Source organism: uncultured Marinobacter sp. (genome assembly GCF_913055835.1).
GTDB lineage: Bacteria > Pseudomonadota > Gammaproteobacteria > Pseudomonadales > Oleiphilaceae > Marinobacter.
On the sequence record NZ_CAJXKQ010000021.1, the window covers coordinates 1 to 57536 of the forward strand.

The following is a 57536-nucleotide window of genomic DNA, read 5'->3' on the forward strand; positions in this document are numbered from 1 at the left end:
CCAATACGCAGGCTAGAGGGACCGGAGCCCACCGATCAAAGCATCGTTCTGCTCAACAGTGCCAATGGTGATTCGCAAGCGCACATGGATGTGCTCGTAGCGGTTCCCGGAGAGGGGCGCCTACCCCGCTCTACCCGCCAATACGCAGGCTAGAGGGACCGGAGCCCACCGATCAAAGCATCGTTCTGCTCAACAGTGCCAATGGTGATTCGCAGGAAATCGCTAATTCTGGGCTTGTTGAAGTGCCGAACGATAATGCCCTGCTCTCTCAGGCTCTTGGCCAGAACCTCACCCGGCTGATCTTTATGACGGGCAAAGATAAAGTTTGCCTTGGAGGGTAGCACCTCGAAACCAAGATTCTCCAGGGCGGCAGTCACCCGCTCGCGCTCGGAGATCACACCATCGCAGCACTTCCTGAACCAGGCCTCATCCTCATAGGCGGCTTTCGCACCGGCCAGGGCCAGGCGATCCAGCGGGTAGCTGTTGAAGCTGTTCTTGACGCGATTCAGGGCTTCGATCAGGTCCGGATGGCCAACGGCGAAACCTACGCGCAATCCAGCCAGTGAACGGGCCTTGGACAGAGTCTGGGAGACCAGCAGGTTCGGGTACTTGTCGACCAGGGTAATCGCCGACTCGCCGCCGAAATCGATGTAGGCTTCGTCCACTACCACGACGCGATCCGGATTGGCTGCCAGGATTTCTTCCACATATTGCAACTCAAGGTACCGACCGGTAGGCGCGTTCGGGTTCGGGAAGATTACGCCGCCATTGGGTTGCTTGTAGTCGTCCGGGTTGATCTCGAAGCTTTCCGTCAGCGGTAGTTTTTTGCTCTCAATGCTATAGAGGCCGCAGTACACCGGATAGAAGCTGTAGGTGATATCCGGGAACAGGATCGGTTCGCCATGCTGGAACAGGCCAAAGAAGATGTGCGCCAGGACTTCATCCGAACCGTTGCCGAGGAAGACCTGGTTCGGCTGGATGCCGTGGTAAGCCGCGATGGTCTGCCGCAGGCTTTCGCCTTCCGGGTCCGGATAGAGGCGCAGGCTGTCGTTCAGTTCGGCCTGGATGGCTTCGATGACTTTTGGTGAGGGGCCGAAGGGGTTTTCGTTGGTGTTCAGCTTCACCAGGTTAGCCATTTTTGGCTGCTCGCCTGGGACGTAGGGAACCAGGTCGTTTACCAGGGGGCTCCAGAATTTGCTCATTTTTTTACTCCGAGCTGACGGCATGTGGGCGGGGCAGGCTCCCAGGAACCGCTGCGAGCACCCGCAAGCGGGTCCGGCCAGCAATCGCTGATTGCTGTCGTGTGGCTATCGCATGAAGCTCCGCTTCATCATCGCTCTGCCACACCCATGTGCGCTTGTTTCGGGCCATCCATGGCCCTCTACATTCCTGGGAGCCTGCCCCGCCCCGATGCCTGCGTAGTTCAGAGGTAGCACATTGTCGGATTACGGCTTCGCCTAATCCGACCTACGGGATACCTGCGTCATTGGGCGATGTCGTCATGTAGGTCGGATTAGCAAAGCGTAATCCGACGACGAGTCCGACACTTAACCTTAATTCTTGATCCGATATTCCGCCGACCGGGCGTGAGCGGTTAAACCTTCACCACGGGCCAGAACCGACGCAACACGCCCCATTCGGTCAGCACCGGCAGCACTGAAGCCGATGATGGAGGACCGTTTCTGGAAGTCGTAGACACCCAGCGGGGAAGAGAACCTTGCTGTGCCGCTGGTGGGCAGCACGTGGTTCGGGCCGGCGCAGTAGTCGCCGAGGGCTTCTGCGGTGTAGCGGCCCATGAAGATGGCCCCGGCGTGGCGGATGTCTTCGAGCATGGCCTCGGGGTCTTCAACCGACAGCTCCAGGTGTTCCGGGGCGATGCGGTTGGACACTTCGGCGGCCTGTTTCAGATCGGCCACATGGATCAGCGCGGCGCGGTCGGTCATGGAAGTGCGGATGATATCGGCACGTTCCATGGTTGGCAGCAGTTTGTTGATGCTGGCTTCGACCGCATCCAGGAATTCGGCATCCGGGCTGATCAGGATGGACTGGGCCTGCTCGTCGTGCTCCGCCTGGGAGAACAGGTCCATGGCGATCCAGTCGGGGTCAGTTTTGCCATCACTGATCACCAGTATTTCCGACGGACCGGCGATCATGTCGATGCCGACAACACCAAAGACTTCACGCTTGGCGGTGGCAACAAAGATGTTGCCGGGGCCGACGATTTTATCAACGGCCGGGATGGTTTCTGTGCCATAAGCCAGCGCGCCCACGGCCTGGGCACCGCCAACAGTGAATACGCGATCAACACCAGCGATTGCCGCAGCGGCCAGCACCATGTCATTCACCACACCATCCGGTGTCGGGACGACCATCACTACTTCGCTGACACCGGCGACCTTGGCAGGAATGGCGTTCATCAGCACGGAAGACGGGTAAGCGGCTTTGCCGCCGGGCACGTACAAGCCCGCACGATCCAAAGGCGTCACCTTCTGGCCCAGAACAGTGCCGTCCTGGTCCTCATACTGCCAGGACTTCTGATTCTGGCGCTCGTGGTAGTCCCGGATCCGCTCAGCGGCTTTTTCCAGTGCAACCCTCTGGTCCTCAGGAATAGCCTCCAATGCCTGCTGCAAACGCTCCTGCCCCATTTCCAGCTCGGCCACGGAACCAACCTTCAGGCGGTCAAACTTTTCGGTGAACTCCAGAACGGCCTGGTCACCACGGGTTTTCACCTCATGCAGGATATGACGCACCGACTCGTTCACCTGATGATCAACGCTGTCGTCCCAGGCCAGGAGTTTGGCCAACGCATCGTTAAAGTCACTCTGGGAAGCGTTCAATCGGGTGATCTTGGCGGTCATAAATCAAATCCTAGGTTAGCTTAAAACGTGACACTGCCGGGCCCGGCTCGATGGCTCGGGAATCGGTCAGGGATGGCTTCCCAAAACTGTTGAGGGCCATGGACGGCCCGAAACAAGCGCACATGGATGTGCTCGTAGCGTGTTTTGGGAAGCCATCCCTGACCGATTCTTACTCCGAAGCCTGCCTGCGCTTATCTACAGCAACCGACATCTTCTCGATTATGGGGTTAATACGCCCGTGTTTCATCTTCATGGACGCGCGATTCACCACCAGCCGGCTGCTGATATGCTCAATCAGTTCCCGGGCCTCAAGGCCATTTGCCTTAAGCGTATTACCGGTATCCACAATATCGACGATCTCATCAGCCAGGCCCAGAATCGGAGCCAGCTCCATGGCGCCATAAAGCTTGATGATGTCTGCCTGGCGACCCTGGGCCGAGTAATACCGGCGGGCGAGGTTGACGAATTTCGTGGCGACCTTGATGCGCCCGTTGGGCGGCGTCTGATCCTTCGGGCCGGCGGTCATCAGACGACAACGGGAAATATTCAGATCCAGTGGCTCGTAAAGCCCTTCCCCACCGTGCTCCATCAAAACGTCCTTACCGGTCACCCCCAGATCGGCCCCGCCATACTGAACATAGGTCGGCACATCCGTGGCCCGGATAATCAAGACGCGAACGTTGGGATCCGTTGTCGGGAACACCAGTTTGCGGGACTTCTTGACGTCGTCGATCAGCTCAATGCCTGCTTCCGCGAGCAGCGGCAGGGTCTCTTCCAGGATTCGTCCCTTCGACAAGGCGATGGTTATGGAATCTGTCATGGATTCTTCCGGTTTCCCGTATTGTCTGGATAGATGTCTTTTACGCTGGCAGGCGTCGGATGGTGGCACCCAGCAACTGCAGTTTCTCTTCAATACACTCGTAGCCGCGGTCAATGTGATAGATGCGGTCCACGATGGTATCGCCATCGGCCATCAGACCTGCAATCACCAGGCTGGCCGAGGCCCTCAGATCCGTGGCCATGACCGGGGCGCCGGTGAGGTGGTCCACACCCTTGATGATGGCCGCGTTGCCCTCAAGCGTGATGTCCGCACCCATACGAATCAGCTCCTGAAGGTGCATGAACCGGTTCTCGAACACGGTTTCCACGATGGTGCCTGTACCTTCGGCCACGGCGTTCATGGCAGCGAACTGGGCCTGCATGTCGGTCGGAAACGCCGGGTATGGCGCTGTACGCAGGCTCACCGCCTTCGGGCGATTGCCTTTCATGTCCAGCTCAATCCAATCTGCGCCGGTATTGATGTGGGCGCCGGCCTCTTCCAGCTTGAGCACCACGGCTTCCAGCAGGTCTTCCCGGGTATCTTTCAATTTGACCCGACCGCCGGTTGCAGCCGCAGCCACCAGATAGGTACCGGTTTCAACACGGTCTGGCAGCACGTTGTAGTGGCAACCGTGCAGGCGCTCAACACCGTTGATCTCGATGGTGGCGGTACCGTGACCTTTAATGTCCGCGCCCATGGCGATCAGGCATTCGGCGAGGTCGACAACCTCCGGCTCGCGGGCGGCGTTTTCCAGGATGGTTTTGCCGTCTGCCAGGGCTGCGGCCATCATCAGGTTCTCGGTGCCGGTTACGGTGACGGTATCCAGGAAGATGTGGGCGCCTTTCAGACGACCGTTGGTCTTGGCCTTGATGTAGCCATTCTCGACCTTGATCTCCGCACCCATCATTTCCAGACCGTGGATGTGCAGGTTTACCGGGCGGCTACCGATGGCACAGCCACCTGGCAGGGATACTTCTGCTTCGCCAAAGTGAGCGACCAATGGGCCCAGCACCAGAATTGAGGCGCGCATGGTTTTCACCAGCTCGTACGGCGCGTGGAAGTGCTTGATGGTGTTGGCGTGAATTTCCACGCTCATCTTTTCATCAATAATGACTTCAACACCCATACGGCCGAGAAGCTCGATCATGGTGGTTACGTCGTGCAGGTGCGGCAGGTTGCCGACGGTCACCGGCTCATCCGCCAGCAGAGTTGCTGCCAGGATTGGCAGTGCGGCGTTCTTGGCACCGGAAATCCGGATTTCACCATCCAGAGGCTTGCGGCCCCTGATCAGAAGTTTATCCACAATAAATATCCTGTTTTGTCCGGGCCGTTCAGCCCTGGCGCTCGGCCCATTCGGCCGGAGTGAATGCTTTTGGATGAAGGGCGTGAATTGAGCCATCCATGATCTGCTGGAACAGCGCCTTGTTAATCAACTGCTGGCGCTTGATGGTCGGCAGGCCTTCGAAGACATCACCCACCACGACGACCAGGTAATGGGTACCATCAATCTGTACCTGAACTTCACAGCCGGGCAATGCTTCCTTGACCAGCTCGGTGACTTGGGCGGCATCCATAAATAATCCTCGGGTGTTTTGAAATCAGGGGCGAGATTGTAACCAATTCCGGCGCTCGGGTCAGCTTTACTGACCGGTAACCAAAGGGACCGAGGCCGGAAGGATCAATGGGCAGGATGGACGGCTTCCGGACCAAACCCCTCAAGCTGATCATCGAGATTGCTCAGGGCCGCCAGAGAAGCCAGGCGACCACTGACACCCCGGAATGACAAGGTAATGCCCGCCTGGCGTGCAAGGCGTTGCCAGCAGAGCAACATGGACAGCACAACACTGTGGGCGGTGACCAGGCCATCGAGATCAATGACCAGATCGCCGGACACCGAGCGGATCAGTTTCTCGCCCTCGTTTCTCAGGCTGACCACGGTGTCTGGCGTAACCTCGCCAGAGACAATCAGGGCCCCGTCAGAAAGCTGAACCCGAGGCATGCCTGAGGTCATGAGTTGTCCACTTCCTGCTCCAGATTCAGCGATTCAACGGCATCACTCCATCCGTCAATGACCACCTGAATCTGGCCGCGGTTTTCTTCCATTTCCTGGCTGAACCGGTCCCGGAATGCCAGGCCGATATTCACGCCCTCAACGATGACGTTTTCCATCAACCACTTGCCTTCGGAGTTCCGGTACATCGAATAAGTCACCGGGTAACGGTTACCGGATGCACTGATAACTTCCATCTGAACGGAGGCCCGGTCATCACTCTGGGGGTTAATGGTCGCTTCCTTGACCTGAATTTCGAAGTTCTCCGCGTTGACCAGGGCCTGCGCGTAGCTGTCGAACAGGCTGCGCTTGAACTTGGCCACAAATTCGTCCCGCTGTTCGGGAGTGGTCTGACGGGCATAACGGCCCATCACCCGCGCGGCTATACGCCGGAAGTCCACGAAGTCCGTCAGGGCCTGATCCATGCTTTCGTAGAAGGCTTCGGGATCACGCTCATACAGGCCCCGCTCTTCGTTGAGTTTTTCAACCAGCCGCTGGGTGTTCTCGTCCACATATTTGCGGAGATCCTCCGCTTCGCTCGCCTGCGCTGGCGTAACGAGAACCAGGGCCATCACAAGGCCAAGAAAAAGGTGGTGCTTCAGAGCAAACATCAGGATCTCCTGTTGAATCTTTCCGGCCCGAATCAGCGGCCCGACGCAAAATTGCTGATCAGCCGCTCAAGGTTCATGGCCGACTGTGTCGAGTAGAAGGTATCCCCTTCCTTCAACGAGTCCATCTCGGCCCCGATCGATATATCAATGTACTGCTCACCGAGCAGGCCGGATGTACGTATAACTGCGGAACTGTCCGAGGGTATATTGTCGACATCCGAATGGATCGACATTTCCACCCGCGCCTGAAATGTCTCTTTATTCAGACTTATGGATTCAATGGTGCCCACTGTTACCCCGGCCATGGAAACTCTCCCCCGGGGCGTAAGCCCGCCGGTGTCGTTGAAATTGGCGTAGATGGTGTAAGTGCTCTCGGCCGATTTCGGCGACAGCCCGCTAACCTGAAGCGCCAGGAAAAGCAGTGCCGCACAGCCTGCGATCATGAACAGGCCAACGATGATTTCAGTGGTTCTCTGTGCCATTTCCGGCTCCGGTAATATCTCGTTAATCGTTGATTCAGAAATCGCCAAACATGACAGCGGTCAGAACAAAATCCAGGCCGAGCACGGCCAGCGAGGAGTACACCACGGTCTTGGTGGTCGCCGAACTGATACCTGCCGAGGTCGGCACACAGTCATACCCCTGGTAGACCGCAATCCAGGCGCAGACAAAGCCGAAAACGATGCTCTTGATGACGCCGTTCAGGACATCATCCACAAAATCCACCGACGACTGCATGTTGCCCCAGAAGGAGCCTTCGAACACGCCCAGCCAATCCACACCTACCAGCATACCGCCCCAGATGCCGACCACCGAGAAAATCACCGCCAGCACCGGCATGGCGATAAACCCGGCCCAGAGGCGGGGCGCAATCACGCGCCGAAGCGGGTCCACGCCCATCATTTCCATGCTGGACAGTTGCTCGGTGGCTTTCATCAAGCCAATCTCCGCCGTCAGCGCCGAACCCGCCCGGCCCGCAAAGAGCAGTGCCGTCACTACCGGGCCAAGTTCACGCACCAGGGTCAGGGCAATCATCTGGCCGATGGCCGCTTCCGAGCCGTAGTCGCTCAGGATTGTGTATCCCTGCAGCCCCAGCACCATGCCGATAAACAGGCCGGACACCACAATAATGGCCAGAGAAAGAACGCCAACGGCATACAACTGCTTCAGCAGAAGGGGAAAACCGGTCGCCGGCCTGGGCACCCCGCCAAGCACTCCCGCCAGGAAACGGCCTGACCGACCAAATGAGGAGACTATATCAAGCCCGAGACGACCGAATGCCGCAATTCTTTCGATCAAGACGCACCCCCGGACAATCCAAAGTCCTGCGCTGCGCCCTCGGCCGGGTAATGGAATGGCACCGGGCCATCCGGCTGCCCCTGGAGGAACTGCTGGACCTGCCCTGAAGGATGTGCCCGCAACTCGTCCGGCGTACCCTCGCCAATTACCTTGCCGTCCGAAATAATGCAGGCGTAATGGCAGATACTCAGGGATTCCGGCACATCGTGGGAGACCAGAACACTGGTAAGCCCCATGGAACTGTTCAGATCGCGGATCAGTTTGACCAGAACGCCCATGGCAATCGGGTCCTGTCCGGCAAATGGCTCGTCGTACATGATCAGCTCCGGATCCAGGGCAATACTGCGGGCGAGAGCCACCCGGCGGGTCATGCCGCCGGACAATTCCGAGGGCATCAAATGGCGGGCACCCCGCAAACCGACCGCTTCCAGCTTCATCAGGACAATGTCGCGGATCATGTCTTCCGGCAATTTCGTGTGTACCCGAAGCGGGAAGGCCACGTTCTCGAACACGCTAAGATCGGTGAACAGGGCACCGCTCTGGAAGAGCATGCCCATCTTTTCCCGCAGACTGTAAAGAGCCTTGCGCTTAAGCTTCGGCACTTCATGGCCATCCACCACGACACTGCCGGAATCGGGCTTGAGCTGACCACCGATAAGACGCAGCAGCGTCGTTTTGCCGGTTCCGCTGGGGCCCATAATGGCGGTAATTTTCCCGCGGGGAATATCCAGGCTGACACCGTCGAAGATACGGCGCCCGGAACGGGAGAACACGACATCCTTGAGCGATATGTAGGCCGGTGAATTCATAGTCCTTACCTTTCAAAGAGGGGCTACATTATGCCAAGGAGCGCCCAAGCTCAATCCAAAGAGCGCAAAATGTACTGATAGCAATGATCAGTTTGACTGAACTTTCGGTAACCGGGCATCGTTGCCGGGTGAAAATGGTATACTCTGCCCCACGTTTTCAATGTCCAGACAGCCAGGCCCAAAGCCCGATGACCGAACAAACTACCAGCGACTTCCGAACTTCTGCGCTTCGCGCCATACGAATTGAGCGCGATGCCATCGACGCCCTTGAAGATCGCATCGACGACCAGTTCACCCGGGCCTGCGAGGTCATCATGAACTGCAAGGGCCGCGTGGTTGTGACCGGCATGGGCAAATCCGGCCACATTGGCAACAAGATTGCAGCCACCCTGGCCAGTACCGGCACACCCTCATTTTTCGTTCATCCCGGTGAGGCGAGCCACGGTGATATGGGCATGATTACGCCTCAGGATGTGGTGATCGCCATTTCCAACAGCGGCAACACCAGCGAGGTGGTCACCATTCTACCGTTGATCAAACGCATGGGCGCCCCGTTGATCAGCATGACCGGCAATGCCAGCTCCACCCTGGCCCGCGAAGCGGTCGCCAATCTGGATGTCAGCGTTATGGTGGAAGCCTGCCCACTGGGCCTTGCACCCACCTCCTCGACAACGGCCACCCTGGTCATGGGCGACGCGCTGGCAGTTGCCCTGCTCGAGGCCCGCGGCTTCAGCGCCGAGGATTTTGCGTTCTCCCATCCCGGCGGCAGCCTGGGCCGGCGGCTACTCCTCCGGGTATCCGACATCATGCACACCGGTGATCAGATTCCCGTCGTCAATGAGAGCACACTCCTCAGCGGCGCACTCCTTGAAATCTCCCGCAAGGGGCTTGGCATGACCACCGTTGTTAATCAGGAAGGCACTCTCACGGGAATATTTACGGACGGTGACCTGCGCCGGACTCTGGATCGATCGGTGGATATTCATAATACCCCCATCAACGAGGTGATGACCCGGAATGGTAAAACCATCCAGGCCGATCATCTGGCGGCGGAAGCGCTTAATATCATGGAGGAAATGAAGATCAATGCCCTGCCGGTGACCGACGAAAGCGGAACTCTTATTGGCGCTATCAATATGCACGACCTGCTGCGGGCCGGCGTAATCTGAAGGCGATGAGGAGCTATCTGAAATGACGCACCAGTGGCCTGAATCCCTGCTGGCAAAAGCTGCCAGGATCCGACTGATCGCCCTGGATGTCGACGGCATCATGAGCGATGGCAAGCTTTACTTCAGCGCCAACGGTGATGAGCTCAAGGCATTCAACATCCTGGACGGCCTGGGATTGAAGCAGCTTATGGCAGCCGGAATTACCGTGGCCGTTATCACCGGTCGCCGGTCGCCGCTTACCGAGAAACGCATGCGGGATCTGGGCATCCCGCACCTGATGCAGGGGCGCGAGGACAAGAAAGTGGCCCTGCAGGAACTGGTCGGCACGATGGATATCAGCCCCGATGCCATCGCTTATATGGGCGACGACCTTCCAGACCTGCCGGCGCTGAGGTTCGCCGGGCTTGGCATCACTGTGCCCAATGGTTACTGGCTGGTGCAGCAGCATGCCGACTACTGCACCCAGGCCCGGGGTGGCGAAGGCGCGGTGCGGGAAGCCTGCGACCTGCTACTGACCGCCCATGGCAAGCTCGATTCTGCACTTGCGCCCTACCTGGAGCCCGAGTCGTGAACTGGCTTCCGGACCGGCCGTGGTTGCGAACACTGGCGCTGGCGAGCACTGTGGTAGCAGCCGTTTTTTTGCTCTGGCAAAGCGATGAGCCGCCGGTTATTGATGAAGACGCAGCGGCGCTGCGCGGCGATGCCGAACCGGACGGCTTCGTGGTGAATGGCAAGTACACATCTTTCGACGAGTCTGGCAATCTCAAGATCCGGTTCTCCAGCCCCCGAATTGAACAGTTCGAGGAAGGCAACCTGGCCACCATGGAATCTCCCCGCGCCGAACTTTATGGCGGCGAGAATGCCCTGCCCTGGATTGTTGAAGCCGAGAATGGCAGCCTGCTACAGAACCAGAATCTGGTGTACCTGACGGACAATGTGCGGATTCAGCGCACTGTTGGCGAACGGGACGCCACCCTGACAACATCAAGCCTGACCCTGGATAACGACCGGGGCATGGTATATACAGACGCACCCGTAGAAATACGCGACGTTACCGGCATTACCCGGGCCACGGGCATGAAAGCCTGGATAGACGAGCGGATTCTGGAACTGAACTCCCAGGTGGAAGGACGCTATGAAACCGGAAACTAACCGATACCGGAGCTTGCTGGCTGCCCTGCTGACGGTCGCATTGATTGGCCCGGCGGCCGCTTTCGACCTTGATTCCGACACCCCCATCAAGGTTACTGCCGACAATGCACGCCTCGACGATGGCCAGGGCATTGCCACCTACACCGGGGATGTAGAACTTGAGCAGGGCAACACTCGGCTGAACGCCGACCGGGTGGTCTTGTATCGCTCGGAGGACGGCCTGAGCCGGATCGAGGCCTCCGGCACGCCGGCCAGATACCGGCAGCCGGCACGTGATGGCGAAGGCGAGACCGACGCCCGCGCCCTGAACATTACCTGGTCCGCCACCGACAGCCGGCTGACCTTTGAACGGGAAGCAGTCATCGAGCAGAATGGCAACCTGTTCCGCGGCGACGTCATTCACTATGATACCGCTGGCCGGGTTGTGACCGCTGAAGGCGGCGCGGACACCGGCGAAGGCAGCGGCCGGGTAGAGATGGTGATTCAGCCGCGCAGCGCCGACAGACGCACTGATGGACAGGAAACCGATGGCAGTTCTGAGAGCCAGTAACCTGGCAAAGAGTTACAAGCAGAAAAAAGTGGTGATCGACGTTTCCCTGGAAATCCGCAGCGGGGAAATCGTCGGGCTGCTTGGCCCCAATGGCGCGGGTAAAACCACCTGCTTTTACATGATCGTCGGGCTTGTGCCCGCCGACCGTGGCCGGATCACCATCGATAGCCGGGATATCACGCCACTGCCCATGCATGGACGCGCCCAGCAAGGCATCGGTTACCTGCCCCAGGAAGCCTCGGTGTTCCGCAAGCTGTCGGTTCGGGACAACATCATGGCCATCCTCGAAACGCGCAAGGGGATGAGCAAGGCCGAGCGGGAGAAAAAGCTGGAAGAGTTACTGGAGGAGTTCCACATCACCCACATCCGTGACAGCGTTGGTATGGCCCTGTCCGGGGGTGAACGGCGACGTGTAGAGATTGCCCGGGCGCTGGCCATGGAACCGGCTTTCATTCTTCTGGATGAGCCCTTCGCAGGTGTCGACCCCATATCCGTGAGTGACATCAAGCACATCATCCGTCATCTGCGAGACAAGGGCATTGGCGTGCTAATCACGGATCACAACGTACGCGAGACCCTGGACATTTGCGAGAACGCCTACATTGTGTCCGGCGGCCACATCATTGCCTCCGGCAATGCCGATGCGATCCTGGCGAATCAGCAAGTCAAGGAAGTCTACCTGGGCGACGAATTCAGGCTGTGACACCGAATGGCTCATTGTTTTGATGATCTGTAGCAAGTAAACTCGGCAAAGAACTTGCTAGGGTAAACCAGATTCGCGGCAAGTAACCGGCATATATAGATTTTTTTTCACTACTTATGACACAAAGCGCTGATGAGTGACGGATCCTGAACCATGGTTATGAAAGCCTCCTTACAGTTAAAGCTGGGTCAGAGCCTGACCATGACGCCCCAGCTGCAACAGGCGATCCGGCTTCTCCAGCTTTCCACCCTCGACCTTCAGCAGGAAATCCAGCAGGCACTGGAATCCAATCCCATGCTGGAGACCTCCGAGGACGATGATCAGACCGACCCCGCTGCCGAAAATAACGAGCACGAAGCCAACGCCACCGAGTCTTCTGCTGAAACCGCGCCCGAACCGTCAACTGACTGGGACGAATCCGAAAACGGTCCGGACTGGTCCTCGGAAAACGATATCCCGGACAACATTCCTGATGACCTGCCGGTAGATACAGCCTGGGACGACATTTACCAGTCCGCGCCTGCCCCTGCAGCCCGCAATGACGACGAGAACGATCACGATTTCGAGACCCGCAACTCGCCTACCGAGACGCTTCAGGATCATCTGGAATGGCAGCTCAATCTGACCCCACTTAGTGAACGGGACCAGGCCATTGCCCATGCCCTGATGGACGCGGTGGATGAGCGGGGCTATCTCACCACCCCGCTGGAAGAAATCCACTCCGGACTGCTGGACGAAAACGAGGAAGACCCTCTTGAACTGGATGAAGTGGAAGCCGTCCTGCACCGCCTCCAGCACTTTGATCCGCCCGGTGTGTTTGCCCGGGATCTGCAGGAATGTCTGCTGATCCAGCTCAACCAGCTGCCGCCTGACACCCCATGGTTGGCCCAGGCACGACTGGTGATCACCCACTACATCAACCTGCTGGGCAACCGCGATTACGCGCAGTTGTTGCGCCGCAGCCGCCTGAAAGAAGACCAGCTGCGGGAAGTCCTGGCGCTGATCACCGGCCTGAACCCGCGACCGGGCGATGTGATAGACCGCGCCGAACCCGATTACGTCATTCCGGACGTCATTGTTCGCAAGCACAACGGTCGCTGGCGCGTTGAACTGAATCCGGAAATTGCACCGCGCATCCGGGTCAATGCGAGCTATGCTTCACTTATAAGGCGTGCGGACAGCAGTGCAGACAACACCTACCTGCGGGATCAGCTGCAGGAGGCCAAATGGTTTATCAAAAGCCTGCAGAGCCGCAATGAGACCCTGCTGAAAGTGGCGACCCGTATTGTCGAGCACCAGCAGGGATTCCTGGATCACGGCGAAGAAGCCATGAAGCCGCTGATCCTCTCGGACATTGCCCAGGCGGTAGAAATGCATGAATCGACGATTTCACGCGTTACCACCCAGAAATACATGCACACCCCCCGGGGCATTTTCGAGCTGAAGTATTTCTTCTCCAGCCACGTCAGTACTGAGGAGGGCGGAGAATGCTCATCCACGGCCATCCGGGCGATGATCAAGAAGCTGATTGCTGCGGAAACGCCCAAAAAGCCGTTGAGCGACAGTAAAATTGCAGCCATGCTAGGGGAACAGGGAATCAAGGTGGCGCGACGCACCGTTGCCAAGTACCGGGAAGCCATGCACATTCCGCCATCCAACGAGCGCAAACGGCTGGTCTGAATTTCCCGTGGCGGGATGCAACACTGTATTCGCCGGCGCACAATGCGCCAGCACCCAGACCGGCTCCCGGGAGCCGGCATGATGACAACAGGAGACGCCTATGCAACTCAATATTTCAGGCCATCACGTAGAACTGACTCCCGCACTGAAGGATTATGTCTCAGAAAAGTTCGAGAAGCTCGAGCGTCACTTTGACCACATCAGTAACTGCCAGGTGACCCTGGAAGTGGAAAAAGTGCGCCAGATCGCGGAAGCCACGCTGCACGTGGTTGGTGGTGAGATTCACGCAAAGGCTGAAAATGAGGATATGTACGCAGCTATCGATGCTCTGATCGACAAGCTCGACCGCCAGATCCTCAAGCACAAGGAAAAGAATGTAGACCGGATGCACGGAAACGGCTCTCGCTAACTGGCTGTTTTCATGCAAGTCATCTAATCGAGCTGCGACATGAGCAACGTGTCGCAGCCTTTTTTTTAACGGAAACGTAGTCGATCCATGAGCGACACATCCCTGACCATAGACAATATTCTTGTTCCGGAGCTGACCCTCTGCAGGGTGCCTGCGTCCAGCAAGAAACGGGCCCTGGAGTTTATTGCCGAGCAGATAAACCATCAGGACAACACGCTCAGCGAGACCCAGCTCTTCAACAACCTGATTTCCCGTGAGCGCCTGGGCAGTACCGGCATTGGCCAGGGGATCGCCATTCCCCACTGCCGGCTTGAGGGCCTTGATCACGTGGTGGGCGTGCTGATGACGCTTGAAGAAAGCGTTGAGTTCGATGCTATCGACAACCAGCCGGTGGACCTGATTTTTGCCCTGATCGTCCCGAAAGAGGCAACCAGCGAACACCTGGAGCTGCTCAGCCAACTGGCCGAGAAGTTCAATGAGCGGTCGTTCTGTGATCGCCTCCGGCAATGCGAGGACGCCAGCACACTGTACCAGCGCATGACCGCCTCAGGCGGCTGATATTCATTGCAGTGGAGGTAGTTTGGTCATGAAGCTGATTATCGTTAGTGGCAGGTCCGGTTCGGGCAAGAGTACCGCGCTTCATGTGCTGGAGGACCTCGGGTTCTACTGCATCGACAACCTTCCCATTGGCCTGCTATTCCCCCTCACCAGGGAAGCAGCCAGCCAGACCAAGCCTGGCCGGTTGGGCAAGATGGCCGTCAGTATCGATGCCCGTAACCTGTCTGGGGAACTGGCCAATTTTGAAGAGATTTACCGGCGCCTTCAGGAGACCGGGGTTACCGTTGAAATTATCTTCCTGGACGCCGACGAACAGTCTCTGCTTCAGCGTTTCCATGCCACCCGCAGAAAGCATCCGTTGAGTGACGACAGGACCTCCCTCCGGGAAGCCATTACCAGTGAAAAGAAGCTTCTTGAGCCTCTCTCCAAGCTTTCCGACCTGTATGTGAACACCACCGGGATGTCCATGTATGAACTGCGGGACATGGTGAAACAGAGGGTTGTAGGCCGGAAAGACCAGGAACTGGCCCTGCTGTTTCAGTCATTCGGTTTCAAACACGGTGTACCGCTGGATTCGGACTACGTATTCGATGTCCGTTGCCTGCCGAATCCTTACTGGGATACCAGCCTCCGAAAATACGTGGGCACGGATCAGCCGGTCATCGAATTTCTGGAAAAGGAACCGGCAAGCCGCAAGATGATTGACGATCTGAAGGCATTCCTGGATACCTGGCTGCCCTCCTTCGCGGACAGCAACCGCAGCTATATGACCATTTCCATCGGTTGTACCGGCGGCCAGCACCGTTCAGTGTACGTGTGCGAGCAATTGGGCGAGTATTTCCGGCAGCGCTACAACAATGTGCAGGTCCGCCATACAGAACTGCCACACCTTCAGACCCGGGAAGAGATCTGATCGAACCATGATTCGCCGCCCGATTACCATTATCAACAAGCTGGGCCTGCACGCGCGTGCCACCGCGAAGCTGGTTGCCACCGCTTCCGAATTCGACAGCAGTGTGCGGATCAGCGGCAAGGACCGGGATGTGGACGCAAAAAACATCATGCAGGTGATGATGCTGGCAGCCAGCCAGGGAACCGATGTGGAGCTTGTTGCCGACGGCCCGGACGAGGAACAGGCCGTCGAGGCACTGGTTGAACTGATCAACGACTACTTTGGTGAGGGCGAGTAATCTCCCTTCTGTACGGCATTCACCTACAACTCTTTCTCACCGATAGCGCCTAACTCCGCTATAATACAGGCGTTTTCTGACGCCGGGTGATTCATGACCGATATTCTGGAAAAAAGCCAGGCCCGCCAGCGCCTTCGCTCCCTGAGTGAAGCCCTGGACAGTGGCGCACTGAAGCAGGTTGCCCGCATCCTGAACGGTGGCCTGAGCCCCAGTGATATTGCCCATCTGCTGGAATCCTCCCCGCCCCGGCAGCGTGCCCTGCTGTGGAACCTGGTAGACAAAGAGCTCGAAGGCGAGGTTCTCCAGTATCTCAGCGACGATATCCGGGGTTACTTCCTGAGCCAGCTTAATGCTCAGGAACTGGCGGATATCATCGAGGATTTCGAGTCGGACGACCTGGCCGACCTGCTCCAGCAACTACCGGATACGGTCATCCAGGAAGTCCTGGAAACCATGGACGAGCAGGACCGCCAGCGGGTAGAGGAAGTGCTCTCCTATCCGGAGGACACCGCCGGCGGCCTGATGAACACGGACACCATTACGGTGCGCCCGGACATCAGCATCGACGTTGTTCTCCGCTACCTGCGCCGGCACCGAAACCTGCCGCCCATGACCGACAGCCTGATCGTGGTCAGCCGGCGGGATGATTTCATTGGCATGCTGCCGATTACCAAGATGCTGGTATCGAATCCCGCCTCCACCGTGCGGGAAGTGATGGATACCGACATCGAGCCGATTCCCGTAAGCCTCTCCGACACCAAGGTAGCGACCTTGTTTGAACGCTACGACCTGATCTCGGCGCCGGTGGTGAACGAGGAAGGCCGGCTGCTCGGGCGCATCACCATCGACGACGTGGTTGACGTTATCCGCGAGGATGCCGACCACTCCCTGATGAGTATGGCGGGTCTGGATGAGGACGAGGATACCTTTGCGCCGGTGTGGAAAACATCGCGCCGCCGGGCCGTCTGGCTGGGGATCAATCTGATCACCGCCCTGATCGCATCGGCTGTCATCGGGTTATTCGAGGAAACCATCGCCAAGGTCGTGGCACTGGCGGTACTGATGCCGATTGTCGCAAGTATGGGGGGCATAGCTGGCAGCCAGACCCTCACCCTCGTGATTCGCGGCATGGCTGTCGGGCAGATCAGCGGTGCCAACGTTAAATGGTTACTGAACCGGGAGTTTCTCTCGGGCATCCTGAATGGAATGCTTTGGGCCGCCGTTGTCGCCGGGGCCGCCATGCTCTGGTTCCAGGATGTGCTGATTGGCGCCATCATAGCTGCCGCGCTGGTGATCAACCTGGTTGCCGCTGCACTGGTGGGCACGGTTTTGCCCCTGTTTCTCAAATCGCGGAATATTGATCCTGCCCTGGCAGGCAGCGTGATTCTCACGACCGTTACGGACGTGGTCGGGTTCATGGCATTTCTTGGCCTTGCCACAGTTTTCTACGCCTAGTCGGGTGTCGGATTACGCGTTGCTAATCCGACCTACGGTTAGGTTAGGATTTTTTGCTTGATCGTTTGGCGGATTACGCTTCGCTAATCCGACCTACGGTTGGGCGAGGATTTTCTGCTTGATCGTTTGTCGGATTACGCGTTGCTAATCCGACCTACGTTCAGGTGCTCTCTTTTTTTGTAGGTCGGGTTAGCAAAGCGTAACCCGACAACCAGGCTGAACTTATGAAAGACAACCACGATAACGACACCCCAGAATACGAAGGCCCCAGCAAATCCCAGCTGAAGCGGGAAATGCACGCCCTGCAGGATCTTGGCAAGCGCATGCTGGACCTGAGCAATGATCAGTTGGAAACCCTGCCAATCAGCGACACCCTTCGTGCTGCCATCGAAGAATCCCGGCGTATCCGCCAGAACGAGGCGAAGCGACGGCACCTGCAGTACATCGGCAAGGTGATTCGCCAGGAAGACGACCCAGAGGCCCTGGCGAGAGCCATTGACGCCTTTGACGCCGGTAGTGAGGAACACACCCGACGGCATCACCTGGCAGAGCGCTGGCGGGACCGGATGATTGCCGAGGGCGACTCGGTTGTTGGCGAGTTCTTCAGCTACTGCCCCAGCGCTGATATGCAGCACCTGCGGAACCTTGCGCGTAATGCCCGGAAAGACGTTGAGAAACAGAAGAACACCGGCCAGGCCCGAAAGCTGTTCCGCTATCTTCGGGAATGCATCGACGACGCTGAAGCAATGTAAATTCGGCGTCAGATGAAATTGGGGTCAGAAGATAGGCTCTACTGCCCCCACTTTCAGCCTTTCAGCCGACGGTGCTCCCACACCGGCATGCGAGTGCGCAGATTGGCCACCTGATCCAGATCCAGCTCGGCGGCAACCAGTCCCGGGCCTTCACCCATTTCTGTCACTACCCGCCCCCAGGGATCACAGATCAGGCTGTGACCATAGGTGCGCCGGCGCTCGCTGTTCTGGCCGCCCTGTCCCGGCGCCACAACCCATAGCTGGTTTTCAATGGCCCGGGCGCGGATCAACGGGTACCAGTGGGCGTCGCCGGTCTGCCAGGTAAAAGCGCTCGGCAGGCAGACCCAGTCCACACCCTGCTCTCGCAGCAGCCGGAACAGTTCCGGGAAGCGCAGGTCATAGCAGATGGCCAGTCCCAACTTCCCAGCCGGTGTATCCACGGTCACCACCTCCTCGCCAGGCTCGAAGGTGTCGGATTCCCGGTACTGGCCGTGGGCGTCTTCAACCATGGCGTCGAACAGGTGGATCTTGTCGTAACGGGCCACTTCCCGGCCCTGGTCGTCAAACACCAGGCAAGTCGCCCTAACCCGGTCTTCGATGTCTGAACCATCCGGCCGTTTGGCCACCGGCATTGATCCACCAACGATCCAGATACCCAGCTTACGCGCCTGCTCCGCGAGGAAGGATCTGATGATTGGCTCCGGGCCGGCCTCCCGGCGCCCACAATCGATCATCTGACGAGTCGCCAGGACTGCGAAATTTTCCGGCAACACCGCAACAGATGCGCCCTCTGGGGCAGCCTGGGCCAGCAGTTTTTCCGCGTCAGCCAGGTTGGCCTCGATGTCATGGCCGCTGACCATCTGAATGGCTGCGACCCGGTTGGAAACACGCTCACTCATAACTGCCTCCGCTTTTGCCAAACAGAAAAGTTACTCTCCGGTATCAAATACCCGCTGCAGATCCACTTCCGGCTCATCCCAGGTGCCGGTCACACTGTAGGTTGCGCTGGTCAGCCTGCTCAGAGGATCGCCCAGAATCTTGTCCAGCACAAACAAGGCACCGCCAATTGGCGCGCCTGCCCCCATCAGCAACGCAGCCAGGGGCAGATTCTGGGTCAGGGGCAACACAACCACAAGCCGCATATCCAGCTCTTCACTGGCCATATTGGTGGTGCCACTGAGCTTGAACGCACCTGAGGGGCCCACAATCTGCAGTTCAGGATCCATGGTCAGCAATCCGTTAATGATTTGCGCCTTGCCGGAGATTGCATCGAAAGCCACCCCCCGCTCGTAAAGATCGGAAAAGTCGAGCTTCAGCCGGCGCCAAAGGGTGTCGGAGTTGAGCAGATTGAAGACCCGGAACAATTGGGCCGTGTTGTTTCGCTCAAGGATTACGCCCTCATCCAATCTCAGGCTCACGGAGCCACTGAGCTCCGGTATGGAAAACTCATCCGGCCGGCCAGGCCAGTCCAGGTCCAGTTCAATATTGGTGCCCTCATTGGTTACCGGCACTTCCGCATTCAATAACTCATTCAGATCCGCCAGGGCGCCGCCGGTGATTGAGCCCTTGAACCGGCTGGTTTCGCGGTCTCCGACGATGCTCCAGGTCATATCTCCCAGCAACGTCAGGGAATTGAGGCGCCCCTCAATGTCGTTCACCTTCAGCCGGAAGGGTTCGGGTCGAAGCCGGAAGGCCCATCGCCCGAGGGATTCCTCGTTCAGCTGAAGTTCAGCAATCGACACATCAACGTCCGGCCAGCTGCCCATGTCCAGCGCCCGGAAGGCTTCCAGTTGCTCTTCCAGCGTCAATATTTCGGGCGAATCGTCACGGGGCGTCTCGCTCCGAACGAGCCGTAGCACCTGAAAATCGGCCTTCACCGTGTCGCCGTTCTGCGGGATTACCAGACGGCCCTCGGCTCGCTGCGAACTGGTGTTAACCACCCAACGGTCATCAAGATTGAGTGCATTGACACCGATGTTGTTCAGTACCTGGGCACCAAGATAAAGACGGCCAAGACGCAAATCGAAACCCGTCTCCTTCCACAAGAGGTCGAAAGTGGCGCGATTTTCCCAGTCGCCCCGAATGCCGAGACCGTCAGGATCGGATGGATCGATAGTCGCACTCAGCGGCGCTGCCTCGCTCGCTGTTTTCGACAGAGGTTGGGGCCAGTCCACCGCCAGCCCCTCAAGACTGGACCGCACGCGGATGCCGGATGTTGACTCAGCCCCGACATCCAGTTCGGCGGTATAGGCAACCTTGCCCCGCAGGCCAAAGCCGGAATCGGTTGTCAGGCCTGCGCGAGCGAACACCTCGGGTACCAGGAGCGAGCCGGACTGGCGAATACTCAGTGCATTGCCGGTTCGGGCTTTGCTCAAGGCAATGGTGACCGGCTCACCGAAAAACTCCGCAGTCAGGGGACCGCCAGAGAATCCGTCCTCACTGTGATAGGTCAGGCCACCACGAACCGATTGCCAGGCCAGCCCCGCGGCTGGATAGATGACGGATCCCCCTGCGGCGGCAATGCTGGCTTCAACCACAGGCGACTGTTCGGAATCCAGCGGCAGGTCAATACCCAGATCCAGCTGATACTCTCCCTCATACTGCAGTTTCTGGGCCTCCGTACCTGCCATGTCTCCCAATGGGCTACTTTCCATCCAGTAACCAACCGACTCACCGGGCACCAGAGCCGAGGCATCCACCCTTACCCGGGTGCCCTGCTCTGAGGGAATAACGCGGACGGTGCCGGGATCGAGGTCGAGACCTCCGGTACGGCCAGCCTCAAGTCGGACGAGCGTATCGCCGTTGTGAACCCTGACGTTGCCCCGGGCATCTGTAACTACCGGCCATGAGTCATCGTAGCGAACGGAAGCCCGGTCAAATTCGTAGATCATGGACGTAACAAACGACCCTTTTGGGGCATCCGAACCTATCTGGCCGTGGCCGAAGAAGGTTCCCGAGGTAATATCCGCCTCGAGGATTGCTGTGGTAAGCCAATTATACAATCCCTGGTTAACCGCTTTGACCGGCACAAAATCCGCCAGCATCCCGGCATTTCCGTTTTTCACCGAAACCCTGAGACCGAGGTTATCCTCACCTTCGCGGTCCATCCTCAGGTCAAAGGCACCCTCAAGCTCGGTGGCTTCGCCATAACGCATTCGAACGCCATCTGAAAACACCCGGGTAATCGCACCATCCAGTTGCCAGGCCACGTCGCCTTCAATTGACGGGAAGGACCAGGCGCCACCGAAAAGCTGAGGAAACTCGAGTGAGACCGGAGACTCTCCCGCCTCAATCCGGACATATCCCTTTTGCCTGTCGAGAAAGATGTCGCCGTTGGCGGAAGTGATACCCGGTGCCCCACCATGGGCCCTTACGCTGACCTCGCGCAAACGTCCGGAGAGCTCAAAACCCTCCGGTGCGCCGTCGGGGAAGAAGATTTTCAATTGATCCAGAAAGCCGCCGGGTCGATAGTCCTGAAGAGCCCTGAGTGCACGATCAGGCAGCAAAGGGAGCCTGGCGGCGAGCCGACGGGTGGGCGCAAGCGGTAGGGCGTCGGCAATGACGGACATACCACCATCCGAGGGCGCCAGACGGAGACTGAAGGGTGAAACCACATCGCCGTCCCAGGTCCATTGAAGCTGCTTGAGATACCACTCGCCAAGGGCGAAGGCGCCAGACTCGACCAGGGTCTCATCGGTCATCACACTGTCATGTCGACGCCAGCCGAATCTGGCCTGAATGTCTTCCAGAGGCGCCAGGGATTCATAGCCGACGCCCAGTTGCAGATAGGGCGTTCGAACCGTTCCGGTCACCTGCTGCAACAGACCATTACGGAAGGTAAGCCAGGCTTCTCCGCCGAGATCAAAGCCCTCAACCCGCAGCGTCCGCCACTGGTACTCATCAATCAACCCATCAAACAGCCGGCCGGAGTCCACATCAAGATACAGTTGACCGGTAAAGTCACCCCGGAAAAAGTGCTGGCCCACCAGGGCAAAACTGGCCAGTTGCTCGGTGGTGCCGGACTGCATGGCGCGTCCTGAGGCATGGAAAAAACCACGGCGGTAATCCAGGTCCAGCTGGGGAATATCCAGGTGGCGAATATTGCCCTGATTGTCCCGGATGCCCAGATTGACCCGGGTAATCTTCACATAGGGATCGGATAGCCAGTTGCCGGCGAGCTCCAGCCACTCCTGCAACTGATTACTCACCGGTTCTGGCAGGTCTGCGCCCCTGACAGCGACATCGCCGCTCCGCTCCTGATTGACCGTCAGCTCCAGGCCGTCTGCCTGGAAGTCCTCAAAGACGATTCTCAGGCGGGTCAGCGACGCGAGGGCATCAAAGCGAATATTGAGATGCTGGAGGTTGGCAACGACGACATCGGTGTCAGGGTGGCTGATCTGAATATCGCGGGCTGTAAATGCGGGGTCCAGCCAGTACCATTGGGAAGAAAGGCGCCCGATACTGACATCATGGCCTAATCGATCTGACAGTTCCCGGGCCAGATCATCACGAAAGCTGTCCACGTTCTGCGTCAGCTGGCGACCCAGCCCGGCGTAAAGGGCCAGGAGCACCAGCAGGGTTAACAGCATCCACCAGATCAGGCTGGCCAGCCGCGCCAATATCCGGACGGGAGGGCTCTCGGGCAGGCCCTCCGGAAGTGGCGGTTGTTGATCAGCAGAGGACATCCGGGCCCCTTAATCCGCTAACTGGCGCGGTTTCCCGGGGTCAGAGCAGAACAACATCGTACTGCTCCTGGCTGTAGAACGGTTCCACCTGGAAGCGAATGGTCTTGCTGATGAAGGTTTCAAGATCGGCCACGTTGTCCGACTCTTCATCCAGCAGGCGATCCACCACACTCTGGGAGGCCATGACCAGATAACTTTCGGCATCGTAGGCGCGATTAACCCGGAGAATTTCCCGAAAGATTTCATAGCACACGGTTTCGGTGGTTTTCAGGAAACCCCGCCCGTCGCAGATGGGGCAGGGTTCGCAAAGCACCTGGCCAAGGCTCTCTGTAGTGCGCTTGCGGGTCATTTCCACCAGGCCCAATTCAGACACCCCGGTGATCTTGGTCTTGGCGTGATCCCGCTCCAGCATCTTTTCCAGCATCCGGTGCACCTGACGCTGGTGCTCCGGATCTTCCATGTCGATAAAATCGATAATGATAATACCGCCCAGGTTTCGCAGGCGCAGCTGACGGCTAATCGCCCGGGCGGCTTCCAGGTTGGTCTTGAAGATGGTTTCTTCCAGGTTCCTGTGCCCTACGAACGCGCCGGTATTGATATCGATGGTGGTCATGGCTTCGGTCTGGTCAATGATCACATAGCCACCAGACTTGAGCTGGACCTTTCGGCTCAGGGCTTTCTGGATCTCATCTTCCACCGAATAGAGGTCAAAGATAGGCCGCTCGCCCGGGTAATACTCGACCTTGTCGGCAAATTCGGTAACGAACTCCTCGACAAACTCCATCACCCTCTGGTGACTCTCGCGGCTGTCTATGCGTACCTTTTCGGTCTGCGGACGGATCAGGTCCCGGATTGTGCGAATAAACAGGGGCAGATCCTGGTACACAACCGCAGGTGCCTGGACGCGGGCAATTCGCTCCTGGATCGACAGACTCAATCGGTGCAGGTAGGCCATGTCGCCAATCAGGTCTTCAGGCGAAGCCGCCTCTGCCGCTGTGCGGATAATATAGCCGCCCTGGACATCCTTATCTTCCGCTGCCGCCTCCTCGACCAGGGTTTTCAGCCGTGCCCGCTCCGCGTCATCTTCAATCCGCTGGGAAATACCAACATGACTGACACCTGGCATAAACACCAGATATCGGGAAGGAATGGAAAGCTGGGTAGTCAGGCGGGCGCCCTTGGTGCCAATCGGGTCCTTGGTAACCTGGACCACCAGGGACTGCCCCTCACGGAGCAGACTTCGAATATCGGGAACGGTTTTCGGAGTATCGGCAGGTTCATCGCCATTGGACTGACTCGGGACCACATCGGAGGCATGGATAAATGCAGCCCGTTCCAGACCAATATCGACGAACGCCGCTTCCATGCCCGGCAAAACACGCACCACTTTGCCCTTGTAGATGTTGCCGACAATGCCTTTCCTGCTGGTGCGCTCTATGTAGGCTTCCTGCAGCATGCCGTTTTCAACCAGGGCCACCCGCGTTTCCACCGGGGTGACGTTGATCAGAATCTCTTCACTCATAGTGTTTGGCTCTCCAGACTGCGCGGCCAGTTTTTCCAGACCGGGTAACCGGCACCAGCCAGCAATGCAGCGGTTTCCTGCAGCGGCAGACCAACCACGGCACTGTAGCTACCCCGGAGCTCATTAACAAAAATACCACCAAGGCCCTGAATTCCATAACTTCCGGCCTTGTCCATGGGTTCGCCGCTGGCCACGTAGGCTTCAATCTCTTCGGCAGAAAGCTGCCTGAAACAAACCTCGGTGATGACCAGGACGGACTGGCATTGCCCTTCAGCCGCCAGCGCCACGGCAGTCATGACTTGATGAGTCGCGCCGGAGAGGCGGGCCAGGGCTTCCCGGGCTTCGGTGGGGTCTGACGGCTTACCGAGTATCTCGCCATTGAGCACCACGGAGGTATCCGAACCCAGAACCAGGCACTCCGGCGAAGACTCCGCCCCAGCCAGAGCCTTTTCCCGAGCCAATCGCTCCACGTAGTGTTCCGGGGTTTCGTCAGCGCCCGGGGTTTCGTCGATGTCCGCCGGGGAAACCGAAAAATTCAGACCGATTCGCTGCAACAGCTCCGCCCGGCGCGGCGAGGCCGAGGCGAGAATGATGGATGGCATGGCTAACCCAGTTTGCGGTTGATGTTGTCCAGCAGAATACAGAATACCGGCCACACCAGCGCGCTGGTCAGGGCCGGCCAGAGGTAGCTGAATCCAGCGTCGTCGGCACCCAACAACTGCTTCACGAAGTGCACCAGCATCTGATTGATACCCAGCAACAGGAACACCATCAGGCACTGTTGTGGCATAGGATACATGCGCAAACGTTGATGGATGGTGAGCACCAGGAAGGCGATCAGCGCCATGGCCATGGCATTGACGCCAAGGGGGGTGGCTTCCAGTACATCCAGCAACAGACCCAGACACCAGGCGAGCAGGATGCCAAACTGGGCCGGAGCCCGGAATGTCCAGTAGAAAACGACCAGCCCCAACCACTCCGGGCGGAATTCGAACCACCCCACCGGGAACAGGGAAATGCTGAACACCAGGGCAACTACTACGGAGAGCACAAAAACCGGATAGCTGATTACCGATAGCATCAGTCCTGCCCTCCCTGGCTGCTCTCTTCGCCTACATTGACGGCGGGCTGGCCTTCATCCGATTCGGCTTCCATCGGCGCGGCGCTCTCGGGCGGGAAAACCACCAGCACCAGACGGCTTTGGTTCAACTGCGCCTTGGGGGTGGCTTCGATAGACACAAAGGGCTCGCCCGGCTCCTTGGAAATGCGGCTGACTTCGGCCACCGGATAGCCCCTTGGAAACCGGCCACCAAGGCCGGAACTGACCAACAGGTCGCCTTCACGGATATCAGCCGTGTCCGGCACGTGAACGAGATCAAGGGTATCGGTATCGCCGGTGCCCAGCAGGATTGCCCGCAAACCGTTGCGCACCACTTCCACCGGCACGGCGTGGCTGCTGTCGGAGACCAGCAGGACGCGAGAGGTAATCTGGCTGCTCTGCACCACCTGCCCCATCAGGCCATGGGCATCAAGAATGGCCTGGCCCGGCGACAAGCCGTCACTGCGACCTTTATTAATGATAATTTCATGGGAAAAAGGATCCGGGGATACGCCAACCACTTCACCCACAATCACCCGATCATCCAGCACTTCAGACGAGTTCATCAGACGGCGCAGTTCGTTGTTTTCGGACGCAAGCGCAGCGTATTTCAGGGCGCGACGTTCGAGAATCAGCAAACGGGCCCGGAGGTCTTCGTTCTCTTCCTGAAGATCCTGTTTGTTCTCAAACAGTCCGGCGAACCAGTCGGTAAACTCATAGGGCGCATTGCCCAGCCAGTACACGGGCGCCAGGCCGGTTGCGATGGTGCTTCGCACGGTTGAGAGCTTGTCGAAACGCGCATCGGCAACCACCAGGGCTGCCGATACGAGTAGAACAATGAGGAGTCTGAAGCCGGGAACAGGCCCCTGGACGAAGATGGTTTTAATGGCGAGCCCTCCCCACAGGATTATCCCTCCTGGGAGAACATTCCGATGCCACCCCGATCAATCACTTCCAACGCCTTGCCGCCGCCACGGGCAACACAGGTCAGCGGGTCTTCAGCGATGATCACCGGCAGGCCGGTTTCCTCGCTGATCAGTTTGTCCAGGCCGCGCAGCAGTGCGCCGCCACCGGTCAGTACGATACCGCGCTCGGCGATGTCGGATGCCAGCTCGGGCGGAGACTGCTCAAGGGCACTCTTGACGGTCTGAACGATCTGCGCCAGGGATTCCTGCAGCGCGTCGAGAATTTCTTCACTATTGAGGGTGAACGCCCGGGGCACGCCCTCGGCCAGGTTGCGACCGCGCACATCGATCTCGCGAATCTCGAGACCTTCGTAGGCGCAGCCGATTTCGTGCTTGATGCGCTCGGCGGTAGAGTCACCAATCAGGCTGCCGTAGTTGCGGCGCACGTAGGTGACAATGGCTTCGTCGAATTTGTCACCACCAACGCGCACGGACTCGGCATAGACGATGCCGTTCAGGGAGATAATGGCGATTTCGGTGGTACCACCACCGATGTCGACGATCATGGAGCCGCTGGCTTCCTCAACCGGCAGGCCTGCACCAATGGCGGCCGCCATGGGCTCTTCGATCAGGAAGACTTCCCGGGCGCCGGCGCCGAGGGCGGATTCGCGGATGGCCTTGCGCTCGACCTGGGTGGACTTGCTGGGCACGCACACCAGCACTCTGGGGCTCGGGGTAATGAAGCTGTTCTCGTGCACTTTATGGATAAAGTGCTGGAGCATTTTTTCGGTTACCACGAAATCTGCAATTACGCCGTCTTTCATCGGGCGGATGGCGGTGATGTTGCCCGGGGTACGGCCAAGCATGCGCTTGGCTTCGGCGCCGACAGCGGCAACCATTTTCTGGGAGTTGTTGGTGCGAATGGCCACTACCGAGGGCTCGTTCAGCACGATTCCGCGCTCACGCACGTAGATCAGGGTGTTGGCGGTGCCCAGATCGATGGACAGGTCGCTGGAGAAGATGCCTCGGAGTCTTTTTATCAACATTCGTGTAGTTTCAACCTGAGAGTTGCAGTCGCAAAGAAAAGATGCGGCAACTTTAGCAGTGAGCACCCCTGCAGGCAAGGCGCGAACGGGCCTCACGCCTTACCGTTCACACATTTACCTTATGGGCTGGGGCCTCCCGCCATTGTTCGAATCTGTTACCATACTGCCCTTAATTTTTATTTGGGTGCAGGGGCGGTTGGAAAAGGCTGTCCAAAACACGCTACAAGCACATCCCTGTGCGCTTGATTCGGGCCATCCATGGCCCTCAACAGTTTTGGACAGCCTTTTCCAACCACCCCCGGACCCCGTGCAAGATTCCGGCTTCTTTTATTACCGACATTTCATTTACCTGGGAGGCAATGCGTGACCATTTCCCGTGAGGACATTGAGAAAGTCGCTGTGCTCGCCCGCATTCGTGTGGATGACGAGCAGGTTTCGGCTCTGGAGAAGGATCTGGGCAATATTCTGGATCTGGTGGATCAGTTGGGTGCGGCCGATACCGACTCGGTTGAGCCCATGGCCCATCCGCTGAATGCGGTCCAGCGCCTGCGCGCTGATGAGGTAACCGAGACCAACCAGCGGGAGGCGTTCCAGGCGATTGCGCCGGCTACCGAGAACGGGCTTTATCTGGTGCCTCGGGTTATTGAGTGAGCCATAGAACGTTTCATGGGAATTGAACGATCTGACGAACAGCGATTTCAGGATTCATCATGCATAACAAATCCGTAGCAGAGCTTTCCCGGGACCTGGGGAGCGGCCAGGTTTCCAGCGTGGAGCTGACCCAGGAGTTCCTCGACCGCATCAAGCGGGAAGATTCAAAGTACAACAGTTTTATTACCGTGACCGAGGAGCAGGCGCTGGCCGATGCCCGGGTGGCGGATGAGCAGCGGGCAGCGGGGAATGCCACGGCCTGGACCGGGGTTCCTTTTGCGCACAAGGACATTTTTTGCACCAACGGCGTTCGCACTACTTGCGGGTCGAAGATGCTTGAGAACTTTGTTCCGCCCTACGACGCGACCGTTACGGTGAATTTCCGCCAGGCGGGTGCCGTGTGTCTGGGCAAGACCAATATGGACGAGTTCGCCATGGGGTCGTCCAACGAGAACAGTTATTTTGGTGCGGTGACCAACCCGTGGGGGTTGAGTGAGGGTAATAAGCGGGTGCCGGGCGGTTCGTCTGGTGGGTCGGCTGCGGCGGTTGCGGCTCGGCTGATTCCCGCGGCCACCGCAACTGACACAGGTGGTTCGATCCGGCAGCCAGCGGCGCTTTGTGGGGTTACCGGGCTTAAGCCGACTTATGGCCGGGTGTCGCGGTACGGGATGATTGCCTTTGCCTCCAGTCTGGACCAGGGCGGTACCATGGCCCGCACAGCAGAAGACAACGCCCTGATGCTTAATGTGATGGCCGGTTTTGATCCGAAGGACTCAACGTCCATTGACCGGGAGGTGCCGGATTACACAGCCACTCTGAATGAGCCGCTGAAAGGTCTGAAGATCGGCTTGCCGAAGGAATACTTCAGCGATCAGCTCAGCCCGGCGATGGAGCAGCAGGTTCGCAATGCGGTAAAGGAATACGAGAAGCTGGGCGCTACTGTTAAAGAGGTGTCACTGCCCAACGCAAAACTGGCAATTGCGGCCTATTACGTGATCGCGCCGGCCGAAGCTTCCGCCAACCTGTCACGGTTTGACGGTGTACGTTATGGCTACCGCTGCGAGGACCCGAAGGATCTGATGGATCTGTACACCCGCTCCCGGGCAGAGGGTTTCGGCGAAGAGGTGAAACGTCGGATTCTGGTGGGCACCTATGCCCTGTCCGCCGGCTATTTTGATGCCTATTATCTCAAGGCCCAGAAGGTTCGGCGGCTGATCCAGCAGGATTTCATCAATGCCTTCAAGGAAGTGGATGTGCTGATGAGCCCGACCACCCCCTCGCCTGCCTTTATCCAGGGCGAGAAGACCAGCGATCCTGTGACCATGTACCTCGAAGACGTATTCACCATCGCCATCAACCTGGCGGGCGTTCCGGCCATGTCAGTGCCGGCCGGCTTCGTTGACGGCCTTCCAGTGGGTTTGCAGATCATCGGGGATTATTTCTCCGAGGCCCGTTTGCTGAACGCCGCCCATCAATTCCAGCAGGTGACCGACTGGCACCAGCGTGAACCGCAATAAGCCCGGGACAGGAGAACGAGTATGCAGTGGGACATTGTGATCGGGCTGGAAATTCACGTTCAGCTCGCCACCAAGACCAAGATTTTTTCCGGCTCCAGCACCGCCTACGGCGCCGAGCCCAACACCCAGGCCAACGCGGTTGACCTGGCCATGCCCGGCACCCTGCCGGTGCCCAATGAACAGGCTTTCCGCTATGCGGTGATGTTTGGCCTGGCAGTGAACGCGGAGATCGAGCGGCGTTCGGTATTCGAGCGGAAGAACTACTTCTACCCGGACCTGCCCAAGGGCTACCAGACAACCCAGCTGGAGCGCCCGATTGTTGGTCCCGGCTATGTGGACATTGATCTTCCGAATGGCGAGACCAAACGGGTGCGCATTCACCACGCCCACCTGGAAGAGGATGCCGGCAAATCCCTGCACGAGGATTTCCATGGTATGACGGGCGTGGATCTGAACCGGGCAGGTACCCCGCTGATTGAGGTAGTCACCGAACCGGATATGAACAACGCGGAAGAAGCGGTCGCCTTTGCCAAGAAGCTGCACAGCATTGTGACGTCACTGGGCATTTGCGACGGCGATATGTCCCAGGGCTCCATGCGGTTTGACGTGAACATCTCGCTGAAACCGAAGGGCTCTGACACGCTGGGCACCCGCACCGAAACCAAGAACCTGAACTCGTTCCGGTTCATGGAACAGGCCATCGCCCACGAAGTGGAGCGGCAGATGGACATTCTGGAAGACGGTGGCAGCATCGTACAGGAAACCCGCCTGTATAACGGCGACCGCGACGAGTCGCGCTCCATGCGCACCAAGGAAGAAGCCAACGACTACCGCTACTTCCCCTGCCCGGACCTGCTTCCGGTGGAGATCGACGATTCCTTCATCGAAGAAGCCCGCAACAGCCTTCCGGAACTGCCGGACGCTCGCAAAGCCCGCTTTATGGACCAGTACGGTCTGAACGACTACGACGCCGGCCTGCTCAGTGGCGATTCGAAACTGGCCGCATTCTTTGAGGAAGCCGTGAGCCATGGCAAAGATGCCAAACTGGTAGCTAACTGGATCCAGGGCGAATTCTCCGCCCGGCTAAATGCAGAAGAGAAATCGGTTGCCGACTCGCCTATCACCGGTGCTCAGCTGGGCGATCTGGTGGTGCGGATTGCCGACAATACCATCTCATCCGCTGGCGCGAAGAAGGTCTTCGAGGCGCTCTGGTCTGGCGAGAACGACAACGTCGACGCCATCATCGATGCCAAGGGTCTGAAGCAGGTTTCCGACACAGGTGCTCTGGAAGCCATGGTGGATGAGGTTCTGGCCGGCATGCCGGATCAGGTGGCTCAGTATCAGAACGAGGAAGACCCCAAGAAGCGGAAGAAGATGCTTGGTGGCTTTATGGGGCCTTTGATGAAAGCTTCCAAAGGCCAGGGAAATCCCAAGCTGTTCAACGAGATTCTTGTTCGGAAGCTTGAGGGGTAACCACTTTGGCTTGGGCCGTGGCTCTTGGCTTCGGCCCAAGCCTGCTAGTTTGGAGGGCTGCCATGGTGGGTAGAGCCTCCCAAAAAACGCCCGTAAATACATCCCTGTAGGGCTTCGTCGCGCCATCCCTGGCGCTCCAGATTTTTGGGAGGCTCTACCCACCACGGCACTCGAACTGGCGGCGTGTCCTCGCGAAGACAGAACATGAAAGCAAAATCGTAGGTCGGATTAGCGAAGCGTAATCCGACACCTTTGAACGACAGACTCCTTTGTCGGATTACGGCTTCGCCTAATCCGACCTACTGCTCCTCCCGCCGAGGCTCGCCCCCAGAACCAGAAGGCCAGGAGCCCAAGCTAGACGACATCAAAGAAGCCGAGCCCAAAGATCATGCTCATCGGCATGCTCAACCACCGCCTGTACAATCTCACCCGGAACAAGGTCAGTCTCGTCGTTGAGGTAGACCATACCGTCAATCTCCGGCGCATCGGCCTTGGAGCGACCGATGGCGCCCTCCTCGTCGACCTCATCAATCAGCACATCAATCGTCGTGCCGATTTTGGCCTGCAGGCGGGCCGCGGAGATTTTTGCCTGCTTTTCCATGAAACGGGCCAGGCGCTCTTCTTTTACTTCCTCGGGAACCGCACCGTCCAGCTCATTAGCTTTGGCACCCTCCACCGGGCTGTATTTGAACGCGCCGACACGATCCAGCTGGGCTTCATCCAGCCAGTCCAGCAGGTACTGGAAGTCCTCTTCGGTTTCACTGGGGAAGCCGACGATGAAGGTGGAGCGGATGGTGAGCTCGGGACAGATTTCCCGCCACTTGCGAATCCGCTCCAGAGTCTTGCTGTCGTGGGCGGGGCGCTTCATGGCCTTGAGGACTTTCGGGCTGGCGTGCTGGAACGGGATGTCCAGGTAAGGCAGGATCTTGCCTTCAGCCATCAGGGGAATGATGTCGTCCACATGGGGATAGGGGTAAACGTAGTGCAGGCGCACCCACACCCCCATTTCGCCGAGAGCTTCACACAGTGACTGCATCTTGGTCTTCAGCGGCCGCCCCTGCCAGAAGCCGGTGCGGTATTTGGTGTCAACGCCGTAAGCGGAAGTGTCCTGGGAAATAACCAGAAGCTCCTTCACGCCGGCGTCCACCAGGCGCTGGGCTTCGTCCATCACATCCCCAATGGGGCGGCTGACCAGATCACCGCGCATGGAGGGGATGATGCAGAAGGTGCAGCGGTGGTTACAGCCCTCGGAGATCTTGAGGTACGCGTAATGCCGCGGGGTCAGTTTGATGCCCTGGGGCGGAACCAGATCAGTAAAGGGATCGTGTTGTTTTTTCTGGGGAACGAACTGGTGAACCGCGCCGACCACCTCTTCATAGGCGTGGGGGCCGGAAACGGCCAGTACGCCCGGGTGCGTGTCGCGAATTTTGTCGGCTTCCACACCCATGCACCCGGTGACAATCACCTTGCCGTTTTCACTGATGGCCTCGCCAATGGCATCCAGGGATTCCTGCTTGGCGGCATCGATAAAACCGCAGGTGTTGACCACAACGATGTCGGCGTCGTCATAGGTGGGCACAACATCGTAACCATCCAGCCTCAGTTGGGTGAGGATGCGTTCGGAGTCTACGAGAGCCTTGGGGCAGCCGAGGCTGATGAAACCGACTTTACCGTTACCGGAAGCGACGAAGTTCTGGGTTTTATCTGTCATAAAAAGCTTGGAATTCCCGGAGCTCGGCACGAGCCCATAAATGAGTGAAGGGCGGTATTTTACACCAGCTGCGGGATCGCCTGCAGCAAAACTCCGATCAGTAAAAGCGGCTAGATAAACTGACAGACGTCAAAATTTGTGACGCCTTGTTCAGAAAGATTTAACAAATCTGCCACTATAGACGGCAGGCTTCTTGCTGATCACAAAGTAAACAACTACACTTTCATGCGTTTAAGTGTTTTTTCTGGAAGAGATTTATGGGAAAGGCAGCCTCATTTGCAACCAGACACGCCAGAAGAGTCAACATGAAACCTGTCGCCGCCAAACTGAATTTGCGCAACCAACAGCGGGTGGATGTAGCCACGGACATCACGATTGAAAAACCGGACGGCTGCTGCCTGACCTGTTCGGTGTCCAATCTCTCCCGCACCGGGGTGATGATCTCCTGCAACCAGGAGACGGTAAAGCAGCTCATACCCGAGCAAAAGGCACCGGCTCCCGGCAACTGGATTGCCGTGAAGACCCGCTTCGCCGTACCTGTCGTCGCGACACAACCTGTCTCTATTATTGCCGACGGCAACATCGTTCACATGCGGCGTATTGCCCGGGATGAGTTCCAGCTCGGCATCCAGTTCGCGGAGTTTGAAGGCAACGGCTTCGATTACGTCGACCGCTACGTGGCCAAGTTGCTGGCTGATTCCCGCAATCCGTCCTGAACGTAACCCCCGGTTACCAGACGCCCCGAGACCGCCACTGCTATATTGTTATAACGCCAATGTCTAGTTGGGCGTCTTCTTATGCCCTTACCCCCTCTGGTATAGTTGCCGAATACATTCGCACAGCCAAAACGGCCCGCACGGCGGCAACGGATTATCATGACCACATACAACCTCACGCACCTGAAACAGCTGGAAGCGGAAAGCATCCACATCATCCGGGAAGTGGCAGCCGAGTTCGACAATCCGGTAATGCTGTACTCCATCGGCAAGGATTCCGCGGTAATGCTCCATCTGGCCCTGAAGGCCTTCTACCCGGGTAAACCGCCCTTCCCGTTGATGCACATTGATACCACCTGGAAATTCCGGGACATGATCAAGTTCAGGGATAACGTGGCTGAAAAGTTTGGCCTCGACCTGATTGTGCATACCAATCAAGAAGGCGTGGATCAGGGAATCGGGCCGTTTACTCACGGTAGTGCAAAACATACCGATGTCATGAAGACCCAGGCTTTGAAACAGGCTCTGGACAAGTACAAGTTCGATGCAGCATTCGGCGGTGCCCGTCGCGATGAGGAAAAATCCCGCGCCAAGGAGCGCGTGTATTCGTTCCGTGATGAATACCATCGCTGGGATCCCAAGAACCAGCGGCCAGAGCTGTGGAACATCTACAACGGCAAGATCAACAAGGGCGAGAGCATCCGCGTGTTCCCGCTGTCCAACTGGACGGAACTGGATATCTGGCAATACATCTACCTTGAGAACATCGACATCGTTCCGCTCTATTTTGCAGCCGAGCGTCCGGTCGTTGAGCGTGATGGCACCCTGATCATGGTGGATGACGATCGCATGCCCCTCAAGGAAGGCGAGAAACCGATGATGAAATCGGTTCGCTTCCGGACCCTGGGCTGCTACCCGCTTACGGGCGCCATCGAATCCGAAGCCAACACGCTTCCGGACATCATCCAGGAAATGTTGCTGGCCAAGAGCTCCGAGCGCCAGGGTCGGGTGATCGACCACGATTCAGCCGGCTCCATGGAACAGAAAAAGCGGGAAGGGTATTTCTAAGATGTCACACCAGTCTGATCTGATTGCAGAAGATATTCAGGCCTACCTGAAGCAGCACGAAAACAAGGAACTCCTGCGCCTGCTCACCTGCGGTAGCGTGGACGACGGCAAAAGCACCCTGATCGGCCGCCTGCTCCATGACACCAAGATGATCTACGAAGATCATATGGCCAGCCTGAAAACCGACAGTGCCAAGATGGGCACCACCGGCGAGAAGCTGGATCTGGCTCTGCTGGTGGACGGCCTGCAGGCCGAGCGGGAACAGGGCATCACTATTGATGTTGCCTACCGCTATTTTTCCACCGACAAGCGCAAGTTCATCATCGCCGACACCCCGGGCCATGAGCAGTACACCCGTAACATGGCCACCGGTGCATCCACCGCACAGGTCGCGATCCTGATGATCGACGCCCGCCACGGTGTTCTCACCCAAACCCGGCGCCATTCCTACATCGCCTCCCTGCTGGGTATCCGCCACATCGTGGTGGCCGTGAACAAGATGGACCTGGTGGACTTCAGCGAAGAGCGTTTCAACGAAATCAAGGACGACTACCTGGCGTTCGCCGCCAAACTGGGCCTGAAGGATATCCGCTTCGTGCCGATTTCCGCCCTGGAAGGCGACAACGTGGTGAACAAGAGCGAGAAGACGCCCTGGTTCACCGGCCAGCCCCTGATGGAAATCCTTGAAACCGTGGAAGTGGGCCGTGACAAGAATCTGGAGCATTTCCGCTTCCCGGTTCAGTACGTTACCCGCCCGAACCTCAATTTCCGCGGCTTCTGCGGCACCATCGCCTCCGGCGTGATCCGCCCGGGCGAAAAGGTCATGGCCCTGCCCTCGCGGCGCACCAGTACTGTCAAAGAAGTTGTAACTTTCGATGGCAACCTGGAAGAGGCCTATATTGACCAGGCGGTCACCCTCACCCTGACTGATGAAATCGACATCAGTCGCGGCGATATGCTGGTCAAGGTGGAAGATGAGCCGGAAGTGGGCAACCGCTTCAACGCTAACATCGTTTGGATGACCGATGCGCCACTGGAAACCGGTCGGCTGTATGACATCAAGCTGGGCCCGACCTTTACTTCCGGTACGGTGAAGAAGATTCATCATCAAACCGACGTAAATACCCTGGAACAACAGGCCAACCCGAGCCAGCTCCAGCTGAACGAAATCGGCCTGTGCGAGCTGACCCTGAACCAGCCGATCGCCTTCGATCCGTACCAGCGCAACCACGTTACCGGTAGCTTTATCGTGATCGACCGGCTGTCCAACGTCACCATCGGTGCGGGTATGGTGGCTGGACTTGCCGATTCCGGCGAATCTCTCGACCCCGTTTCGGCCGAAGAGCGCGAACGCCGCCTGGCCCAGAAACCGGCGATCATTGCCTGTAATGGTCGCCAGGCCCCGGCACTGGCCCTCGCCGTGGAACGTGCGTTGTTCGACCAGGGCAAAACGGCGGTTGTGGTCACCGAAGAAAACGCCGGCGATGCAGACGAACGCCGCCGCGTTGCCCAACTTCTGACCTCACACGGTCTGGTTGCCATTGCCGTTAACCTCGGCACTGACGTAGCAAACGCGGGGGCAACCGCGGACAGCGAGCAGGAGATTCCTGAGGCTGTTAGCAAACTTGTTCAGGAGTTGGTTCGCAGCAAGCGGGTTTGATCTCTAACTTCTGAGTCGACATGAGATATCCCTGCTTCGGTGGCTGGCGCCGGGGTGGGGGTATCTTTTTCTTTGGAAAAACAACTCGCTTCGCTCAGACATCTTTTTCCGGCAGAAAAAGATACCCCCACCCCGTCGCCGACATACCTTGGTGTTAGCTCCCAAAGCCAAAGCAGGGTAAACACTCGTTCTTCTTTTGGCGGACCGCTGAAACGCTCGTGGACGTGGGGTAGGTGCGTATTTTTCTCTAGAAAAAAGATGTCTGAGCGCAGCGAGTTGTTTTTTCGTAAGAAAAATACGCACCTGCCCTGCGGCCCACCACCAGAACCAGCAGACTACCAATGAATCCAACGCCAATACGTGGCAGAATCCCGCCTCTCTGAGTCAACCGAAACAACGAACAGGAGCCAAAAATGGCCATCAAACACCTCCGCACTGCCTTCGCCAGCCAGTACCAGCCGGGCCAGCCAGCCCGCCTCGTCACCGGTGAGGCCCTGCAGGAGCCCGGTGGCGATTACGAGGGGCTGCACAAGCAGATGAAGCGCCTGTTCAACAGCAAGCCCGGCAAGAAATACGGCCGGTTCTCCGAAGACCTGGGCGAGTGCCCGTTCAGCGCCTGGCTCAAGGACTATCTGGAAGACAAACAAACCTTCGGCGCCATGACCGATCGCCTGTTCGGGCAATGGCAGGAACTGCTGACCGGTAGCCAGGAAGAATTCGATGGCCACCTGATGATTGTTCATGACGCCCTGGCGGACGCCGAGGTGGTTTACCTGTTTATTCTGGAAACCGACAGCGCCATGCGGTTCGACGGCAACCAGTCATTAGACGCGACCGATGTTCTCAGCCTGTCGCGCCTGAACCTGGCCGTTCGCATCGAGCTGGATGACTGGCGCGGCAACAATCCGGCGGAGAACTACCTGACACTGGTGCATGGTCGCGGCACCGGGGAGCCAGGAGAGCTGTTCATCCGCTTGTGTGGGTTTACCAATCAGGTAGATGTGGAAAAGGAAACCATGACCTTCCTGGATGCTGTGGAAGCCTTCGCAAAATCCTCGGAGCCAGAGAAAGCGGGCGAGGTTCGCAACAAGGCCTACGAGTTCTGCAAGGAACAGCATGCCCTGGGCGAGCCAGTGGAAATTGAGGCGCTGTCCGGCTACCTGGACGAGAGCGAGCCGCAACGCTTCAAGGAGTTCGCCTCGAAAACCGCCGAATTGCCGGAGAGCGGTGTGCTTCACCCTGATCATCGCAAGGTCAAGAAACTCGTGCGGATCGCCGGCTCTGGCGGCGGCATGAGCGTTTCATTTTCATCCGATCTGGTGAATCAGGCGGTTTACTATGACCGCGACAAAGACGCCTTGACGATTACCCGGCTTCCGAAGGCCCTGCGGGAGCAGCTTCAGCGGTACCTGGAGGCTCGTGAGGAGTAGATTTCCAGCTTCTGTTTCGTAGCCTTCTGGTTTAGCGGGCTGGCCCGGAGGTGGGAGGTCTTTTCTTCTGGAAAAACAACTCGCTTCGCTCAAACATCTTTTTCCGGCAGAAAGACCTCCCACCCCCGGACCGATCTCACAAAAGAGTAATTTCCTTTTATTGCTCATCTGCGGTGATTTTGGGTTCGTCATCCCATCGTGGGCGATTCGCCCTCAGTTTTCTTACTTCCTGCATCCAGCCTACCCCGTCGACCAATTCACCCGTTTCCGGATCGATGGGCGGATATGGCAGATTGCGGTCGTCGCAGTAGCGTTTGACCGTAGGCTGACACCAGCGAAACAGCAGCCGGTTGTATTCGCCGTCTGGCAGACGGCACTGGTCGAACATGCCGGCCAGTTTTCTTTGCCGCTGGGCTTCGGACAGGATAATCGCGCAGGCGGACGAGACGTTGAGCGACTCCACCATTCCCATCATCGGAATCACGATGTGCTCGTCGGCCTGGGCCGCGGCGTCGGCGCTGACGCCATCCACTTCGTTCCCCATGACTACGGTACAAGGCACGGTGTAATCGGCCTCCCGAAAATCAATGGCCCGGTCGGATAATTGGGCTGCATAGATCTTATGGCCCTGCCCTTTCAAAGCAGCGATGGCTTCGTCCATGCTCCGGTGGGTGTGGGTGGTGACCCAGTTGTAGCTGCCGCCGGCGGTTTTCCGGAACGCCCGGAAGCCTTCCCTCGGCCAGACCACGTGCATATTGGCCAAACCGAACGCATCGCAGGAGCGGATGATGGCGGAGAGGTTCCGGGGTTTGTGAACCTGGTCAGTGAGGACGCTCAGGTCTGGTTGCCGGGTGTTGAGGGTTTGTTTGATTCGGGCTAGGCGTTCGGGGGTCATTGTGGTGGTTTGGTATTGGTTATCGGGATTGTCGGATTACGCCTTTGGCTAATCCGACCTACGTTTTTTGCAGTAACTCAGGCGTCCGGGAAGTGATTGGGGGATGGCTTTCCAAAACTGTTGAGGGCCAAGGACGGCCCGAAACAAGCGCACATGGATGTGCTCGTAGCGTGTTTTGGAAAGCCATCCCCCAAGCGCTTCCTGCACCCAAGCAGGAAAGCACGAAATAATACCACAACCGTACTAGCAACAATCCGAGACAGAGGTGGTTGAAGAATGAGCACCCCGTTATAATACGCAGTTCCTTTTTGCTGGCGCCCCGTTTAAATCATCCAGTTCCCGGCGCAACATCCACCAGATTACGTGAGACCCATGGCCAAGAAGCTGTACATCAAAACCCACGGCTGTCAGATGAACGAGTACGATTCTGCCCGCATGGCAGACCTACTCAAAACCGGTGAAACCGTCGAAATGACCGATTCACCCGACGACGCCGACATCCTGCTGCTGAACACCTGCTCCATTCGGGAAAAAGCCCAGGAGAAGGTGTTCCACCAGCTTGGCCGCTGGAAAAAACTGAAGAGTAAAAAGCCGGACATGATCATCGGTGTGGGCGGCTGCGTGGCTTCCCAGGAAGGCCAGGCCATCATTGACCGCGCGCCCTACGTGGATATGGTCTTTGGCCCCCAGACCCTGCATCGCCTGCCGGACATGATTACCGAAGTGCGCGCCAAGGGTAACGGTGTTGGCGTGGTGGACGTCAGCTTCCCGGAAATCGAGAAATTCGACAACCTGCCCGAGCCCGGCGCCGATGGCCCTTCCGCGTTTGTTTCGATCATGGAAGGCTGCAGCAAGTACTGCACTTTCTGCGTGGTGCCCTACACCCGAGGGGAAGAAGTCAGTCGCCCGGCAGATGACGTCATTGCCGAGGTTGCACATCTGGCCAGCCAAGGTGTTCGCGAGGTTAACTTGCTGGGCCAGAACGTGAATGCCTACCGGGGCGAAACCCACGATGGCGACACCATGGACCTGGCGGAGCTGATCGAGCTGATCGCCACCATCGACGGCATCGACCGCATTCGGTACACCACGTCTCACCCGGTGGAATTCTCGGACGCACTGATTGACGTGTATGAGCGCGTTCCAGAACTGGTCAGCCACCTGCACCTTCCGGTTCAGAGCGGCTCCGATCGTATCCTGGCCGCCATGAAGCGTGGCCACACGGCCCTGGAGTACAAATCCAAACTCCGCCGCCTGCGCAAGATCCGCCCGGATATCAGTTTCTCATCGGACTTCATCATTGGCTTCCCGGGCGAAACCGAGAAAGACTTTGAAGACACCATGAAGCTGATCAACGACATCGGCTTCGATATGTCCTTCAGCTTTGTCTATAGCGCCCGTCCCGGCACACCGGCCTCTGACCTGCCGGACGATACGCCGATGGACGTCAAGAAGCAGCGCCTGAGCATCCTGCAGGATCGGCTGAACCAGAATGTGATGGATATCAGCCGCAAGATGGTGGGTTCCACCCAGCGGATTCTGGTGACCGGTTTGTCCAAGAAGGACCCTGGCGAATACGCGGGGCGTACCGAGAACAACCGGATTGTGAATTTCCGGCATGAGAATCCGGAGGTTGTCGGGCACTTTATTGATGTCGATATTGTGGAGGCTTATCCCAACTCACTTCGTGGGGTGCCTGTGAACTCGGAGATGTTTTAGGCCTTATTCGGGATTCGTCCGGCTTGGGAGTTTGGCGAGTGGTGGGGCCTTCTTCCAAAAACCGCTACGAGCACCCGCAAGCGGGTCCAGCCAGCAATCATAGATTGCTGTCGCTCCGCGGCACGTGAAGCTTCGCTTCTAAAGCGTTTGCTCCGCCCATGTGCGCTTGGCGTCGGCCATCCTTGGCCGCCGACATTTTTGGGAAGAAAGCCCCACCACTCCCCGCGGATTACTCCCTTGCATGCCCAAATCAGATGGCAATGCACTGGGCTGTAGGTTGGATTAGACGAAGTCGTAATCCAACATTGTGCCTGTCACAACTAAACCTGTCGGATTACGCCTCCGGCTAATCCGACCTACTTGTTTTTTAACTTTCGGGCCTGCACATAGAACGTAGAGGGCAAGGGCCGGGCGGACTTTCCAAAAACGTGGAGCGCCAGGGATGGCGCGACCGAGCCCTACATGGATGTATTTACGGGCGTTTTTTGGAAAGTCCCTCCGGCCCTTGCCCGTTAACCGAACATCAGAAACACTTACTCCCGAAGGAGAAACCCAAGGGAGTAAACGAAAACGGAGCACTTTTGAACGCCAACGATCACAGACAATTTGACCTGCACCCGGTGGACCAGCGTCGGCTGGCGACGCTTTGTGGCCAGTTTGATGAAAACCTGAAGATGATTGAAAAGCGCCTGCATGTGAAAGTCGGCAGGCGGGGGCATCACTTCCGGGTGGAAGGGGAAACCGAGCATGTGGCGGCGGCCGTTGAGGTTATCCGGCATCTGTATCGGGAAACCGAGGCCACGGATGACATTCCGCCGGATACCGTGCATCTGTTTATCCGGGAAACCGGCTTTGAGCGTCTGCCGGAGGACGTGCCCTACGATGGCGCCGTGACGGTGATCAAGACGCCGAAGCTGCAGGCCAAGCCCCGGGGCGCGAACCAGCAGAAGTACGTTCATAACATCCGCACCCACGACATCAACTTCGGGATCGGGCCGGCGGGTACCGGCAAGACCTGGTTGGCGGTGGCCTGTGCCGTTGAGGCCCTAAAAGACGAGCAGGTGAAGCGGATTCTGCTGGTGCGGCCGGCGGTGGAGGCTGGTGAGAAGCTTGGTTTTCTGCCCGGCGACCTGGCTCAGAAGGTGGATCCGTATCTGCGCCCTCTTTACGACGCGCTGTATGAAATGCTCGGATTTGACCAGGTTACCCGTCTGATCGAGAAAAGCGTGATCGAGATTGCGCCGCTGGCGTTCATGCGCGGCCGTACACTGAACAATTCGTTCATCATTCTGGACGAAAGCCAGAACACCACCCGGGAACAGATGAAGATGTTCCTGACCCGGATCGGCTTTGGCTCCACGGCTGTCATTACCGGCGACACCACCCAGGTGGACCTGCCCCGCGGCCAGAATTCCGGATTGATTCATGCGGCTGGTGTTCTAAGCAAGGTGCCAGGCATCGGGTTTACCCGTTTCGAAGCCAAAGACGTGGTGCGCCACCCTTTGGTCCAGCGTATCGTGGAAGCCTACGATTCCTTTGACGATGGGAGTGCGACCGGCCAGTGAGCAGGCTGACTGTGGATTTTCAGCAGGTTTTTGAAGCGCCGGGAATACCTTCGGAGGCGCAGGTTCACAAATGGGCGCAACTGGCGTGGCAGGGCGAGGATCCGTCCGAGGTGACGGTCCGTATTGTCGGGACCGAAGAGAGCCAGGCGCTGAATCACCAGTACCGGGGGCGGGACTATCCGACCAACGTGTTGTCCTTCCCATTTGAGGCGCCAGCCGGTATAACGGTGCCATTGGCCGGAGACTTGGTGATTTGTGCACCGGTTGTCGAGAAAGAGGCCAGGGAGCAGGACAAACCCCTGGACGCCCATTGGGCGCATATGGTGGTGCACGGTATGCTGCACCTTCAGGGTTTTGATCACATTGAAGACGATGATGCCGAGGTCATGGAAGCCCTCGAAATCCGGCTGCTGGCGCAGCTTGGATTTGGCAATCCCTACGAAGCAGAGGAAACGGAACAAGACTCATGAGCGACGATCAGTCGAGTCGCAGTCAGGGCGGCAAGTCCTGGCTGGAACGTATATCACAGGCCTTCTCCAGCGGGCCTGAGTCCGTCGAGGACGTGCTGGAAATCCTGCGGGACGCCGAGTCCCAGAACATCATCGATGTCGATGCCATGAGCATCATCGAAGGTGCCATGCAGGTGATCGACATGCGGGTAGATGAAATCATGATCCCCCGCTCGCAGATGGTCACCGTCAAGGCATCCCAGGAGCCCAAGGAATTCCTGGGTGAAATCATGGATTCTGCACACAGCCGGTTCCCGGTTATCGGGGACAGCCAGGACGACGTGATTGGCGTTCTTCTGGCCAAGGATCTGCTTCCCCTGGCCCTGAACAACGATCTCAACTGGAACCGCATTCGGGAAATCCTGCGCCCGCCCACCTTCGTTCCCGAGAGCAAGCGCCTGAACCAGCTGCTCAAGGAGTTCAAGGAAAACCGAAATCACATGGCCATTGTGGTGGACGAATATGGCGGCACCGCCGGGCTGATTACCATTGAAGACGTGCTTGAACAGATTGTTGGCGAGATCGAAGACGAGCACGACTTTGATGAAGAAACCCACATCAAGGCCCGGGGCGATGGCAGCTACGCCGTGAAAGCAGTAACGCCCATTGATGATTTCAACGAGTTCTTCGAGACCGAAATGGACGAAGAGGAATTCGATACCATTGGTGGCGTGGTTCTCAAGGAATTCGGACACCTGCCCAGACGGGGCGAATCGGTTGAATTCGGCGGTTTGCGCTTTACCATTGCCAACGCCGATAACCGTGTAATCCGTCTGCTGCAGGTAACGCGAAGTGACCAGTGATGCCTCCAACACCAGAGCACTGAAAACCCCGCTGTCTTCCAACGCCTGGTTGGGCGCTGCGGCCCTTGTGGTCGCCGGCGCCCTGCAAACCCTGACCTTTTCACCGTTCAGCCTGTGGTGGCTGGGGCCCGTCTCGGTTTTGCTGATTCTCCTGGTCACGGTTCCCATGGCCTCTGGAAAACTGTTCCGGGCCGGCTGGCTCACTGGCCTGGGCCTGTTCGGCAGCGGCGCAAGCTGGGTCTATATCAGCATCAGCGAACACGGCAACACGGCAATCCCTATTGCCATTCTGTTGACGGTTCTGTTCGTAGCGGGCCTGGCGCTATTCCATGGCCTGGCCTTCTGGTTCTGGGGCAAACTTGCCAAGGACAGCCCGGCCCGGCGGCTTATCCTGTTCCCCGCTATCTGGATCCTTGGTGATTGGCTCCGGGGCTGGCTGCTAACCGGCTTTCCCTGGCTGTACCTGGGCACGGCCCACACAGACGGCCCGCTCGCCGGGCTGGCACCTCTTACCGGCGTGCATGGCATTACTTTCTGGATTACCGCCACCGGTGCTGCACTTTACGGCGGCTGGTGGCTGCTTAAACACCTCAAACCGGTGGCTGCAGGCGTTACCCTCGTTATCGCCCTGATTCCCTGGCTGGTTGCTCCGGCCATGAACCGCCTCGACTGGACGGATCTGAGCGAGGAGCCTACCTCGTTTGCCGCCATGCAGGGCAATATCCCCCAGCAGATCAAGTGGGACCCGGAGTTCCTGAAGGATCAGATAGTCACCTATCTGGGGATGACCGAAGATCACTGGGACACAGACCTGATTCTATGGCCGGAAACGGCCATTCCCATCCCCCAGGATCAGGCTGGCAAGATCATTGATCACATCAATGCTGAATTGGGGGAGAACAGCACCCTGATTACCGGGATACCCTGGTACGGATTCAGTGACCGCATTGAGGATTTCACCTTCCACAACAGCATCATGGCCATCGGCAACGGCGAAGGTATGTACCATAAGCAGAAGCTGGTGCCGTTCGGGGAGTATGTGCCGTTACAAAGTGTGTTGCGGGGCCTGATTGGTTTTTTCGATCTGCCCATGAGCGATTTCAGCCGGGGGCCTGAGTGGCAGGATCCTCTCACCGCCAATGGCATCAACGTGATGCCCTTTATCTGCTACGAGGTCGCCTACCCTGACTTTGTTGCCTTCAACGCCCGCGGCTCGGGCCTGCTGCTCACCATCAGCAACGACGGCTGGTTTGGCGACTCCATTGGCCCGCTGCAGCACTTGCAGATCGCCAGAATGCGGGCTTTGGAGACCGGTCGGTACATGCTCCGCGGCACGAATAATGGTGTTACTGCGATCATCAATCACCGGGGCGAGCTGACCGAGACCATTCCCCAATTCGAGCGCGCCACCCTTACCGGCGAGGTGTTCACCGCCACGGGCAACACCCCCTACATGCAGACAGGCTCCTGGCCGGTCCTGACCCTGGCGGTCATCCTGATCGTATTTGTCCGGGAGCGGATCATTCCTCCTGTTTCGGCCAGCGGCTCGTAACCCGCTCGTAGTAGTGGGAGCCGCAGGCTTCGCAAGGTTCGAGATGGCTGGTGGCTGTCAGACACCGCATGTGCCCACAGTTCAGACACTGGAACATGCCGGCGGTAGCCACTTCCCCTGAGATATACTGGCCCACTTCCTTGTTTTCCAGCTTCTGTTTCAGCTCCAGGAAGTCCACAACCGTTTTGTCAGCCACCGACAAAAGACTGTCCGCCAACTGGTGTTCCAGTAACGCCATATCAAGCTGCAACCATTCACTCAGGCCTTCGCCGGTTTCCTCCACGAAGTGCAGAAGGTGCTCGAGATCCCTCTGGAGGTATTCGCCGAGCAGGGCCGCTTCATCCCTGGTCATTTCCTCGAGCTCGTACTCGAACTCCACTGCCTTCTGGACTTCTTCCTCAAGGTTCTGGAGCGATGTTTCTTCCAGGTCATGGAGGCGCGTTTTTACCCGCTCCAGCATACGGTCGTAAACTTCCAGTGCCTTTCCTGAGAGATGACTTCTTTCTGGTTGTGTCATAACTGCTCCTTGAAATGGACCTCGGTGTTCCAAAAAACAGGCGTTAAATCAAACTATGGGTGTAGGAGTCAGGCTGCGTCAGGTCTTTCCGGGACACGCTGTGAATACATCCATGTACGCTTGACTGCAGCATCCATGCTGCAGACAGTCCCGGAAAGACCTGACACACCCTGCCTCCCGGACATTTAGTGCTCGTCTTCTTGAGGATTGCTCCCAAGGTTCGGGACGGCGGCCGGTGCGGCTTCCTGAGACTGTGAGCAGCATGGATGCTGCGATCAAGCCTACAGGGACGTATTTACGGCGTGTCTCAGGAAGCCGCACCGGCCGCCGTCTCCCACCAATACTGTAAGTCTGGCACAAGAACAGAAAATTGGCAGACTACCTGTAAAGGCTAGTGTGCGTTAGAATGTCCGGCCCGCTCCGGACGTGATTTTGATACAGGCTTTTATTTTTTCCACACAAGGTAATTTCGGTAATGGCAGGAATGGACGAGCAATACAATCCCCGTGACGTAGAACAGAATGCCCGTAATTTCTGGGAAGAGAACAAGACCTTTATGGTCAAGGAAGAGCCGGGCAAACCCAAGTACTACTGCCTGTCCATGTTCCCCTACCCCAGTGGCAAGCTGCACATGGGGCATGTCCGTAACTACACGATCGGCGATGTGATTTCCCGCTACCAGCGCATGCAGGGTAAGAACGTTATGCAGCCCATGGGCTGGGATGCGTTTGGCCTGCCCGCCGAGAATGCTGCCATTGCCAACAAGACCGCTCCTGCCAAGTGGACCTACGCCAATATCGAATATATGAAAAACCAGCTCAAGCAGCTGGGGTTCGGGTACGACTGGGATCGGGAGCTGGCTACCTGCAAGCCGGATTACTATCGCTGGGAACAGTGGTTCTTCGCGCGCCTGTATGAGAAGGGCCTGGTCTACAAGAAGATGTCCACGGTTAACTGGGACCCGGTGGACCAGACGGTTCTGGCCAACGAGCAGGTTGTAGACGGCCGCGGCTGGCGCTCCGGGGCATTGGTTGAACAGAAGAAGATTCCCCAGTGGTTTATCCGCATTACCGATTACGCCGAGGAACTGCTGAACGATCTGGATGAGCTGGAAGACTGGCCCGAGCAGGTCAAGACCATGCAGCGCAACTGGATCGGCAAGTCGGAAGGTACCGAGCTGACTTTTCCACTGAAAGACCGTGATAGTGGCCTGACTGTTTATACTACGCGCCCCGACACCCTGATGGGCGTGAGCTACATGGCCGTGGCCGCAGAGCATCCGCTGGCCAAAGAGGCGGCGGAACGTCATCGCGACGTGGCTGAGTTTGTCGAGGAGTGCCGCAACAGCAAGACCGCGGAGGCCGAGCTGGCCACCATGGAGAAGCGCGGTATCGATACCGGCTTCAAGGCGGTTCATCCGCTGACCCAGGAAGAGATTCCGGTCTGGGTCGCCAACTTCGTGCTGATGGACTACGGTACCGGTGCCCTGATGGCAGTGCCCGGTCACGATGAGCGGGACCATGAGTTTGCCCGCAAGTACAAGCTGCCTATCAAGCAGGTGATTGCCGCCAGCGACGGCCGGGAGATTGATGTCCAGGAGCAGGCCTTCACCGAGAAGGGCATCCTCGTTTCCTCGGGCAAGTACAGCGGTCTGAGCAGCGACGAAGCCTTCGATGAGATTGCGAAATTCCTGGAAGAACACAGCATTGGCAAGCGCACGGTAAACTACCGCCTGCGCGACTGGGGTGTATCCCGCCAGCGCTACTGGGGCGCGCCGATTCCGATGATGACACTGGAAGACGGCACCGAGATGCCGGTGCCCGATGACAAGCTGCCGGTGCGTCTGCCCGAAGACGTGGAAATGGACGGTGTCCAGTCTCCCATCAAGGCCGATCCTGAGTGGTGCAAGACCGAGTTCAACGGCCAGCCGGCGACTCTGGAAACCGACACCTTTGATACGTTTATGGAGTCTTCCTGGTACTACGCCCGGTTCTGCAGTCCCAACTATGATCAGGGCATGCTGGACCCGTCCGCCGCCAACTACTGGCTGCCGGTGGACCAGTATATCGGCGGTATCGAACACGCCATCCTGCACCTGCTGTACGCCCGCTTCTTCCACAAGCTGCTGCGGGACGTGGGCCTGGTCACCAGTTCCGAGCCGTTCAACCGGCTGCTTTGCCAGGGCATGGTCCTGGCGGAGACCTTTTATCGCGACGATGGCAAGGGCGGCAAGGTTTGGATTTCCCCTGCCGACGTCACCGTTGAGCGTGACGAAAAAGGTCAGCCTGTCCGGGCAGTACACAAAGAGGATGGCGAGCCGGTGGTTTCCGGCGGCGTCACCAAGATGTCGAAGTCCAAGAACAATGGCATCGATCCCCAGGCAATTATTGACGAGCACGGTGCCGATACCGTACGCCTGTTCATGATGTTTGCGGCGCCACCCGAACAGTCCCTGGAATGGTCAGACAGTGGTGTCGAAGGTGCACACCGGTTCCTCAAGCGGGTCTGGCGCCTGGTGAACGAGCATGCGGCAGGCGGCCCCGCGTCGGCTGTGGCCGCGGCCGAACTGAACGATGACCAGAAGAACCTGCGTCGCAAGACTCACGAGACCATTGCCAAGGTCAGTGATGATATCAGCCGGCGGCTGACCTTCAACACGGCCATTGCCGCCGTGATGGAGCTGCTCAACGATGTTGGCAAACTCCAGGGTGACGAACCCCAGACCCGGTCGGTCCGTCAGGAGGCTCTGGACACTGCAGTACTCGTGCTGTCGCCGATCGTTCCGCACATCTGCCACACCCTTTGGCAGGCGTTGGGTCATGAAGAGCCAGTCGTCGATGCGGCCTGGCCCGTAGCTGACGAGTCCGCCATGGTTCGCAGCCAGATCCAGGTGGTCCTGCAGGTCAACGGCAAGGTGCGGGCAAAAGAAGACGTGCCCGCCGACATCAGCAAGGCGGACCTGGAAAAGCTTGCGCTGGAAAACGAAAACGTCATGCGCTTCACAGAGGGGGCTACGGTGCGCAAGGTTATCGTGGTTCCCGGCAAACTGGTGAACGTGGTAGCCAACTGATATGTCTCGCCACTCCGCCCTGAGATCCGCAACCCGCCTGGTACCCGCAGCCGTCGTGGCTACGCTTCTGGCGGGTTGCGGGTTCCAGTTGCGGGGCGCTCCGCCGGTTTCTTCGGCCCTGGAGCCTCTGGCGGTGGATTGCTCATCACAGGTGCCCGAGACCCTGTGTCGGTCACTACGGGAACAGCTTGGTCTGGGCAATGTCCGGCTCGCGCCGGTTGCGGACGCCGACTACATTCTGCGGCTCAAGAACTTCGAGCGTGACCGTCGTGCAAGCGCCATCACGGCGCAGGCTGCGGCTGCTGAATATACGCTGCGGCACTCCGTTGAGCTTGAGGTGATCAGCGCAGACCGGGTCCCCATGGTGGCGACAACACGCCTGAACACCAGCGAAAGCTACCGGTACGACGCAACCAACGTTCTGGCAAGACAACGGGAAGAGGAAACCCTGCGCCAGCAAATGGATGATCGTCTGGCACAGCAGGTGATATTCCGGCTGGCACCGCTGACCCCGCAGAGAATCGAGGCCATCCGGAGCGAATACCAGCGTAAACAGGAAGCCGACGCCCCAGCCACAGGTCAGCCATGAAGACCAACCCGGGACAGTTATCCCAGCTTCTGAAAAAGGGCCTTTCGCCGGTCTATCTGATTTCCGGTGATGAACCACTGCTAGTCCAGGAATGCTGTGATCAGGTTCGAAAGGCTGCAAAGGATGCCGGCTTTCACGACCGCCTGACCTTTCACGCCGACCACCAACTGGACTGGAATGCCGTTGGCGAGGAGTTCAGTGCCATGTCGCTGTTCGCCGAAAAACGGCGGATTGAGATCCATCTGCCAACCGGCAAGCTGGGTGATGGCCGCGCAGTGCTGGAACGGGTGCTGGCAGACCCTCCGGAAGACATCATTCTGCTACTGATCAGTGCTCGCCTGGACGCCGCTGAAACCCGCCGGAAATGGTACAAGGAGCTTCAGGGAAAAGGCGTGCATGTGCCGGTGTGGCCGGTCGATGCCGACAAATTCCAGGGCTGGCTCCAGCAGAGGGCCAGCAACCGTGGCCTGAGTCTGACCCGGGGCGCCCTGGCCATTATGAGCGAACGACTTGAGGGTAATCTGCTTGCCGCCAGCCAGGAGCTCGACAGGCTGTCCTTGTTGGCAAACGGCAATACCATTGATGAGGAAACCGTTGAACAGGCGGTCCAGGACAGCTCCCGGTTCAATGGCTTTGAACTGGTAACGGAATTGATCAGTGGCCGGGCACCCCACGCCGGAAAGATGATCACGGTTCTGCAGCAGGAAGGTGAAAACCCGCTGGGCCTGTTGTCCGTCCTCAGTCGCGACCTGAATCTGCTGCTTGAGCTGAAATCGCCGGCCGGCCAGTCGGAAAATCCCGCCGCCTTTCTGAAAAAACGGGGGGTATTCCAGCCTCAACGGGCCCGGGCACTGGAACAGGCCGCACGCCGGCTCAACCGCTCCCAACTGAATGAGGCCATCAGCCTTTGCAGCCAGATTGATCGTGCCGCCAAAGGCTTCGATTCCCTCACCCCCTGGCACTATTTGCGGGATATGTCTGCCCTGCTTGCGGGTCGTTCCTGACCTGAATCAAACTCTGCCCTTCTTGTTCACGCCTGGCCCGCACGGCCTCTTGACAGTTTTTTCCAATCGGGCGCATTGTAAGCACACCAACAATCCAAGGAGGTGCTTGATATGAGTCTTCAAGAAGAGCTCAAAAAGCTGTCGGAAAAGGTAAAACAGTACCGGGATGAAGCGCGCGTTCAGATGCATCTGGCCCGGGAAGACGTTAAAGACGAATGGGATGACCTTGAGCAAGACTGGGATCGATTCAGAAACAAGCTTGATCAGGTTCTGCACGATGCAGAAAATGCCTCCCAGGAAGCCCGCCAAACCGCGCAGAAACTGGGCGAAGACCTGAAAACCGGTTACCAGAACATCCGCAACAAACTGAAGTAAAACTGTTAACCCGTTAACACTACGCCACAAATTTCTACCTCGGAGGCTCCGTGGTTTGGAGCCTCTGTGTCATACTTCACAGTATCAGTGAACAAAGCGTCATAGTTTTGACCCGCTTGATCAAATCCTGACCACTCCTGATCAACAGGGCCCGAATTACCGCGTCGCTTGAGCACACTGCGAGGTATAAAAGGCGTATGAGAAACTTCCTACTGATACCTACAGCACTCTGTCTGTTGCTTACCACCACCCTTGTGATTGGCCAGAATACCCGGTTCAGCGATCCGGAGACCGTCGTTTCCGATCACTTCTGGGGCAACCTCTATGCAAATGGCGGCAACTCCTTCTTCTGCAATACCGCTTTCACCAGCAAAGGTTTCGTGCTGACAGACGGCTACGTCTATCCATTGGCAGATGTGCGCAGCGCACTCGACTGCGGCACCTCACGAGAATGTGAACAGGACAACCGCTACCGTCAGATCGCGTCTGATCTGCATAACATGATACCGGTACGCAGCCGGACCGAGATGGGACGCCGAAATGCCCGTTACGAAGATTTGGGTACGTCGGTCACTGAGGATGACTGTGGCATTCGCCAAAGCGCCCAGTTCTTTGAGCCTCCGGTCCGGGTCAAAGGCGATGTTGCCCGCACCGTTGCGTATATGGTGGACACCTACGACCTGCCCTGGCTGGGCTCATCCGCGGTTTTCAAGGGCTGGAACCGCTTGGACCCGCCGGATGATGGCGAACTCACCCGGCACCGGCGCATTGCTGAAATCCAGGGTAACGAGAACCCCTTCGTCACCAATCCAGAGAGAATGGAGCGACTCTAGGAACCGGAGAGCCAGTCTCGTGACCCGTTAGCCACAAAAAACAGGCCCTCAAGGGGCCTGTTTTTTTATGCCTGATTCTCGGACGGGAATCAGAACTCTTCGGCAGTAAGCGCCATCATGGACTCGCTGCCACTGCGAATACCTTCCGCCAGCGAAACCGTCTTTGGCAACAGACGATCATAGTAGAACCGCGCTGTCTTCAGTTTACCGCTGTAGAAGCCGGAGGTATCCGCTTCAGCCTGGGGTGCAGCGGCTTTGGCAATCTTCGCCCACATGTAACCCAGCGCCGTCAGACCAAAGAGGTCCAGGTAGTCGACAGACGCGGCGCCAATGGCATTCGGATTATCCCCGGCCTGTTTGATCACATGCTCGGTCACATCATCAAGACGCTCAACCGCCGCTGCCAGCGGTTCCAGGAATGGGCGCAGGTTCTCGTCACCGCTGTTCTCTTCCAGGAAGTTCGCCACGTCCTGGGCAAACAGCTCATACAGCTTACCCTGGCTGCCAACCACTTTCCGGCCCATGAGATCCAGCGCCTGGATACCGTTGGTTCCCTCATAGATCTGGGTAATACGGCAGTCCCGGACCAGTTGCTCCTGGCCCCACTCGCGGATGAAACCATGGCCACCGAAAACCTGTTGGCCCATGATGCAGGCGTCCAGGCCGCGATCGGTCAGGAATGCCTTGGCTACCGGGGTCAGCAACGCCACCATGCCCTCAGCGTGCTTGCGGCGTTCATCGTCTTCGGCGTACTTGGAGATGTCCAGCCACTGGGCAACATACGTGGAGAAAGCCCGACCGCCTTCCACATAGCCTTTCATGGTCAGCAGCATGCGGCGTACATCCGGATGCACGAGGATCGGATCGGCGGCCTTCTCAGGCTGCTGTGCGCCGGTGGGCGCGCGGCTCTGGATACGGTCCAGGGCGTATTCCCGGGCACTCTGGAGAGAGGCCTCGGCAGCACCGATTCCCTGAATGCCCACGCCCAGACGCTCGTAGTTCATCATGGTGAACATGGCCGCCAGGCCTTTATTCTCTTCACCAACCAACCAGCCCCTGGCACCATCGAAGTTCATGACACAGGTGGCAGAGCCCTTGATACCCATCTTCTTCTCGATGGAACCGCAGCTGAAGCTGTTGCGCTCACCGAGGGAACCGTCGTCATTCACCAGGAATTTGGGCACGAGGAACAGGGATATGCCTTTCGGGCCCTTGGGCGCATCCGGCAACTTGGCGAGAACCAGGTGGATAATGTTCTCCGCCATATCGTGCTCGCCCCAAGTAATAAAGATCTTGGTACCTGTAACGTTGAAAGAGCCGTCGTCATTGGGTTCGGCCTTGGTGCGGATAATACCAAGATCGGTGCCGGCATGGGGCTCGGTCAGATCCATGGCGCCGGACCAGACGCCGGAATACATGTTGGGCAGGTATTTTTCTTTCAGTTCCTGACTACCGTGGGCGTCCAGGGCGAGACAAGCACCTGCTGTCAGCATGGGAGCCAGGCCGAACGCCATGTTGGCACCCTGCATCATTTCCTCGAACTGGGCCACCAGGGTCTTGGGCATGCCCATGCCACCAAAGTCCGGGTTACCACCGAGGCCGTTCCAGCCGCCTTCAACGATGGTCTGGTAGGCTTCCTTGAAGCCGTCCGGAGAAGTCACCTCACCGTCGTTCCACTTGCAGCCCTGCTCGTCACCCTCGCGGTTCAGGGGCGCCAGCACACCGCTGCTGATCTTGCCGGCTTCTTCCAGAATGGCGTCCGCAGTTTCCGGATCCACATGCTCGGCAACCTTGGGCAGTGAAGCCCAAAGGGCCGGGGCATCGAAAACCTCATTCAGAACGAAACGCATGTCACGTAGGGGTGCCTGATAATCAGCCATCTAAAACTCTCCAAAAATTCTGTCAGTCTGTTCAGGTGGCAATAAGGCCTCTCTTGGGGCCGGTCACACCTGCTCGGGCTATGTGTCCGCTGAAGCTTATTTTTATGGGCGCTTATTCTACCCTAAAAGCGGACCGCAACTCATGAAAAAAGCCCGCCTCCGGGGAGCGCGGGCTTTCTGTCCTCTGGAACCGTCCTTCGGTGCCCGCGCCTTAGATGGCGAAGGCTTCCTCCGGCATGTCCATCAGGCTGTCGGCGCCAGCCAGCATGCTTTCCGCGTGGCCCTTGGCCCGGGGCAGCATACGCTTGAAGTAGAAGCGCGCGGTCTGGATCTTGGCGTTGTAGAACATTTCCTCGGTGGTGCCTTCAACCATCTTATCCAGGGCCACCTTGGCCATCCGCGCCCACAGGTAGGCGAAGACCGCGTAGCCGGAGTACATCAGGTAGTCCACAGAGGCCGCACCGACTTCTTCGCGGTTCTTCATGGCGGACATACCAATCTTGGTAGTCAGCTCACCCCATTCCTTGTTCATGGCCGCCAGCGGCTCGATGAATTCCTTGAGCTGCTCGTCTTCCGCGTTTTCCTTGCAGAACAGATGCACCTGCTTGGTGAAGCCCTTGAGGGATTCGCCCTGGGTCATCAGAACCTTCCGGCCTAGCAGATCCAGCGCCTGAATGCCGGTGGTGCCTTCGTAAATCATGCCGATACGGGCGTCACGGACGTTCTGCTCCATACCCCACTCGGAGATAAAGCCGTGGCCACCGAACACCTGCATGCCCAGGTTGGCGGCCTCGTAACCGATCTCGGTCAGGAAGGCCTTGGCGATTGGCGTCAGGAAGCCCAGGGCCTCGTCGGCGGCGCGACGCTCTTCTTCGGTTTTGCCACTGTGCACGATATCGGCCTGCTGCGCAGTCAGGTATATCAGGGCACGAGCGCCTTCCGCGACGGCTTTCTGGGTCAGCAGCATGCGGCGCACGTCCGGGTGGACGATGATCGGGTCAGCAATGCCTTCCGGATTCTTCGGACCGCTCAGTGAACGCATCGCCAGACGCTCCTTGGCGTAGGCCAATGAACCCTGGAAACCCAGCTCGGCGGCACCCAGACCCTGGATCGCGGTACCGATACGAGCGGTGTTCATGAAGGTGAACATGCAGTTCAGGCCCTTGTTCTCCGGTCCGATCAGCCAGCCCTTGGCGCCGTCGAAGTTCATCACGCAGGTAGCGTTGCCGTGGATACCCATCTTGTGCTCGATGGAACCACAGGAAACGGCGTTACGCTCACCAGCAGAGCCGTCTTCGTTCGGCAGGCACTTGGGCACGATAAACAGGGAGATGCCCTTGGTGCCTTCCGGTGCGCCCGGCAGACGTGCCAGAACGATATGGACGATGTTCTCGGCCATGTCGTGCTCACCGGCAGAGATAAAGATCTTGGTACCGGTGATGGCGTAGGTGCCATCGGCATTCGGCTCGGCCTTGGTGCGGAGGGTGCCAAGATCGGAACCACAGTGCGGCTCGGTCAGACACATGGTGCCGGTCCACTCGCCGCTGATCAGCTTGGTGAGATAAGTCTGCTTCTGCTCTTCGGTACCATGCTCTTCAATGGTGTTGGTGGCGCCGTGGCTCAGGCCCGGGTACATGCCAAAGGACCAGTTGGCGGTACCGACCATCTCACTCATAACCAGACCGAGGGAATGCGGGAGCCCCTGGCCACCGTAGTTGGGATCGGCGGTCATGGACGGCCAGCCGCCTTCTACATACTGCTGGTAGGCTTCCTTGAAGCCAGTCGGTGTTTTTACACCGTCTTCGCTCCAGGTACAGCCTTCCTTGTCACCCACCTGGTTCAGCGGAGACAGAACCTGCTCACAGAACTTGGCACCTTCCCCGATAATGGCATCCACCATATCCGGAGTAGCGTCTTCGGCACCTTCCAGGTTGGCGTAGTGCTGCTCGCTGTTCAGCAGCTCGGTCATTACGAATTTGATGTCACGCAGGGGCGCTTTGTACTCAGGCATGGAATCCACCTCGGTTCTCGGGCTCAGCTGAATCAGGTTTGACAGCTTCTGGCCTTGGGTTTGCTCAGACACCGCAACGCAATGCGCTGCAGCCTTAATTAAACACTTGTTTGAAACATACGTTTACAGGCACAGAATTGTCAATAGCCGGATGCAAAATTTGTGTTGCGAACTGTCACCGGATCACGCGCCATGACAGTGCATGCCGGGCACAAGTGGCCTGTAACCAGAGGACATTTATGGAGCAGAGCAGGACTGTTTCGGGAGGGAGTCAGGCAGACACCGGCTCGAAGGATGAGACGCGGCTATCCTCACCTTCTTGCTCGACGTCTCCCATCGCAGAGACTTCACGATAGGCATCGCTTGCTGCCCGTGGAGAGGACCCGGATTCGGCAGCAAGCTCCGACTGGGCCTGAAGCATGATCTGCATGGCCTGGGCGGCAACGGCCCGATCCTGCCCCGAGGGCTCTGCCGGCGCCATGGCTGCTGCACGTACGATGCGCATCTTTTCGATGGTTGCCTGGGGATCCCCCTGTACGGGGGAAATATCGATGGAGACCTCGCCGCCCACCGCATACTGGGCGCCATCCGGGCCCCGCTGGTAGGTGAACGACATGGCACCGGCATACTGACCACCAACCGCCTGGTGCGCGGCTTCATGGGCACGGACCTCACGGTCCCGGGCTTTCAGCTCGGTCAGTTGCTTTAGCTCTTGCTCCGTTAGCCCCTGCGGGTTTTCGGAGCTCTCGCCACCGGGTTTTGATTCCGGGTTCTCTCTTGCGGACTCTGCTTTTCCTGAAGCCTCAGTGAATCTGGCGCCTGCAGAAGGCGTCTCGGGTTCGGCCGCTGCCGAGCCATTTGTCTGGACTCGCGGTGAAATCTGGCCTTGGAAAGAGGCCCCGGGGGAAAACGGGGGAACAGGAGGGAGAGAGGAAAGCACGGACTCGGCGCCCTTTCAGTGATCAGGCCATGACATCCAGAAGCGTTCCCAGCGTTTCGTCCGCGGTTTTTACCACCTGCGCGGAAGCTTCAACACTGCGCTCGTAGATTTTGAGATCAACAATGGGCTCAATGAGGCTACCCGCACCCTCTGCGGTTCCCTGGGGGCCATCAGTGCCACCACGGGCAATCTTGCGGGCGGCATTTTCCATGCCGACCATGCCATCCTGAATGCCCTGGATTCCAACTGCGAGAGTGTTACTGATCATAACCGCGCTGCCTGATGACCATTAATTGACTTGATTAAGCCATATATCTGGTCAATTTTCAAACAGTCCGTCAATATTCAGGTAACCAGCCAGCATTTCCGGTTTCGATTGCTCCAGCCAGGGAAGAATACCCAGGCAGGGCGAGCCCATGTGGTTAACGAGGTAATTCAGAGTGTCCTGTTCGCAACTCATGGGCTCGGATTCGGTCCGATTGGCAACCCACCCTGCCAACCGCAGACCGTCACCCCTGATGGCTTCTGCCGTCAGCATGGCATGGTTGATACAACCCAGGCGGAGTGAGACCACCAGAATAACCGGCATGTTCAGTTGGCGGGGAAACTCCGAATAGGTTTCCCTGTCGTTAAGAGGGACCCGCCAGCCGCCCGCGCCTTCCACGAGCAGCAAGTCTGCCGGACGAATCTGCAAGCCACGACAAAACCCGACCAGTCGGTCAGAGGTTATATGACGCCCCGCCTGCTCAGCCGCTACGTGAGGCGCAATGGCCGGTTCCAGCGCTACCGGATTGATCAGCTCATAAGCCAGCGGCTCGGTAATAGCGTTCTGCAAAATCAGGGCGTCTTCGTTTCGAAGGCCTTCGGGCGTCCGGTCGCATCCAGATGCAATGGGCTTCATGGCCAGGGTGTGCTTCCCCATGGCCCTGGCCGCATGAAGTATGGCTGCGGATACCAGGGTTTTTCCAACCCCCGTGTCGGTACCCGTTACAAAGTAGGATTGCTTGGCCATTATTGTTTCCCGGTTAACGCGTCCTGTGGTTTCTGCCAGTAAATCCAGGCAGCCTCATAACTTGCCATAATAGTGCCGTCCGGCTCCTTCGGGTACTGCTTGCACATTTCCCGCAATCTCCCCGGTGCCGTAACCGCTCGTCGTCGGCCAGCCCCGCGGAAGCCCGCACCCAGATGACGAAGCTCACCTGCCAGGGCCATCGGTGAGTCGTAGGGAAGCCTGATGGTACGGTTTTCAACAACGGCACCCGGCAACTCCGCACGCACCTTGGCCTGCAAGGCAAGGTCTGTCTCGAAGCGGTTTACGTGCTGATGGCCAGGGTCCGCTGCGTGCCAGGCCGCTTTCAGCTCTCGAAGCGTGCCATCCAGCAGCGTGGAAACCATGAGAAATCCACCGGGACGCAGTATGCGCTGGCATTCCCGAAGCACTGCACGGGGGTCATCACACCACTGGATCATGAGATTACTGAACACCAGATCCACGCTGCCATCGGGTAAAGGCAAGTGCTCCGCATCTCCTACAATCCAGTTGATCCCTTCAGGCCCATTCTCGCGAGCCTCTTCCAGCATGCCAGGTGACAGATCAATCCCCACCAGCGCTTCAACGCGCCCGGAATTAGCGAACTTTCGGGCAAACCAACCGGTACCACACCCCAGGTCCAGGACGGTCGAATCGATGCGCTGGCTTTCACGGGACTGGAATTTTTGCAGCATG

The 57536-nt window shown here is 58.1% G+C and carries 55 protein-coding genes (1 of these 55 running past the window's edge); 29 read left to right on the forward strand and 26 right to left on the reverse strand.

Going from position 1 to position 57536, the window contains the following annotated elements; all coding sequences use genetic code 11:
* Positions 1-149 precede the first annotated feature (149 nt).
* From hisC to QZ534_RS12220, 10 genes are all read right to left on the reverse strand, one after another.
* Entirely contained in the window at positions 150-1202 is a 1053-nt protein-coding gene (gene hisC / locus QZ534_RS12175) for a histidinol-phosphate transaminase (protein ID WP_296934745.1), read from the reverse strand.
* Positions 1203-1553: 351 nt separating this feature from the next.
* Positions 1554-2858 carry a histidinol dehydrogenase gene (gene hisD / locus QZ534_RS12180; RefSeq protein WP_296934746.1) on the reverse strand — a complete coding sequence of 435 codons (1305 nt, stop codon included), beginning with the start codon at positions 2856-2858 and terminating at the stop codon, positions 1554-1556.
* A gap of 169 nt (positions 2859-3027) precedes the next feature.
* Positions 3028-3678: an ATP phosphoribosyltransferase gene (gene hisG / locus QZ534_RS12185; protein ID WP_296934747.1), complete on the reverse strand. Its 651-nt coding sequence runs from the start codon at positions 3676-3678 to the stop codon at positions 3028-3030.
* A 40-nt stretch (positions 3679-3718) separates the two neighbouring features.
* A complete protein-coding gene (murA, locus tag QZ534_RS12190; protein ID WP_296934748.1) occupies positions 3719-4981 on the reverse strand; it encodes a UDP-N-acetylglucosamine 1-carboxyvinyltransferase in 1263 nt (420 codons plus the stop codon).
* A gap of 28 nt (positions 4982-5009) precedes the next feature.
* The gene (locus tag QZ534_RS12195) at positions 5010-5252 is read right to left on the reverse strand and encodes a BolA/IbaG family iron-sulfur metabolism protein (protein WP_296934749.1); all 243 of its coding nucleotides are present in this window, start codon (positions 5250-5252) and stop codon (positions 5010-5012) included.
* A gap of 104 nt (positions 5253-5356) precedes the next feature.
* The gene (locus QZ534_RS12200) at positions 5357-5689 is read right to left on the reverse strand and encodes an STAS domain-containing protein (protein ID WP_296934750.1); all 333 of its coding nucleotides are present in this window, start codon (positions 5687-5689) and stop codon (positions 5357-5359) included.
* Positions 5686-6339: a phospholipid-binding protein MlaC gene (locus QZ534_RS12205; RefSeq protein ID WP_296934751.1), complete on the reverse strand. Its 654-nt coding sequence runs from the start codon at positions 6337-6339 to the stop codon at positions 5686-5688. The genes QZ534_RS12200 and QZ534_RS12205 overlap by 4 nt, the downstream gene beginning before the upstream one ends.
* 32 nt (positions 6340-6371) lie before the next feature.
* On the reverse strand, positions 6372-6821 hold the full coding sequence (gene mlaD / locus QZ534_RS12210) for an outer membrane lipid asymmetry maintenance protein MlaD (RefSeq protein WP_064228695.1): 450 nt from the start codon (positions 6819-6821) through the stop codon (positions 6372-6374).
* Between the two features lie 34 nt (positions 6822-6855).
* Complete coding sequence (gene mlaE / locus QZ534_RS12215; RefSeq protein ID WP_296934752.1) at positions 6856-7638, reverse strand: lipid asymmetry maintenance ABC transporter permease subunit MlaE; 783 nt, start codon at positions 7636-7638, stop codon at positions 6856-6858.
* On the reverse strand, positions 7635-8447 hold the full coding sequence (locus QZ534_RS12220; RefSeq protein ID WP_296934753.1) for an ATP-binding cassette domain-containing protein: 813 nt from the start codon (positions 8445-8447) through the stop codon (positions 7635-7637). Before QZ534_RS12220 ends, mlaE begins: the two co-directional genes overlap by 4 nt.
* Positions 8448-8635: 188 nt before the next feature.
* On the opposite strand from QZ534_RS12220, the gene QZ534_RS12225 reads away from it, so the two are divergent.
* The 12 genes from QZ534_RS12225 (at position 8636) to yjgA (ending at position 18065) form a co-directional block, all read left to right on the forward strand.
* Entirely contained in the window at positions 8636-9616 is a 981-nt protein-coding gene (locus QZ534_RS12225; protein ID WP_296934754.1) for a KpsF/GutQ family sugar-phosphate isomerase, read from the forward strand.
* Positions 9617-9638: 22 nt separating this feature from the next.
* Complete coding sequence (locus QZ534_RS12230) at positions 9639-10187, forward strand: HAD family hydrolase (RefSeq protein ID WP_296934755.1); 549 nt, start codon at positions 9639-9641, stop codon at positions 10185-10187.
* On the forward strand, positions 10184-10768 hold the full coding sequence (gene lptC, locus QZ534_RS12235; RefSeq protein ID WP_296934756.1) for an LPS export ABC transporter periplasmic protein LptC: 585 nt from the start codon (positions 10184-10186) through the stop codon (positions 10766-10768). Before QZ534_RS12230 ends, lptC begins: the two co-directional genes overlap by 4 nt.
* Positions 10752-11318, forward strand: coding sequence for a lipopolysaccharide transport periplasmic protein LptA (gene lptA, locus QZ534_RS12240; protein ID WP_296934757.1), 567 nt, complete (start codon positions 10752-10754; stop codon positions 11316-11318). Before lptC ends, lptA begins: the two co-directional genes overlap by 17 nt.
* Positions 11296-12021 carry an LPS export ABC transporter ATP-binding protein gene (lptB, locus tag QZ534_RS12245; RefSeq protein ID WP_296934758.1) on the forward strand — a complete coding sequence of 242 codons (726 nt, stop codon included), beginning with the start codon at positions 11296-11298 and terminating at the stop codon, positions 12019-12021. The genes lptA and lptB overlap by 23 nt, the downstream gene beginning before the upstream one ends.
* Positions 12022-12180: 159 nt before the next feature.
* Positions 12181-13701: an RNA polymerase factor sigma-54 gene (locus QZ534_RS12250; RefSeq protein WP_296934759.1), complete on the forward strand. Its 1521-nt coding sequence runs from the start codon at positions 12181-12183 to the stop codon at positions 13699-13701.
* Positions 13702-13801: 100 nt separating this feature from the next.
* Positions 13802-14110 (forward strand): ribosome hibernation promoting factor, encoded by a 309-nt coding sequence (hpf, locus tag QZ534_RS12255; protein WP_008170154.1) that lies wholly within the window; start codon positions 13802-13804, stop codon positions 14108-14110.
* Positions 14111-14197: 87 nt separating this feature from the next.
* Positions 14198-14668: a PTS IIA-like nitrogen regulatory protein PtsN gene (gene ptsN / locus QZ534_RS12260; protein WP_296934760.1), complete on the forward strand. Its 471-nt coding sequence runs from the start codon at positions 14198-14200 to the stop codon at positions 14666-14668.
* Positions 14669-14696: 28 nt separating this feature from the next.
* Positions 14697-15581: an RNase adapter RapZ gene (rapZ, locus tag QZ534_RS12265; RefSeq protein ID WP_104320225.1), complete on the forward strand. Its 885-nt coding sequence runs from the start codon at positions 14697-14699 to the stop codon at positions 15579-15581.
* Positions 15582-15588: 7 nt separating this feature from the next.
* Positions 15589-15858 carry an HPr family phosphocarrier protein gene (locus QZ534_RS12270; protein WP_296934761.1) on the forward strand — a complete coding sequence of 90 codons (270 nt, stop codon included), beginning with the start codon at positions 15589-15591 and terminating at the stop codon, positions 15856-15858.
* A 93-nt stretch (positions 15859-15951) separates the two neighbouring features.
* Entirely contained in the window at positions 15952-17313 is a 1362-nt protein-coding gene (gene mgtE / locus QZ534_RS12275; RefSeq protein WP_296934762.1) for a magnesium transporter, read from the forward strand.
* A gap of 224 nt (positions 17314-17537) precedes the next feature.
* Positions 17538-18065, forward strand: coding sequence for a ribosome biogenesis factor YjgA (gene yjgA, locus QZ534_RS12280; RefSeq protein ID WP_296934763.1), 528 nt, complete (start codon positions 17538-17540; stop codon positions 18063-18065).
* Between the two features lie 53 nt (positions 18066-18118).
* On the opposite strand, the gene QZ534_RS12285 is transcribed toward yjgA, so the two are convergent.
* From QZ534_RS12285 to QZ534_RS12315, 7 genes are read right to left on the reverse strand one after another with little or no spacing between them, the layout of a single operon-like run.
* Positions 18119-18964, reverse strand: coding sequence for a carbon-nitrogen hydrolase family protein (locus QZ534_RS12285; protein ID WP_296934764.1), 846 nt, complete (start codon positions 18962-18964; stop codon positions 18119-18121).
* A gap of 30 nt (positions 18965-18994) precedes the next feature.
* Positions 18995-22750 carry an AsmA-like C-terminal region-containing protein gene (locus QZ534_RS12290; RefSeq protein WP_296934765.1) on the reverse strand — a complete coding sequence of 1252 codons (3756 nt, stop codon included), beginning with the start codon at positions 22748-22750 and terminating at the stop codon, positions 18995-18997.
* Between the two features lie 40 nt (positions 22751-22790).
* A complete protein-coding gene (gene rng, locus QZ534_RS12295; RefSeq protein ID WP_296934766.1) occupies positions 22791-24272 on the reverse strand; it encodes a ribonuclease G in 1482 nt (493 codons plus the stop codon).
* Positions 24269-24874, reverse strand: a complete 606-nt coding sequence (locus QZ534_RS12300; RefSeq protein ID WP_296934767.1) for a nucleoside triphosphate pyrophosphatase — start codon at positions 24872-24874, stop codon at positions 24269-24271. Before QZ534_RS12300 ends, rng begins: the two co-directional genes overlap by 4 nt.
* Before the next feature lie 2 nt (positions 24875-24876).
* The gene (mreD, locus tag QZ534_RS12305) at positions 24877-25353 is read right to left on the reverse strand and encodes a rod shape-determining protein MreD (protein WP_064228680.1); all 477 of its coding nucleotides are present in this window, start codon (positions 25351-25353) and stop codon (positions 24877-24879) included.
* Complete coding sequence (gene mreC / locus QZ534_RS12310) at positions 25353-26249, reverse strand: rod shape-determining protein MreC (protein ID WP_296934798.1); 897 nt, start codon at positions 26247-26249, stop codon at positions 25353-25355. The genes mreD and mreC overlap by 1 nt, the downstream gene beginning before the upstream one ends.
* Positions 26250-26278: 29 nt before the next feature.
* On the reverse strand, positions 26279-27319 hold the full coding sequence (locus QZ534_RS12315; protein ID WP_008170134.1) for a rod shape-determining protein: 1041 nt from the start codon (positions 27317-27319) through the stop codon (positions 26279-26281).
* A 366-nt stretch (positions 27320-27685) separates the two neighbouring features.
* On the opposite strand from QZ534_RS12315, the gene gatC reads away from it, so the two are divergent.
* From gatC to gatB, 3 genes are read left to right on the forward strand one after another with little or no spacing between them, the layout of a single operon-like run.
* A complete protein-coding gene (gatC, locus tag QZ534_RS12320) occupies positions 27686-27973 on the forward strand; it encodes an Asp-tRNA(Asn)/Glu-tRNA(Gln) amidotransferase subunit GatC (protein WP_008170132.1) in 288 nt (95 codons plus the stop codon).
* A 59-nt stretch (positions 27974-28032) separates the two neighbouring features.
* Complete coding sequence (gene gatA / locus QZ534_RS12325; protein WP_296934768.1) at positions 28033-29490, forward strand: Asp-tRNA(Asn)/Glu-tRNA(Gln) amidotransferase subunit GatA; 1458 nt, start codon at positions 28033-28035, stop codon at positions 29488-29490.
* 21 nt (positions 29491-29511) lie between these two features.
* Complete coding sequence (gene gatB, locus QZ534_RS12330; RefSeq protein ID WP_296934769.1) at positions 29512-30963, forward strand: Asp-tRNA(Asn)/Glu-tRNA(Gln) amidotransferase subunit GatB; 1452 nt, start codon at positions 29512-29514, stop codon at positions 30961-30963.
* Positions 30964-31327: 364 nt separating this feature from the next.
* Here the strand turns inward: gatB and rimO are convergent, their stop codons facing one another.
* Positions 31328-32674, reverse strand: coding sequence for a 30S ribosomal protein S12 methylthiotransferase RimO (gene rimO / locus QZ534_RS12335; RefSeq protein ID WP_296934770.1), 1347 nt, complete (start codon positions 32672-32674; stop codon positions 31328-31330).
* A 305-nt stretch (positions 32675-32979) separates the two neighbouring features.
* Here rimO and QZ534_RS12340 point away from each other — a divergent pair, with 305 nt between their 5' ends.
* The 4 genes from QZ534_RS12340 (at position 32980) to QZ534_RS12355 (ending at position 37548) form a co-directional block, all read left to right on the forward strand.
* Positions 32980-33390: a PilZ domain-containing protein gene (locus QZ534_RS12340; protein ID WP_296934771.1), complete on the forward strand. Its 411-nt coding sequence runs from the start codon at positions 32980-32982 to the stop codon at positions 33388-33390.
* Between the two features lie 159 nt (positions 33391-33549).
* Positions 33550-34458 carry a sulfate adenylyltransferase subunit CysD gene (cysD, locus tag QZ534_RS12345; RefSeq protein WP_222464964.1) on the forward strand — a complete coding sequence of 303 codons (909 nt, stop codon included), beginning with the start codon at positions 33550-33552 and terminating at the stop codon, positions 34456-34458.
* A 1-nt stretch (position 34459) separates the two neighbouring features.
* The gene (cysN, locus tag QZ534_RS12350; protein ID WP_296934772.1) at positions 34460-36118 is read left to right on the forward strand and encodes a sulfate adenylyltransferase subunit CysN; all 1659 of its coding nucleotides are present in this window, start codon (positions 34460-34462) and stop codon (positions 36116-36118) included.
* Positions 36119-36531: 413 nt separating this feature from the next.
* On the forward strand, positions 36532-37548 hold the full coding sequence (locus QZ534_RS12355; RefSeq protein WP_053112685.1) for a nucleoid-associated protein: 1017 nt from the start codon (positions 36532-36534) through the stop codon (positions 37546-37548).
* Between the two features lie 157 nt (positions 37549-37705).
* Here the strand turns inward: QZ534_RS12355 and trmH are convergent, their stop codons facing one another.
* Positions 37706-38443 (reverse strand): tRNA (guanosine(18)-2'-O)-methyltransferase TrmH, encoded by a 738-nt coding sequence (trmH, locus tag QZ534_RS12360; protein ID WP_296934773.1) that lies wholly within the window; start codon positions 38441-38443, stop codon positions 37706-37708.
* 372 nt (positions 38444-38815) lie between these two features.
* On the opposite strand from trmH, the gene miaB reads away from it, so the two are divergent.
* From miaB to lnt, 5 genes are all read left to right on the forward strand, one after another.
* A complete protein-coding gene (miaB, locus tag QZ534_RS12365; protein ID WP_296934774.1) occupies positions 38816-40162 on the forward strand; it encodes a tRNA (N6-isopentenyl adenosine(37)-C2)-methylthiotransferase MiaB in 1347 nt (448 codons plus the stop codon).
* Positions 40163-40743: 581 nt separating this feature from the next.
* Positions 40744-41727 (forward strand): PhoH family protein, encoded by a 984-nt coding sequence (locus QZ534_RS12370; RefSeq protein ID WP_296934775.1) that lies wholly within the window; start codon positions 40744-40746, stop codon positions 41725-41727.
* Positions 41724-42197, forward strand: coding sequence for an rRNA maturation RNase YbeY (gene ybeY / locus QZ534_RS12375; protein WP_296934776.1), 474 nt, complete (start codon positions 41724-41726; stop codon positions 42195-42197). The genes QZ534_RS12370 and ybeY overlap by 4 nt, the downstream gene beginning before the upstream one ends.
* Positions 42194-43039, forward strand: coding sequence for a transporter associated domain-containing protein (locus QZ534_RS12380; RefSeq protein WP_064228670.1), 846 nt, complete (start codon positions 42194-42196; stop codon positions 43037-43039). The genes ybeY and QZ534_RS12380 overlap by 4 nt, the downstream gene beginning before the upstream one ends.
* Positions 43029-44591 (forward strand): apolipoprotein N-acyltransferase, encoded by a 1563-nt coding sequence (gene lnt / locus QZ534_RS12385; protein ID WP_296934777.1) that lies wholly within the window; start codon positions 43029-43031, stop codon positions 44589-44591. Before QZ534_RS12380 ends, lnt begins: the two co-directional genes overlap by 11 nt.
* Here the strand turns inward: lnt and QZ534_RS12390 are convergent.
* Complete coding sequence (locus QZ534_RS12390) at positions 44560-45108, reverse strand: zinc ribbon-containing protein (RefSeq protein WP_069183048.1); 549 nt, start codon at positions 45106-45108, stop codon at positions 44560-44562. The two genes, lnt and QZ534_RS12390, sit on opposite strands and share 32 nt — an antisense overlap.
* A gap of 484 nt (positions 45109-45592) precedes the next feature.
* Between QZ534_RS12390 and leuS the strand changes: the two genes are divergently transcribed.
* The 5 genes from leuS (at position 45593) to QZ534_RS12415 (ending at position 50979) form a co-directional block, all read left to right on the forward strand.
* The gene (gene leuS, locus QZ534_RS12395; protein ID WP_296934799.1) at positions 45593-48178 is read left to right on the forward strand and encodes a leucine--tRNA ligase; all 2586 of its coding nucleotides are present in this window, start codon (positions 45593-45595) and stop codon (positions 48176-48178) included.
* Between the two features lies 1 nt (position 48179).
* Complete coding sequence (gene lptE / locus QZ534_RS12400; RefSeq protein ID WP_296934778.1) at positions 48180-48767, forward strand: LPS assembly lipoprotein LptE; 588 nt, start codon at positions 48180-48182, stop codon at positions 48765-48767.
* Positions 48764-49771 (forward strand): DNA polymerase III subunit delta, encoded by a 1008-nt coding sequence (gene holA / locus QZ534_RS12405; RefSeq protein ID WP_296934779.1) that lies wholly within the window; start codon positions 48764-48766, stop codon positions 49769-49771. Before lptE ends, holA begins: the two co-directional genes overlap by 4 nt.
* Positions 49772-49882: 111 nt before the next feature.
* Complete coding sequence (locus QZ534_RS12410) at positions 49883-50146, forward strand: hypothetical protein (protein ID WP_296934780.1); 264 nt, start codon at positions 49883-49885, stop codon at positions 50144-50146.
* 197 nt (positions 50147-50343) lie between these two features.
* A complete protein-coding gene (locus QZ534_RS12415; RefSeq protein WP_296934781.1) occupies positions 50344-50979 on the forward strand; it encodes an endonuclease in 636 nt (211 codons plus the stop codon).
* An 89-nt stretch (positions 50980-51068) separates the two neighbouring features.
* On the opposite strand, the gene QZ534_RS12420 is transcribed toward QZ534_RS12415, so the two are convergent.
* The 6 genes from QZ534_RS12420 to bioC all read right to left on the reverse strand — a co-directional run.
* A complete protein-coding gene (locus QZ534_RS12420; RefSeq protein ID WP_296934782.1) occupies positions 51069-52859 on the reverse strand; it encodes an acyl-CoA dehydrogenase C-terminal domain-containing protein in 1791 nt (596 codons plus the stop codon).
* A 211-nt stretch (positions 52860-53070) separates the two neighbouring features.
* A complete protein-coding gene (locus tag QZ534_RS12425) occupies positions 53071-54870 on the reverse strand; it encodes an acyl-CoA dehydrogenase C-terminal domain-containing protein (RefSeq protein ID WP_296934783.1) in 1800 nt (599 codons plus the stop codon).
* A gap of 271 nt (positions 54871-55141) precedes the next feature.
* A complete protein-coding gene (locus tag QZ534_RS12430) occupies positions 55142-55810 on the reverse strand; it encodes a putative metalloprotease CJM1_0395 family protein (protein WP_296934784.1) in 669 nt (222 codons plus the stop codon).
* A gap of 22 nt (positions 55811-55832) precedes the next feature.
* The gene (locus QZ534_RS12435) at positions 55833-56078 is read right to left on the reverse strand and encodes a flagellar basal body rod C-terminal domain-containing protein (protein ID WP_296934785.1); all 246 of its coding nucleotides are present in this window, start codon (positions 56076-56078) and stop codon (positions 55833-55835) included.
* A 51-nt stretch (positions 56079-56129) separates the two neighbouring features.
* A complete protein-coding gene (bioD, locus tag QZ534_RS12440) occupies positions 56130-56822 on the reverse strand; it encodes a dethiobiotin synthase (RefSeq protein ID WP_296934786.1) in 693 nt (230 codons plus the stop codon).
* Positions 56822-57536: the 3' portion of a malonyl-ACP O-methyltransferase BioC gene (gene bioC, locus QZ534_RS12445; RefSeq protein WP_296934787.1), read on the reverse strand. 134 nt of this gene lie beyond the right edge of the window; 715 of the gene's 849 nt are visible here — the last part of the coding sequence; the start codon falls outside the window, past its right edge — the gene reads right to left on this strand; the stop codon is at positions 56822-56824. The genes bioD and bioC overlap by 1 nt, the downstream gene beginning before the upstream one ends.

What these genes read in the sequence shown, in the direction of transcription:
- hisC (WP_296934745.1), bottom strand. Translation starts at nt 1,202, where the DNA reads ATGAGCAAATTCTGGAGCCCCCTGGTAAACGACCTGGTTCCCTACGTC.
- hisD (WP_296934746.1), bottom strand. Translation starts at nt 2,858, where the DNA reads ATGACCGCCAAGATCACCCGATTGAACGCTTCCCAGAGTGACTTTAAC.
- hisG (WP_296934747.1), bottom strand. Translation starts at nt 3,678, where the DNA reads ATGACAGATTCCATAACCATCGCCTTGTCGAAGGGACGAATCCTGGAA.
- QZ534_RS12195 (WP_296934749.1), bottom strand. Translation starts at nt 5,252, where the DNA reads ATGGATGCCGCCCAAGTCACCGAGCTGGTCAAGGAAGCATTGCCCGGC.
- QZ534_RS12200 (WP_296934750.1), bottom strand. Translation starts at nt 5,689, where the DNA reads ATGACCTCAGGCATGCCTCGGGTTCAGCTTTCTGACGGGGCCCTGATT.
- QZ534_RS12205 (WP_296934751.1), bottom strand. Translation starts at nt 6,339, where the DNA reads ATGTTTGCTCTGAAGCACCACCTTTTTCTTGGCCTTGTGATGGCCCTG.
- mlaD (WP_064228695.1), bottom strand. Translation starts at nt 6,821, where the DNA reads ATGGCACAGAGAACCACTGAAATCATCGTTGGCCTGTTCATGATCGCA.
- QZ534_RS12220 (WP_296934753.1), bottom strand. Translation starts at nt 8,447, where the DNA reads ATGAATTCACCGGCCTACATATCGCTCAAGGATGTCGTGTTCTCCCGT.
- QZ534_RS12225 (WP_296934754.1), top strand. Translation starts at nt 8,636, where the DNA reads ATGACCGAACAAACTACCAGCGACTTCCGAACTTCTGCGCTTCGCGCC.
- QZ534_RS12230 (WP_296934755.1), top strand. Translation starts at nt 9,639, where the DNA reads ATGACGCACCAGTGGCCTGAATCCCTGCTGGCAAAAGCTGCCAGGATC.
- lptA (WP_296934757.1), top strand. Translation starts at nt 10,752, where the DNA reads ATGAAACCGGAAACTAACCGATACCGGAGCTTGCTGGCTGCCCTGCTG.
- lptB (WP_296934758.1), top strand. Translation starts at nt 11,296, where the DNA reads ATGGCAGTTCTGAGAGCCAGTAACCTGGCAAAGAGTTACAAGCAGAAA.
- QZ534_RS12250 (WP_296934759.1), top strand. Translation starts at nt 12,181, where the DNA reads ATGAAAGCCTCCTTACAGTTAAAGCTGGGTCAGAGCCTGACCATGACG.
- hpf (WP_008170154.1), top strand. Translation starts at nt 13,802, where the DNA reads ATGCAACTCAATATTTCAGGCCATCACGTAGAACTGACTCCCGCACTG.
- ptsN (WP_296934760.1), top strand. Translation starts at nt 14,198, where the DNA reads ATGAGCGACACATCCCTGACCATAGACAATATTCTTGTTCCGGAGCTG.
- rapZ (WP_104320225.1), top strand. Translation starts at nt 14,697, where the DNA reads ATGAAGCTGATTATCGTTAGTGGCAGGTCCGGTTCGGGCAAGAGTACC.
- QZ534_RS12270 (WP_296934761.1), top strand. Translation starts at nt 15,589, where the DNA reads ATGATTCGCCGCCCGATTACCATTATCAACAAGCTGGGCCTGCACGCG.
- mgtE (WP_296934762.1), top strand. Translation starts at nt 15,952, where the DNA reads ATGACCGATATTCTGGAAAAAAGCCAGGCCCGCCAGCGCCTTCGCTCC.
- yjgA (WP_296934763.1), top strand. Translation starts at nt 17,538, where the DNA reads ATGAAAGACAACCACGATAACGACACCCCAGAATACGAAGGCCCCAGC.
- QZ534_RS12285 (WP_296934764.1), bottom strand. Translation starts at nt 18,964, where the DNA reads ATGAGTGAGCGTGTTTCCAACCGGGTCGCAGCCATTCAGATGGTCAGC.
- QZ534_RS12290 (WP_296934765.1), bottom strand. Translation starts at nt 22,750, where the DNA reads ATGTCCTCTGCTGATCAACAACCGCCACTTCCGGAGGGCCTGCCCGAG.
- rng (WP_296934766.1), bottom strand. Translation starts at nt 24,272, where the DNA reads ATGAGTGAAGAGATTCTGATCAACGTCACCCCGGTGGAAACGCGGGTG.
- QZ534_RS12300 (WP_296934767.1), bottom strand. Translation starts at nt 24,874, where the DNA reads ATGCCATCCATCATTCTCGCCTCGGCCTCGCCGCGCCGGGCGGAGCTG.
- mreD (WP_064228680.1), bottom strand. Translation starts at nt 25,353, where the DNA reads ATGCTATCGGTAATCAGCTATCCGGTTTTTGTGCTCTCCGTAGTAGTT.
- gatA (WP_296934768.1), top strand. Translation starts at nt 28,033, where the DNA reads ATGCATAACAAATCCGTAGCAGAGCTTTCCCGGGACCTGGGGAGCGGC.
- gatB (WP_296934769.1), top strand. Translation starts at nt 29,512, where the DNA reads ATGCAGTGGGACATTGTGATCGGGCTGGAAATTCACGTTCAGCTCGCC.
- rimO (WP_296934770.1), bottom strand. Translation starts at nt 32,674, where the DNA reads ATGACAGATAAAACCCAGAACTTCGTCGCTTCCGGTAACGGTAAAGTC.
- QZ534_RS12340 (WP_296934771.1), top strand. Translation starts at nt 32,980, where the DNA reads ATGAAACCTGTCGCCGCCAAACTGAATTTGCGCAACCAACAGCGGGTG.
- cysD (WP_222464964.1), top strand. Translation starts at nt 33,550, where the DNA reads ATGACCACATACAACCTCACGCACCTGAAACAGCTGGAAGCGGAAAGC.
- cysN (WP_296934772.1), top strand. Translation starts at nt 34,460, where the DNA reads ATGTCACACCAGTCTGATCTGATTGCAGAAGATATTCAGGCCTACCTG.
- QZ534_RS12355 (WP_053112685.1), top strand. Translation starts at nt 36,532, where the DNA reads ATGGCCATCAAACACCTCCGCACTGCCTTCGCCAGCCAGTACCAGCCG.
- trmH (WP_296934773.1), bottom strand. Translation starts at nt 38,443, where the DNA reads ATGACCCCCGAACGCCTAGCCCGAATCAAACAAACCCTCAACACCCGG.
- miaB (WP_296934774.1), top strand. Translation starts at nt 38,816, where the DNA reads ATGGCCAAGAAGCTGTACATCAAAACCCACGGCTGTCAGATGAACGAG.
- QZ534_RS12380 (WP_064228670.1), top strand. Translation starts at nt 42,194, where the DNA reads ATGAGCGACGATCAGTCGAGTCGCAGTCAGGGCGGCAAGTCCTGGCTG.
- QZ534_RS12390 (WP_069183048.1), bottom strand. Translation starts at nt 45,108, where the DNA reads ATGACACAACCAGAAAGAAGTCATCTCTCAGGAAAGGCACTGGAAGTT.
- leuS (WP_296934799.1), top strand. Translation starts at nt 45,593, where the DNA reads ATGGACGAGCAATACAATCCCCGTGACGTAGAACAGAATGCCCGTAAT.
- lptE (WP_296934778.1), top strand. Translation starts at nt 48,180, where the DNA reads ATGTCTCGCCACTCCGCCCTGAGATCCGCAACCCGCCTGGTACCCGCA.
- holA (WP_296934779.1), top strand. Translation starts at nt 48,764, where the DNA reads ATGAAGACCAACCCGGGACAGTTATCCCAGCTTCTGAAAAAGGGCCTT.
- QZ534_RS12410 (WP_296934780.1), top strand. Translation starts at nt 49,883, where the DNA reads ATGAGTCTTCAAGAAGAGCTCAAAAAGCTGTCGGAAAAGGTAAAACAG.
- QZ534_RS12415 (WP_296934781.1), top strand. Translation starts at nt 50,344, where the DNA reads ATGAGAAACTTCCTACTGATACCTACAGCACTCTGTCTGTTGCTTACC.
- QZ534_RS12420 (WP_296934782.1), bottom strand. Translation starts at nt 52,859, where the DNA reads ATGGCTGATTATCAGGCACCCCTACGTGACATGCGTTTCGTTCTGAAT.
- QZ534_RS12425 (WP_296934783.1), bottom strand. Translation starts at nt 54,870, where the DNA reads ATGCCTGAGTACAAAGCGCCCCTGCGTGACATCAAATTCGTAATGACC.
- QZ534_RS12435 (WP_296934785.1), bottom strand. Translation starts at nt 56,078, where the DNA reads ATGATCAGTAACACTCTCGCAGTTGGAATCCAGGGCATTCAGGATGGC.
- bioD (WP_296934786.1), bottom strand. Translation starts at nt 56,822, where the DNA reads ATGGCCAAGCAATCCTACTTTGTAACGGGTACCGACACGGGGGTTGGA.